We start from the raw sequence: 53,733 nt of genomic DNA on the forward strand, positions 1-53,733 counted from the left end.
CACCTTCCACGACTTCCTGTTGACCGGTGAATGCGCCGTTCTTTTTGTTCTTCCCCCCTCCCCCCCCCCCCTCTCCCTCCCCCCCCCCCTCCCCCCCTCCCTCCCCCCCCCCTCCCCCCCCCCCCCCCCCCCCCCCCCCCCCCCCCCCCTACAGGGGGCGGTTTAACTCATTGAGTTATGGCTGTGGATCGAGCTGATCCAGCACGCGGTTCACCGACAGCTGCGCCAGCACAATCATCTGTTGAATACCCAGCACCAGATTGCACGTCGGTCCGGTCAGGCTGGAGGACAACTCTGTGGCCATGACATTGGCTGATGCAAGGGTTTCATGGGCGTGGACAAGGAGGGTTTCGGAACTGACGCCCGGATGGATGGTGAAAATTGGACAGGGGCGGTAAGTGGTTTTTGCCTGTGGGTTTGGATCTACATCTGGGGGATTTGGGCTGTGTTTGATCATGGTGAAGCTCCTGAAGTTGTGGAGCTGCCACTGATCGCTGCGAAACGAAAATTAGGTGGCAGCTGTACGCAGGTTCGCAGACCGGGACTTCAGGCACCCGGCATACCCGAAGGTATCCCGCGCACAACCGCCATGACACAGGCATAAAAAAGCGCCCGCTTTCGGATGGTGGACGCTGTGCGCCTGAAGTTTAACCGGGCTGCGAAACCCAGTCGCTGATTTTTGCAGCGACGGGCAAAGGCTAGAGATCATGCTTCCTAGGGACAACCTGAAAGTGTTGTGGGAAGGTTCTGAAGTTTTGATTGATCGATAAACATCGTTGGCTGTGAGGTTGCCTTCGCGAGCAGGCTCGCTCCCACATTTTGATCGGTGTGTATCAGCGGGAAATTGATCGGCTGTCAGGCCGTCTTCGCTGGCAAGCCAGCTCCCACAGGGTCGGCGTATACCTGACCTGCTCCTCACCACTCAATAGGCCGAGCGTTAGCTCGCCTGCAGCTCTTGATCTTGATCCACCCGCCCCTTCGGGAGGCTGAGTGGAGGCGTTCATCCGGGGGGAAGGCGCGCAGCGCCGTGCGGCGAAGCCGCACACATCGAGAGGAGGTGCAGCGCAGCAAACCGGAGGCGATGCCCCCGGATGAATGCCGGAGCGAAGGAACCCCGAGCCCCAGCGAGGGGCCGGACGCCGGGGCGAGCGCTTTTGGTTACTTTTAAGGCGTTTGTTAAAAGTGACTCGCCGTAAGGGCGAAACCGCCAGCAGCCGTTGCCGCAGCAACGGATATGTACTCAATCAATCAGGAGCTTGGTCGGCCCGAAGGCGGCCAAGTCAAACGAACTCAGACCGGATCTTTCTTGACCCTGAACCACGCCGCATACAACGCCGGCAAGAACAGCAGCGTCAACGCCGTCGCCACGATCAGCCCGCCCATGATCGCCACTGCCATTGGTCCGAAAAACACACTGCGCGACAACGGAATCATCGCCAACACCGCAGCGAGTGCCGTCAGCACAATCGGCCTGAACCGCCGCACCGTGGCCTCGATGATCGCCTGCCACGGCTTCAACCCGGCCGCAATGTCCTGCTCGATCTGATCCACCAGGATCACCGAGTTGCGCATGATCATCCCCGACAAGGCGATGGTCCCGAGCATGGCGACAAAACCGAACGGCTGGCGGAACACCATCAGGAACAGCGTCACCCCGATCAAGCCCAACGGCGCCGTCAAAAACACCATCGCCGTGCGGGAAAAGCTGCGCAGTTGCAGCATCAGCAACGTCAGCACCACCACGATGAACAGCGGCACGCCCGCCTTCACCGAGTTCTGCCCGCGGGCGGAGTCTTCCACGGTGCCGCCGACATCCAGCAAGTAGCCATCCGGCAGTTCGGCGCGGATCGGGTCGAGGGTCGGCATGATCTGCTGCACCAGCGTCGCCGGTTGTTCCTTGCCGTAAATATCAGCACGGACGGTCACGTTGGGCAGGCGATTGCGATGCCAGATCACGCCTTCTTCAAAGCCGTATTCCAGGGTGGCGACTTGCGACAAAGCCACACTGCGACCGTTGTCGGTCGGCACCGCCAGGCTGGGCAGCAGCGAAAGTTCGGTGCGCTCATGCAAGGTGCCGCGCAGCAGGATTTCGATCAGCTCGTTGTCTTCGCGGTACTGGCTGACACTGGAACCGGTCAGTGAGCTTTGCAGGAACTTCGACAGGTTCGCCGTGCTCACGCCCAGCGCCCGTGCACGGTCCTGATCGACGTTCAGATAAACAACTTTGCTCGGTTCTTCCCAATCCAGATGCACGTTGACCACGTGGGGATTTTCGCGAACCTTGGCCGCGACTTTGCGGGCCAAAGCGCGAACTTCCTCGATGTGCTCACCCGTGACCCGGAACTGCACCGGATAGCCAACCGGTGGACCGTTTTCCAGGCGCGTGACCCGCGAGCGCAGCGCCGGGAATTGTTCGTTGAGGGTGGCGATCAACCAGCTGCGCAGGGTTTCACGCTCTTCGATACTTTTGGCCAGCACCACAAATTGGGCGAAGCTCGCGGCGGGAAGTTGTTGATCCAGCGGCAGGTAAAAACGCGGCGAACCGGTGCCGACGTAAGCTACGTAGTTATCGATCCCAGCCTTGTCCTTGAGCAGCGCTTCGAGGCGTTTGACCTCCTCGGCAGTGTTGCTCAGGGAAGCGCCTTCGGCCAGTTTCAGGTCGACCATCAATTCCAGTCGGCCCGATGCCGGGAAAAACTGCTGTGGCACAAAACGGAACAGGACCACAGATGCGATAAACAAAATCACCGTCGCCACGATCACGGTCTTGCGCCGACGCACGCACCACTCCACCACGCTTCGAACCCGCTGATAAAACGGCGTGCCATAAGGATCAGGCTGGTCAGGGCCGTGTTTGGCCGCGTGAATTTTCGCCAAATCCGGCAGCAGCTTTTCCCCCAGATACGGCACGAACACCACCGCCGCCACCCAGGAGGCCAGCAGTGCAATGGTCACCACCTGGAAGATCGATCGGGTGTATTCGCCAGTGCCCGACTGCGCAGTGGCAATCGGCAGGAACCCGGCGGCGGTAATCAGGGTGCCGGTGAGCATCGGGAACGCGGTGCTGGTCCAGGCATAGCTCGCCGCCTTGATCCGGTCGAAGCCCTGCTCCATTTTGATCGCCATCATTTCCACGGCGATGATCGCGTCGTCCACCAGCAACCCCAGCGCCAGCACCAGCGCGCCGAGGGAAATCTTGTGCAGGCCAATGCCGAGATAGTACATGGTGGCGAAAGTCATCGCCAACACCAGCGGGATCGCCAGGGCAACCACCATGCCGGTACGCACGCCGAGGGAGAAAAAACTCACCAGCAACACAATCGCCAACGCTTCCACCAGCACCTGGACGAACTCGCCGACCCCGGTTTTCACCGCCGCCGGCTGATCGGAGACCTTGCGCAACTGCATGCCGGCCGGTAGGTTTTTCTGAATGCGGGCGAACTCGATTTCCAGGGCCTTGCCCAGCACCAGAATGTCGCCGCCGTCTTTCATAGCCACGGCCAGACCGATAGCGTCCTCGGCCATGAAGCGCATGCGCGGCGCAGGTGGATCGTTGAAACCACGGCGCACATCGGCCACATCGGAGATACGGAACGTGCGATCGCCAACCCGAATCGGAAAGTTTTTTATCTCATCGACGGTCTGAAAATTCCCCGAGACCCGTAGCTGCAATCGCTCGCTGCTGGTTTCGAAGAAGCCGGCGGTGGACACCGCGTTCTGTTCCTCAAGGGCCTGTTGCACTGCCGCCAAAGGCAAACCGAGGGTGGCGAGCTTGACGTTGGACAGTTCGATCCAGATCTTTTCGTCCTGCAAACCGAGCAAGTCGACCTTGCCCACGTCCTTGACCCGTTGCAGCTGGATCTGGATGCGGTCGGCGTAGTCCTTGAGTACGGCGTAATCGAAACCCTCACCGGTCAGTGCGTAGATGTTGCCGAAGGTGGTGCCGAATTCATCGTTGAAGAACGGCCCCTGAATGCCCGGCGGCAAGGTGTGGCGGATGTCGCTGACCTTCTTGCGCACCTGGTACCAGAGCTCCGGGATGTCCACCGAGTGCATGGAGTCGCGGGCAATGAAGGTCACCTGGGATTCACCCGGGCGGGAAAAGGACACGATGCGTTCGTATTCGCCGGTTTCCATCAGCTTCTTTTCGATGCGCTCGGTGACCTGGCGCGAGACTTCCTGCGCCGTAGCACCCGGCCAGTTGGTGCGAATCACCATGGCCTTGAAGGTGAACGGCGGATCTTCGCTCTGGCCGAGCTTGGTGTAGGACAGTGCGCCAACGATGGCCAGCAACAGCATCAGGAACAGGACGATCTGGCGGTTGCGCAACGCCCATTCGGAAAGATTGAAGCCCATCGGGGATTACTCCTTGTGCGCCAGATTGACCACGCGGTTGGAGCGATCCACCGGGCGTACCTGCTGCCCGTCCAGAAGCACATGGACGCCGGCGGCCACTACCCAGTCGCTGGCGTTGAGGCCTTCGAGCACCGGAACGGTTTTCTCGCCGAAAGCACCGACCCGCACCGGGGTCTTCTTCAAGGTGCTGTTGGCGCTGACGACCCAGACGTAGGTCACACCGTTTTCCGCCGTCAGGGCCGATAGCGGCACCGACAGCGGGACCGTCTCGGCGGTTTGCACGAACACCCGAGCACTCTGGCCCAGTTCCACCGCAACCTTGCCGGCGTTGAAGGCGATGCGGGCGGCGAAGGTACGGGACTTCGGATCGGCGGCGGGCGACAATTCACGTATGCGACCCGGGAATCGCTGATCCGGATGCGTCCACAGCTCCACCGACACGGGCTGACCGACCTTGAAACGGCCGAAATTTTGTTCCGGCAGACTGATCAACACTTCACGCTCGCCATCGGTGGCCAGGGTAAACACGGTTTGACCGGCGGCCACCACTTGCCCGACCTCCAGCGCACGCTTGGCCACAACGCCATCCTGAGGAGCGCGCAACACGGCGTAGCTGGCCTGGTTACTGGAGACGTTGAATTCGGCTTTGATCTGCTTCAGGCGAGCTTCGCCGGAGCGGTAGAGATTTTCGTGGTTGTCGTACTGCGAGCGACTGACCAGCTGACGTTCCATCAAGGTTTTGTAACGGTCACGCTCGGCACGCACCATGTTCAGATTGGCTTCGGCGGCGGCAACCTGGGCCCGGGTCGCCTCCAGTTGCAGGCGCACATCCTGCGGATCGAGTTCCGCCAGCGGTTGATCAGCCTTGACCCGCTGCCCCTCATCGACCAGTCGTCGGCTGACTTTACCGCCAATGCGAAACGCCAGGTCCGGCTCATAGCGGGCGCGGATTTCACCGGGATAACTTTCCATCGCCTGGGACGAAGGCTCTGGCTGGACCACCATGGCCGGGCGAACGCTGACTTGGGGCGCCTCTTCATGACCACACGCCGTCAAAAAAAACGCCAGAGTGACTGGCAACGCGAGGGGCAAGGCATAGCGGAACATGGTGACGGACCTTTCGCTAATGGTGCTTGGAATAATTATACTGACCAGTATGTTATTAATAGCAAACTCACCAGTCCAGTAATAAAAGCGCATATGCCGAACAATCTTTCAGCACCCAACGGCCCAGGCCGTCCAAAGGATCTGGCCAAACGCCAGGCGATCCTCGACGCGGCGAAAACGCTGTTTTTGACCAAGGGATATGCCAACACCAGCATGGATGCTGTCGCCGCAGAAGCAGGCGTTTCGAAGCTGACGGTCTACAGCCATTTCAACGACAAGGAGACGCTGTTCTCCGCCGCCGTAGTCGCCAAGTGCGAGGAACAGCTGCCGACGCTGTTTTTCGAATTGCCCGACGGCGTGGCGGTGGAAACCGTGTTGCTGAACATCGCACGTGGTTTTCATGTGCTGATCAATAGCGACGAATCAGTGAACCTGCATCGCTTGATCATGACCCTGGGCAGCCAGGACCCGAAACTCTCGCTGATCTTCTTCGAGGCCGGTCCCGAGCGCATGCTGCATGGCATGGAGCGCTTGCTGAGCAAGATCGACCAGAGTGGCGCGCTGCACATCGACAAACCGCGCAATGCGGCGGAGCACTTCTTCTGCCTGCTCAAGGGAGCAGCGAATTTCCGCTTGCTCTATGGCTGCGGCGAGCCGCTGACCGGTGAGGCGGCGGAGGACCATGTGCGGGAGGTGGTGGAGTTGTTTATGCGGGCTTATCGGAGAGAAGCAGCTGCAAGTGACTAGCTGCAAGCGGCAAGTAACAGCATCGCTTGCAGCTTGCAGCTGCAGCTTAAGACTTAAGTGCTTTTTTAGGATAAATGTCATACCGACTGGACTTGCCATCCAACGCATGACTCGGCTTGGGCCCGTCAATGCACGGCGCCTTGCGCGGGCGCTTGACCACGACCCGGTGGGAAGCCAATGCCAAGGCGGCTTCAAGCAACGCCGGCGCATCCGGGTCATCACCCACCAACGGCCGGAACAGGCGCATTTCCTTCTTCACCAGCGCGGTTTTCTCACGGTGCGGAAACATCGGGTCGAGGTAGATCACCTGCGGTGGCTCCCCTTCCCAGTTTTTCATCACTTCGATTGAATTGCCCTTGAGCAAACGCATGCGCGCCACGATCGGCGCCACGTCGAAATCTTCCGCGCCACGGGCCAGGCCATCTTCCAGCAAGGCCCCGATCAGCGGCTGACGCTCGATCAGGCTCATTTCGCAGCCCAGGCTCGCCAGCACGAACGCATCCTTGCCCAGCCCCGCCGTGGCATCCAGCACCCGTGGACGCACGCCCTGAGCGATGCCAACGGCCTTGGCGATCATCTGCCCACTGCCACCGCCGTACAACCGGCGATGGGCCGCGCCCCCCTCGACGAAGTCCACCCGCACCGGTCCCGGCGCGTCCGGGCCGAGCTGTTGCAGCTGCAATCCCTGGTCGCCCACCTGCAATGCGAACTCACCGTCATCCACCTGCAACGGCAGGCCCAGGCGCTCGGCCCAGTGCTCGGCCTGTGGCTGAAAAGTCTCGCTCAGGGCTTCGACATGGATGCGGCACGCCGCGGGTTGCTCAATCATGGGAAAACACGCTCAAAAAATTAATGATCGGCAAAAACTGCCGATAACAAAACTATCGAGCATTTTGCCAGAGCTGAGCGTCGACCGAGAGAAATGTCAGACATTCAACCTACCATCACAGGTTTTATCTCGCCCTACGGCGATTACAACCTGCGAAATACCCAGGCACTGAGCGGCGTCAGCCACATCTGGCAGGACTTCTTTGCCCGGGCGCTGGCTGAACAGTCGGGTGAGGTGCTGCCTGAATCCTTGAACTTTCCGCCGGTCGATCTCGAAAGCCCGGTCGAACCCACCGTTGGCAGCGATCTGCTGGCGCACATCATTTCCCAGCGCGAATGCGACGTGAAGGACACTGAGGTTCGTCCGCCAGAGCCACTGTTCCTGCCGATTGCCGAGTTCGAAATGGACCTGGCCGACAAGCCGTTCCCACCGTTCCCGCCGGAAGAAATCGTCGCCCAGCAACAACAGCAGGACTTCGAAAGCGGCTGGGTGCGCCCGATCGTACTGACCGCCGGCCAGCCAGTGCCGGAAGCCAGCCCGGCACCGCAACCGCGTCCGCTGCACCTGCCGATCGCCGAATTCGAACTCGATCTGCTGGACAAGCCCTTCCCGCCGTTCTCGCCTGAAGAACTGGTGGAACAACAGAAACAACTCGATTTCGATAACGGCTGGGCGCGCCCGATCATCCTGCAGAACCTGCGCCTCGCCGCCTGATGGTCAGCCTTTGAAAAATTGATTGGCCTTGGCGTACGGCATGGACCGCGACGTAAAGCCGAATGTGCCTGACGCCTGAATCTCCTCGGCGGCACGGTAGAACTCGCCCAGCGCGGCCAGGGCCAGTGCCGAGCCGACACTGATGCGCTTGACGCCCATTTCGCCCAGTTCTTGCACCGTCAGCTTCAAGCCACCGGACATCAACACGTTGACCGGCTTCGGCGCCACGGCGCGGACCACGGCCAAGACTTCTTCAGCACTGCGCAGACCCGGTGCGTAAAGCACGTCAGCCCCCGCTTCGGCAAATGCCTGCAAACGGCGGATCGTGTCATCGAGATCCGGATTGCCATGCAGGTAATTCTCGGCCCGAGCAGTCAGGATGAAAGTGAAAGGCAAGCTGCGCGCGGCAGCAACGGCGGCCTTGACCCGGGCTACGGCATGTTCGAAGCAATAGATCGGCGCGTCGGGACGGCCAGTGGCATCTTCGATCGAACCACCGACGGCACCCGCGCCAGCCGCCCGCACGATGCTTTGCGCGCATTCGACAGGATCATCGGCAAAGCCGTTTTCCAGATCCACCGACACCGGCAGATCGGTGGCGGCAACGATCGCCCGGACATTGGCCAGGGTGTCGTCCAGCGTCAGGCCTCCATCGGGCCGCGCCTGGGAAAAAGCGAACCCGGCACTGGTGGTCGCCAGCGCCTTGAAGCCCAGGCTGGCCAGCATTTTGGCCGAGCCCGCATCCCACGGGTTGGGCATCACAAAAATCCCGTCGCGTTCGTGCAAGGCTTTGAATGCTTGGGCTCGAAGGGTTTGCGCGTCCATTGGCAGCTCCTGAAAAGGGGGAACGAATCCGCCTTCAGAGCAGGCCAAGTTGCTCGGCGGCGGGTTCTCTGTATAGCTCAGGCAGCGCCGGCAAGCCAGGCAAACGCCGCATCAATCGGGCATGGAAGCCTTGCGCCAGTTTCGCCGCCAGTACGTTGTCAGCGGTGTGCAGGAAGATATACGGCGTGCGGCCCTCTTCGATCCACAGGGCGATTTTCTCTACCCACGGCAACAGAAACGAATCGTTGGCTTCCAGCTGTGGATGGCCAATGAAGCGCACTTGCGGAAATTGAGTAAACGCCGCCGGACGAGGTGGCACTCTGGGTTTCTTTGATTGGGCATGCAGTACCGAAGGATCGGTCGATGTGCAACTGAACAGCGCCCGGGGATCGAGGCAAATGCGCTCGACGCCGCGATCCAGCAGCAGGCGATTGAGCATTCGCTCACTATCACCCTTGGCGAAGAAATCGTCATGGCGCACTTCCACCGCCAAGGGGCACTGCAGCGCATCGATAAACCCGGCCAGCTCCGGCAAGCGTTGCGGCGTGAAGCTTTTCGACAGCTGCAACCACAACGGCGACACCCGCTCGCCGAGGGGACTGAGCAATCGGGTGAAGGTTTCAGCAGCGGTCAGTTGCTCGCGCAGGTCACCGCCGTGACTAATGTCACCGGGAAACTTGGCGGTGAAGCGAAAATGTTCGGGCATCGTTTCGGCCCAACGCTGCACGGTGCTCGCAGCCGGGCTCGCGTAGAAGGTCGTGTTGCCTTCCACGGCGTTGAAGACTTGGGAATAGAGAGCGAGAAACTCGGAGGGTTTGGCGTCCGGGGGATACAGATAATCGCGCCAGGCGTTTTCACTCCAGGACGGACAGCCGAGGTAGTAAGGCAGCATCAGATGTACAGGTCGAGGCCCACGACTTCCGCATCCCAATCCACGAAACCGGCGGTGTTCAGGTAGCTGGCCAGGGCCATCGCCACGCTTTTGCTCATGGCGCGGTGGTAAAGCATGTCCTGCTGACGGGCGGGGAGATTGCTCAGGCGTTGTGCGGCGGCTTTGGCGCGGGCGGCCAGTTGCTCTTCGGACGGAAATTCCAGTTCGCCATCGATATCGACAGCCTCGTCTTCCACCACATGACCTTTGCGAGGCTTGCGCTTGATGGGGTAGGACTGAGAGGAAATGCCGTCTATACGCATATGTGCATGCTCGGTATCAGTGATGGCAGTTTAGTGGCGCAACTCCCACTTCGCAAACCGCCGAGTGATAACTAGAACACATAAAGAGCAAAAGGTTTAAAAGCTGGGGTTAGAAAGCGACGATTGGCTGTGTTTGTGAGATTGCTTTCGCGAGCAGGCTCGCTCCCACAATGGATAGCGCAAATCCTGTGGGAGCGAGCCTGCTCGCGAAGAATAAAACTCGGTGTCGGAAATCAACGTGCTTTGGGAGTCGCCACTTTATCCCGCAGATACACCGGCTGCGCCTGATCGGCCACGATCGCCTCGCCGCGCTCCCAGGCGAAGCGTGCCAGGGTCAGCAGATCTTCCGCGTGTGGCAGCATGCTCGCGTCCTGGCCGCTCAGGCTGACGGCGATGCGCTCGCCATACCCCCAACCGGTGCCCGCACCGAACCATTCGCCGCTGGCGTCGGCCGGCAGCGCGGCGACTTCCGGCGGCAACACCGCTTCGTGGCCGACCAGCCGCATCTCCCCCGCCGTCTCGCGGTAGCAGCCCCAATACACCTCGTCCATGCGCGCATCGATGGCGGCGGCAACCTGGCTGGCGCCGTGTTCGCGATGGGCACGCTGAGCCAGCACGGCCAGGTTCGAGACTGGCAACACCGGACGATCCAGAGCGAACGCCAAACCTTGCACCACGCCGATGGCGATACGCACACCGGTGAACGCACCCGGTCCGCGACCAAACGCAATGGCATCCACCGCTTGCAACGTGGTACCAGCATCGGCCAGCAATTGCTGGATCATCGGCAGCAGCTTCTGCGCATGCAGGCGCGGGATCACCTCATAATGGCTCGTGACCTTGCCGTCATGCAGCAAGGCAACGGAGCAAGCTTCGGTCGCGGTGTCCAGGGCCAGCAAGGTGCTCATCGATGTTTCCGTAAAAGAGGTCAAAAAAGTGCGTCAGTATAAACAACTACGGCCCGCAAGCGGGCCGTGGATGATGCATCGGATCAGGCTTTTCAGCTCAGCGCTTCAAGCACCTTGCCGGTGATCGCTTCAACCGAACCTACGCCAGGGATGTGGCTGTACTTCGGCTTGCCTTGGGCAGCGGACAGCTTCTGGTAGAAATCCACCAGCGGCTTGGTCTGCGAGTGATAGACCGACAGGCGATGACGCACGGTTTCTTCGGTGTCGTCCTTGCGCTGTACCAGGTCTTCGCCGGTAATGTCGTCTTTACCAGCGACTTTCGGTGGGTTGTAGACGGTGTGGTACACACGACCGCTGGCCTCGTGAACACGGCGACCGGCGATACGCTGAACGATTTCTTCGTCATCGACGGCGATTTCGACAACCGCATCCAGCCCGATACCGGCGGTCACCAGGGCTTCAGCCTGAGGAATGGTGCGCGGGAAACCGTCGAACAGGAAACCGTTGGCGCAATCGGACTGGGAGATACGATCCTTTACCAGCGCGATGATCAGGTCATCGGACACCAGGCCGCCGGCATCCATGATGCCCTTGGCCTTGAGGCCCAGCTCGGTGCCGGCCTTGACCGCAGCACGCAGCATGTCGCCGGTGGAGATTTGTGGAATGCCGAATTTTTCGGTGATGAACTTAGCCTGAGTACCTTTACCGGCCCCGGGAGCTCCCAGCAGAATGACGCGCATCGATGTGCTCCTCAATTTTTTTGTATGGATAACGTCAGATTCGCCTCGTGGGGCCAATCTCAAAAATAGGGTCGTGACCGCCCAAACGGCCAAAGGCTGATCAAGATACACAGCAGGCTGCGCCCACACAAGCCGCCAAAAGTCGGAGAAACCGCAGGGTCTTGTAACCTTTTGGCGCGGTTCCCCAAGTCGCAACCCCATCATTAACTGTCGCCTGGCAGCATATTTTCGCCCGCCATCCAACGGCACCCGACGCCTGCATCGGGTGCCTGCCCCCACGGCAAAAACCTTAGCCGGTATTACGCAATCCGGCGGCAATCCCCGCCACAGACACCAGCAGCGCCTGTTCCACCGGGCTGCCCTGCGCCACATCCTTTTGTCGCGAACGGGCCAACAACTCCGCCTGTAATAGATGCAGCGGGTCGAGGTAGGTGTTGCGCAGGCGGATGAATTCCAGGGTGTCTGGGCTATGTGCCAGTAGCTGAGACTGACCGGTCAACCCCAGGACGATCGAGCATGCCTGCGACAATAGGTCGCGTAAGTGCGCACCCAAAGGCAGCAAGTCCGGCTCCACCAAACGCTCATCGTAGGACCGGGCGATATCGGCATCCGCCTTGGCCAATACCATCTCCAGCATATCGATGCGGGTGCGGAAGAACGGCCACTGCTCGCGCATTTGCCCCAGCAACTCGCCCTCACCGCGCTCCAGCGCCTTGCTCAATGCCGCTTCCCAGCCGAGCCAGGCCGGCAGCATCAGACGAGTCTGGGTCCAGCCGAAAATCCAAGGAATCGCCCTCAGGCTTTCAATCCCGCCAGCGCGACGCTTGGCCGGGCGACTGCCCAGCGGCAGACGTCCAAGCTCCTGTTCCGGCGTGGACTGACGGAAGTACTCGACGAATTGCGGGTTTTCCCGCACCACGGCGCGGTAGGCCCTGACGCCATCGGCGGCCAATTCGTCCATCAAATGGCGCCACTCGGGTGTGGGCGGTGGCGGTGGCAGCAGGGTCGCTTCGAGCACCGCGGCCAGGTACAGATTGAGATTTTGCTCGGCAATGTCCGGCAGGCCGAATTTGAAACGAATCATTTCCCCCTGCTCGGTGGTGCGGAAACGCCCCGCAACCGAACCCGGTGGCTGCGACAGAATCGCCGCGTGGGCCGGGCCGCCGCCGCGACCCACGGTTCCGCCGCGACCGTGGAACAACAGCAGTTCCACTTGCTGCTCGCGGCAGATGTCCACCAGCCGCTCCTGCGCCCGATATTGCGCCCAGGCCGCCGCCGTGGTGCCGGCGTCCTTGGCCGAGTCGGAGTAGCCGATCATCACTTCCTGCGGCCCTTGCAGGCGCGAGCGGTAGCCTGGCAGCAGCAACAGCTTTTCGATCACAGGTCCTGCGTTATCCAGGTCAGCGAGGGTTTCGAACAGCGGCACCACACGCATCGGTCGCAACACACCCGATTCTTTGAGCAGCAGTTGCACCGCCAGCACATCGGAAGCGGCACCGGCCATGGAGATCACGTACGAACCGAGGGACGCCGCCGGCGCGGCAGCGATTTCCCGGCAGGTCGCCAACACTTCGGCAGTGTCGGCGGACGGTTTGTAGTGGGCCGGCAGCAGCGGTCGACGGTTGTTCAGTTCGCGGGTCAGGAAATCGATACGCTCGTCTTCGCTCCAGTCCTCGTAGCGACCCAGGCCCAGGTAATCGGTGATTTCGGTCATGGCTGCGCTGTGGCGGGACGAGTCCTGACGTACATCCAGACGCACCAGGAACAGGCCAAAGGTGACTGCACGGCGCAGGCAATCGAGCAGAGGACCGTCGGCGATCACGCCCATGCCGCACTCATGCAAGGACTGGTAGCACAGCTCCAGTGGGTCGAGCAGATCGCGGTTGTTTTGCAGTACATCGGCGGGTGCCGCTGTTGGCGTCGACAACGCGGTGTGAGCCCAGTTACGCGTGGCACGCAGACGGTCGCGCAGCTGTTTGAGTACGGCACGGTAGGGTTCCGCGCTGTCACCGGCCTTGGCCTTGAGTTCATCACTGGCCTGCTGCATCGACAAATCAGCGGCCAGTTGATCGACATCGCGCAGGTACAAATCAGCTGCCATCCACCGTGCGAGCAGCAGCACTTCACGGGTAACGGTGGCGGTCACGTTGGGGTTGCCGTCACGGTCGCCGCCCATCCACGAGGCAAAGCGGATCGGTGCGGCCTCCAGTGGCAGGTGAAGCCCGGTGGCAGCGTGCAGGGCCTGATCGGCCTTGCGCAAGTAGTTGGGGATGGCGTGCCACAGCGAATGCTCGATCACCGCGAAACCCCATTTGGCTTCATCGACCGGGGTCGGACGCGTGCGGCGGATTTCCTCGGTGTGCCAGGCTTCGGCGATCAAACGTTGTAGTTTCGACTTGATCTGCTCGCGTTCGGCACTGGTCAGATCACGGTGATCCTGGGCCGCCAGTTGCGCGGCAATGGCGTCGTATTTCTGAATCAGCGTGCGGCGTGCGACTTCGGTCGGGTGCGCGGTCAACACCAACTCGATTTCCAACCGGCCCAGCTGTCGAGCCAGGCACTCGGCGCCATGACCTTCAGCGAGCAAGCGAGCGAGCAACTCCGGCAGGACTCGAGCTTCGAACGGCGCGGGCTGCGACTCATCGCGACGGTGAATCAGCTGATACTGCTCAGCGATGTTGGCCAGATTGAGAAACTGGTTGAACGCTCGCGCCACCGGCAGCAATTCGTCCTCGGTCAACTGGTTGAGGCTGGCGCTCAGTTCGGCGTCCATGGAACCACGCCGGTCCGCCTTGGCGCCCTTGCGGATCTGCTCGATCTTGTCGAGGAAGCCGTCCCCGTACTGTTCACGAATGGTGTTGCCCAACAGCTCACCCAACAGGTGAACGTCTTCGCGCAAGCGTGCATCAATATCGGTCATCAGCAGTTCTCCAGCAAAGAATCCGGGCGGCCATGAATCTCATGCTTCTGAGTTAGAGAGTGCCGTTCCATGCCGCTTCTTACAACCCGGACGACGAAGGGACTTTAAACCTCTTGCGCACAAGCTAGTCTGAACAATATGCCGTACAACGGCTTTCGCCGGCTGCCGCCGGACCCTTTCCCGACCTGCCACGAGCAGGCGTGCCATGAGGTCATTATGAAAATCCGAGAGCTTGCCCGTCACTGGGAAGAAAACGCCAAGGGTCGACTGACCGATACCGGCTACTCGATTCATCTGGATGTTGAAGCGGCTGCCAGGCTGGCAGCGATCATCGACATGTACCCCAAGCGGCAACCTGAAGAACTGCTCGGCGAACTGATTGGCGCCGCCCTGGAAGAACTGGAAAAAAGCTTTCCCTATGTGAAAGGTTCGACCGTGGTCGCCACCGACGAAGAAGGTGATCCGCTGTACGAAGACATCGGTCCGACGCCGCGTTTTCTTGCGCTGTCCCGGCGTCATTTGCAGGATTTGTCGTCCGGTCACGACAAGCAAAAACACTGATCTTTCTCCGCGATCCCCTGTAGGAGCGAGCTTGCTCGCGATGGACTTCGATACACCGCGATGATTCAGACATCACGCGTTTTCGTTGACGACCATCGCGAGCAAGCTCGCTCCTACAACAAAATGCCAAAGCCTCCTGCCTGGTTAATTTCTCTGAACTTTTAAAAAACGCCCCGGGTCAACCCAGTAACCACGCCTGGGACGGCCGTTGCAAAACGCCACGAAAATGAAGGTTGCGGCTCCATGCCCAGGATGGATTGTTGGTTGTTCAGGAGTTAGCCCAATGGAGTTGAAAACCATGAAAACCCAAACTGGCAAATCCTCGTTTACCCCGTTGCACAACCTGAAAATGGCGGCCCTGGCCATCGGCGGCGGCCTCGTGCTGGCCGGGTGTGCCGGTAACCCTCCCACCGAGCAATTCGCCGTGACCGAGTCAGCGGTCAACAACGCCGTCAGCGCCGGCGGCACCGAATTCGCCGCGGTGGAAATGAAAGCCGCCCAGGACAAACTGAAACAAGCCGAAATCGCCATGCACGACAAACAGTACGACCAGGCCAGAAACCTGGCCGAACAGGCTGAGTGGGACGCGCGGGTCGCCGAGCGCAAGGCCCAGGCCATGAAAGCCAAACAGACTGTGAAGGACTCTCGCCAAGGGGTTCAGGAACTGCGTCAGGAAAGCCAGCGCACCGTTCAGTAACGGTGCGGCACGACGTATTTCTTTACTCGACTGAAAGGACTAAACCATGATTAGCAAACACTTGATGTTCCCTGCCCTGCTGGCCGCCAGCGTTGCCCTGGCGGCATGTTCCACACCGCCAAACCCCAGTCTTGAACAGGCCCGCAGCAACTACTCCAGCCTGGAGGCCAATCCTCAAGCGAGCAAAGTCGCGGCACTGGAAACCAAGGAAGCCAGCGATTACCTGGACATGGCCGACAAGGCCTATCTGGATAAAGAGGACCCGGCCAAAGTCGATCAACTGGCGTATTTGACGAACCAGCGTGTGGAAGTGGCAAAACAGACCATAGCCCTGCGCACCGCCGAGGCCCAGCTCAAAGACGCCTCCGCGCAACGGGCCCAGGCACGTCTGGATGCACGTGACCAGCAGATCAAAAAATTGCAGACCAGCCTCAACGCCAAACAGACCGATCGCGGCACACTGGTGACCTTCGGTGACGTCCTGTTCGCCACCGACAAGGCCGAGCTGAAATCCAACGGCCTGACGAACATCAGCAAACTGGCGCAGTACCTCCAGGAAAACCCGGAGCGCAAAGTGAGTGTCGAAGGCTATACCGACAGCACCGGTACAGCGTCGCACAACCAGTCACTGTCGGAACGTCGTGCCGGCTCGGTGCGCATGGCGCTGGTGAAAATGGGTGTCGATCCGGCGCGGATCGTCGCCCAGGGTTACGGCAAGGAATACCCGGTGGCGGATAACACCAGTGTCTCGGGCCGAGCGCAGAACCGTCGGGTGGAAGTGACGATTTCCAATGACAATCAGCCGGTGATTCCGCGCTCGGCGGTGAGTGCCAACTAATCCTGGCGTGCGGCAATCCCTGTGGGAGCGAGCCTGCTCGCGAAGGCGGTGTATCAGTCAACATCAATGTTGAATACCCGATCTCATTCGCGAGCAGGCTCGCTCCCACAGTGCTTTTGTTTTGCCAATAAAACCTGATTACGGCTCCAACTTCTGCGGGGTTTCCTGCCCCATGCACCGCACCGCTTTCTTCTTGTCGTTGACCAGCACGCCAGTCAAACCTTTCTGCTCGGTATCAAACAACACCAGCACCCCATCAATGCACTGCGCCACTTGCGCCGCCGGTTCCAGGGAGACTCTGTAGTCTTCGCCCGGCACGGTCTTGAGCATGGTGAATTCGTTGAGCAGCAACGCGTCCTCAGGCTTGGCGAAGTGCAGGTAGCCGTACCACCACAAGGCACCGACTGTGCCGAGGATGCTGCAGATACCGGTGATGATCAGCGGGATGGCGTTACGTTCTTCACTCATTGCGGGCTCTCTGGTGGTTCATTTTCTGAATTCTTTGGTGCCGGGTAGTTGGGCACTTCTGCCAGGCGGCGCAGGCCGTTGAAATGCTGCGGGTCTTCAAGGTAACGCAGCATGACTTTGCGCCAGACCGGGTCGGCGAACGTCTGTACATGACCGCCACGGGTCAGTTGCAGGACACGTGGTGGCGGCGCAGCTTGATACAGACGGATGCCGTTGGAAAGGGGCACGATCGGATCGTCGATGCTGTGATAGATCAGTTTCGGCACGCCGTTGAGCTGCGCCATGGAGTTGATGGCACTGTCGCCGTCCGGCACCAGCCAGGACAGCGGCACCTGGAACGTCCAGAACACCCAGGAATTGCTCAGTGCATAACGTCCGACATCGCGATAGCTGGCAGGCACGCCATCAAGGACCAATGCCTTGAGTTGTTTTTGCCGCTCGGGGTGTTGGACGAGGTAGTGAACGGCCATCGCACCGCCAAGGCTTTGCCCCAGCAGGATCAGCGGTTTTCCCTTGACCTCGGGTGACTGGTCGAGCCATTTGAAGGCGGCGTCGATGTCCTGATAGATCGCCGGCAGGCTGGGTTCGCCTTCGGACAATCCGTACCCGCGATAGTCCACCAGCAGCACTTGATAGCCCTGCTTGGGCAGCCACCAACTGCCCCCAAGATGCATGGGCAGGTTGCCGCCGTTTCCGTGCAGGTGCAGCACCGTACCTTTGACCTCGACGCCTTTTTTCGCCGGCAGCCACCAGCCATGCAGCCTGACGCCGTCGGCGGTGGTCAGGGTGACATCGCGGAATTCGAGCTTGGCTTTTTCCGGGGTGAACAACTGGCCGGGTTCGGGGTAGAACAGCAGCGAGCTGCAACCGCTCAAGGCCAGGACAAGGCAGAGGATGCCGAGGATTCTCATCCGTTGAAACCTCGCAGGAAAAGGGAGTGAAACAAATTACTGTGGGAGCGAGCCTGCTCGCGAAAGCGGTGTGTCAGACAACATCAATATTGAATGTAAATCCGCATTCGCGAGCAGGCTCGCTCCCACAGGGGTATCACCAAACCTAGAGGATGTTGGAGTAATCCGCCTCGATCCGGTCCAGGCTCAGGTGATTGAGGAAGTTGGAGAAGCACATCCACGCCGACAGCGCGTTCATGTCGCTGAACTGCTCCGGCAGGTACTTGGGCGGCACCACCAATCCTTCATCCACCAGTTGGCGCAAGGTGCGCATGTCTTCCAGGGTGGTCTTACCGCAGAACAGCAGCGGTATCTGCTCCAGCTTGCCTTTGCGCACGGCCAGTTGAATGTAGTTGTAAATCATGATGAAGCCCTTGAGGTAGGACAAGTCTTTGGTAAACGGCAGACCTGTCGGTACCGAGCCACGGAACACGCGACTGGCGTTGCTGTAGCTCTCGGCCATCTCAAAGCCTTGCTCACGGAAGAACTCGAACACCTGCAGGAAATCCGCACCCTCCTCCACCATGTGAATCGCGCGCGTGCGATTAGTCAGTTTGCGCAGACGACTGGGATAAGAGGCAAAGGTGATGATTTCCATCAGGATTGCCAGGCCTTCCTGGGTCACGGTCGACGAGGGCGGGCCCTTGGCGAGGAAGGTGCAGATAGGCTGGTTCAGGCCATTGAGGGTGGTGCCGACGTGCACCAGCCCTTCATGAACTTCCAGGGCGCGCACATCACGCTGGTTGAACATCGCATCGGAGCGAATCTTGATGTAGTCGGCACCCGCCGCCGCATCGGCGACAATCCCGTCGGACTCGAACACCCGAATGGTTTCTTCTGCCTCGCCGAACACCTTGTTCAAGCGGTGCTGCAGCATCTCGACCGCTTCCTTGGCAGTCAACGTCTTCGGTTCATCCTTCAGGTCGCCACGGCCGTCGATGTTGTTCAGGTACTCGGACAGCATCATGCCCAGGTCGGACAGCGTCGGGTCGCCGGCATGGAACGCGTCGGAAGCAGCGCCATACAACTCCTGGGATATCAGGCCGAAATCCTCGGTGCCGCGCGCTTCGAGCATACGCACCACCATCCGGTATTCCTTGCACATGCGGCGCATGATCTGGCCGACCGGGTTGAACTGGCCGAGCTGGCGGGTGATATCACGCTCGATGTTCTGGAACTCCAGCTTCACTTTGCTGGAGTCGAACGTCAGTGGCCGGTTGAGGTAATAGTCGCGGTCCACCGCCGGCATTTCCTTGCCCTTGGCCTTGAGGAAACCCTTGCGGATGGTGTCATCCCATTTGACCGCATCAAGGACGCGGATCGGCGTCTGCGCCAGCACAATGCGATCGGACAGAATGCGTATCGACTGCTGGTATTCGTCCACCGGTAACTCCTGAAAAACCTGCTGATTATTTGGCTTTGGCCTGGCGCTGGTAGCGTACTGCTTCGACGAACACATCGGAATTGGCCGGATCATCGAGATAAGCCGATACCTGGTCCATGTGACTGTCGATCAACACGCCGTCGCCATCGTCGGTCTGGAAACCTTCACCACTGAGAACCTTCTGCCCGACGACCTGTTTGATTTGCTCAAGGTCGAGGTTGTACACCACCAATTCATGCTTGTCGGTGAGTTCGAACCCGGCAATGGTGAAATGCCCGCCGAACTGTGCCGGGACCTTGGCCGACAGGTACCAGCGGTTGCCGTGGCGCGACACCGTGAAGGGATAGGCTTCTCGCTCCCGGGGCTTGGCCCTGAAGTAGCTGACGGCCTGATAGTGATTCTCACCGACGCGGGTCAGCTCCAGATTGAGTGGCTCGCCCCAGGCGTTGGTGCTGGTCCACTTGCCGAGCAAACCTTTGGGCGCGGGCTCGCTCGTGGGCAGTGGCTCCGTGAAGGTCACCAGACAGCCACTGAGCAGCAGGCACGACAAGGCGACCGCTACGACACGCCAGGCTTTCATTCAACACTCCCTTTGAACACACCAACCTGAAGTGACCACTCTACTGTGGGAGCGAGCCTGCTCGCGAAAGCGGAGTGTCAGGCAACAGAGATGTTGAATGTCAGACCGTATTCGCGAGCAGGCTCGCTCCCACAGAGGTTAGCCTTCACATCGGGATTAAACCGAAGCCAGCACCAAATGCATATAACGCGTCAGTATGCCGAGCATTTCCGCTTCGGCGACTGGCTCGGCATCGTTGAGCAGGCCCTGATATTCCATCCGTCCGATTATAGCCGTCAACACTTTGGCATCCTGTTGTGGCTCGCGGGACCCCAAAACCTGAAAAAGCTGGCAGGAACCCTGGAGGAGAATCTGCTGATGCGAGCGCACCAACTCGGCCAGGCGCGGGTTCAGCAGCGCCTCCTGACGGAACGCCTGCTCGGCCATCAAGTGTTCACGACGGGTGACCAACTGACGGTGAACATAGTCGGCCATCAGCCGCGCTATTTCGTCTGCCAACTGTTTGCGCGCCGCCGGACTGCCATCGCCACTGGCGATCATGTCCCGCAACAGGCCTTCGTTGTTCACCCACAGCTTGGCCATATAGGCCGCGCTGCGCTCCACGTATTGAGCGAAGGTATCGGTGAGCAGGTCATCGATGTCCTTGAAGTAGTAAGTGGTGGCCGAGAGCGGCACATTGGCCTCGGCTGCCACCGCCCGATGACGCACGGCACGCACGCCATCACGCACGACAATGCGCATCGCCGCATCGAGAATGTCCTGTCGACGCTGCTCACTGCCCTGCCGGCTGGCCTTGCGACCCTGGTACTGAACGCTTTCAGCGACCGCAGTGGCTACGCCCGCTGCACCTTCTTGAGCCAATGCATGGTTCACGACCGGAATTCCTCTCTCTACTTCAAAATTAACCATTTGATACGTTTGTACCAGACAGGCAAAAAAAAGCCGCCCATTTTCGGCGGCTTTTTAATTGAAACACTTACGCTTGCGGACGCATGTGCGGGAACAGGATCACGTCGCGGATCGACGGTGAGTTGGTCAGCAACATCACCAGACGGTCGATGCCGATCCCTTCACCAGCCGTTGGCGGCATGCCGTACTCCAGCGCGCGAACGAAATCGGCGTCGTAGTGCATGGCTTCGTCGTCGCCCGCGTCCTTGTCGGCCACCTGGGCCATGAAACGCTCGGCCTGGTCTTCCGCGTCGTTCAACTCGGAGTAGGCGTTGGCGATTTCACGGCCACCGATGAACAGTTCGAAACGGTCGGTGACGTTCGGGTTCTCGTCGTTACGACGGGCCAGCGGCGACACTTCGAACGGGTACTGGGTGATGAAGTGCGGCTGCTCCAGCTTGTGCTCGACCAGTTCTTCGAAAATCATCACTTGCAGTTTACCCAGACCTTCGAAGCCCAACACCTTGGCACCGGCCTTCTTGGCGATATCACGGGCCTTGTCGATGTCGTTCAGGTCGTCAGCGGTCAGCTCGGGGTTGTACTTGAGGATCGAGTCGAACACCGACAGACGTGCGAATGGCTCGCCGAAGTGGAACACCTTGTCGCCGTAAGGCACGTCGGTGCTGCCCAGGACCAGCTGCGCCAGTTCACGGAACAGTTCTTCGGTCAGGTCCATGTTGTCTTCGTAGTCGGCGTAGGCCTGGTAGAACTCCAACATCGTGAATTCAGGGTTGTGACGAGTCGAAACGCCTTCGTTACGGAAGTTGCGGTTGATCTCAAACACTTTTTCGAATCCGCCAACAACAAGCCGCTTGAGGTACAGCTCCGGGGCGATACGCAGGAACATTTCCATGTCCAGCGCGTTGTGGTGGGTTTCGAACGGCTTGGCTGCCGCGCCGCCCGGAATGGTTTGCAGCATCGGCGTTTCCACTTCCAGGAAGTCACGCTTCATCAGGAAGCTGCGAATGTGGGCGATGACTTGCGAACGCACGCGGAAGGTCTGGCGCACGTCTTCGTTGACGATCAGGTCAACGTAACGCTGGCGGTAGCGCTGCTCGGTGTCGGTCAGGCCGTGGTGCTTGTCCGGCAGCGGACGCAGGGATTTGGTCAGCAGGCGCACGTTGGTCATTTCGACGTACAGGTCGCCCTTGCCGGAACGGGCCAGGGTGCCTTCGGCGGCAATGATGTCGCCCATGTCCCAGGTTTTCACCGCGGCCAGGGTTTCTTCGGACAGGGTTTTACGGTTGACGTAGACCTGGATGCGACCGGTCATGTCCTGGATCACCATGAACGAACCACGGTTGAGCATGATGCGACCGGCAACCTTGACCGGGATTGCAGCCTCTGCCAGCTCTTCCTTGGTCTTGTCCGCATACTGTTTCTGCAGTGCATCGCAGTAGTTTTCGCGGCGGAAGTCGTTAGGGAAGGCGTTGCCCTTGGCGCGCTCGGCAGCAAGCTTTTCCTTGCGCAGGGCGATCAGGGAGTTTTCTTCCTGTTGCAGGGCTTGCGGGTCGAGTTGTAGGTCGCTCATGTCTTTAAATATTCCATCACAGGTTCGTTGCCCCCAGCCTGCGGCTGGGGATCGCCGGCAAGCCGGCTCCTACAGGGTCGCGTTGAATCAGCCGACCCTGTATTGCGTCTTTTACAGCCCCGATTTCAGGCTGGCCACCAGGTATTCGTCGATATCGCCGTCGAGCACCTTGTCGCAGTCGCTGCGTTCGATGTTGGTGCGCAGATCCTTGATCCGCGAAGCATCGAGCACGTACGAACGGATCTGGTGACCCCAGCCGATATCCGACTTGGTGTCTTCCAATGCCTGGGACGCGGCGTTGCGCTTCTGCATTTCCTGCTCGTACAACTTGGCCCGCAGCATTTTCATGGCGGTGTCCTTGTTGGCGTGCTGGGAACGTTCGTTCTGGCAGCTGACCACGGTGTTGGTCGGTACGTGGGTGATACGTACGGCCGAGTCGGTGGTGTTTACGTGCTGACCACCGGCACCGGAGGAACGATAGGTGTCGATCCGCAAGTCCGCCGGGTTGATCTCGATTTCCACCTTGTCATCGATCTCTGGCGAGACGAAAACAGCGGAGAACGAGGTGTGGCGACGGTTGCCGGAGTCGAACGGGCTCTTGCGCACCAGGCGGTGCACGCCGATCTCGGTGCGCAGCCAACCAAAGGCGTACTCGCCCTTGATGTGCACGGTAGCGCCCTTGATCCCGGCGACTTCACCGGCCGACAGCTCCATGATGGTCGCGTCGAAACCGCGCTTGTCGGCCCAGCGCAGGTACATGCGCAGCAGGATGTTGGCCCAGTCCTGGGCCTCGGTGCCGCCGGAGCCGGCCTGGATGTCCAGGTAGGCGTTGTTCGGGTCCATATCGCCGCTGAACATGCGACGGAATTCCAGCTTGGCCAGGGACTCTTCGAGACCCTGAAGCACTTCGACGACGTCGTTTACCGCGCCTTCGTCGTTTTCTTCAACGGCCATGTCGAGCAGCTCGCGGGAATCGGCCAGACCACTGGACAATTCGTCCAGGGTCTCGACGATCTGCGCCAGCGCAGAGCGCTCGCGGCCCAGTTCCTGGGCGTATTCAGGTTTGTTCCAGACACTCGGATCTTCGAGCTCGCGATTGACTTCGATCAGACGCTCATGCTTTTGATCGTAGTCAAAGATACCCCCGAATAGTTTCGGAGCGCTCGGACAGGTCCTTGATGGTGTTCAGGATCGGGTTGATTTCCATGGCGGGCAGCACTCGTAGGCGAACTTTTGAAAGCCGGCGAGTATAACGTCAAACGACAGGCAACGGCAGTCCGCTTGGCGGGCGAGTATCGAAAACCTTGCGCTCAGAGCCTACAAAGGCAAGATCGGCAACCCGCTTTGGCCTGACTCAGCACTGTGGGGCAGAAGAGCCCCTATCTTCCGGCACCAGACGACACATAAAGATCGCCTATAAACAGCATGTTTAATGCTTTGAAATAGCTGTAGGAAAATCACTTCCAAAAAAGCAGAATAATCCCACTAAGTTAGGCATTGCTTAGTGGGCAGCAGTTTCTTATAAATACACAGCGCAGAAAAATACAAAAAAGCAAGAACCTATAAGCATTCTTGATGCAGCTCACCCACTGCAAATTCCAAACGCTTTTCGCGCACAATACCGATACGCCATTACCATCGACAAACTAAAGGTCTATCCATGAAAAACATCGACAGAATAATAGTTATAGGATTTGGCAGCATCGCTCAAGCATTACTCCCCCTACTGATAGAAAACTTCGAAGCAAAAATCATTATCTTCGATAAAGATACAGACAAGACGCGCACGGACATCGCAAAAGAGTTCTCCGCACAACTTAACAAAGAACTTATAACCCACAAAAATTATCGCGAAATCTTATCACCACTTCTAAATGAAAATAGTTTCCTACTAAACCTGGCAGTATCCGTTTCAAGTTTAGATCTAATAAAACTGGCACAACGATTCAACGCATCTTACCTGGATACAGGTATAGAGCCTTGGGAGTATGGCGATCAAGATGACGGGCTTACTAGCAATTATAAGCTCCGGGAATCATTGAAAAAATACGCCCAATCACCCTTGGGTACAACCACGGCAGTCGTTGCCCATGGAGCGAACCCTGGGTTCATTTCGATACTTCTTAAAAAAGCACTGCTTGAAATGGCAATGATCAATAAGATTTATGACCAACCAACGACTCAACACGAGTGGGCAGAACTCGCTCAAAAGCTTGAACTGGAGGTTATTCAAATATCAGAGCGAGACACTCAAGTCACCTCCAAGAATCGAGACCCATATGAATTTATTTGCACGTGGTCAGTTGACGGCCTTATAACCGAGTGCCTTCAGCCGGCAGAATTAGGATGGGGAACCCATGAAAAATCCGTGCCCTTAGGCGCTAAAGTAACTGGCCATTCTCTAGAGATGATTGAGCAGGGACGAGAAGTTAAAGTTAAAAGCTGGTCCCCTAACCATTTGGATTTTTCCGCATACCTCCTAACACACAATGAATCATTGTCAATTACTGAGTACTTGACCGTAGGCAACCCCACTGCTCCAAAGTACCGACCAACCGTATATTACGCCTATCACCCTTGCGATCAAACCATAGAATCTATGCCGTTACTTAACACCGGACGTGAAAGCCAAATATTCTCCAAAGAAATAATCAAAGACGACATCACGTCCGGCATTGATGAACTTGGAATATTCTTAATCAGCAAAAAATACAAATCATTCTGGCTTGGTTCAAATCTTTCAATAGGCAAAGCTAGAAAAATGGCAAAATATAATAGCGCAACAAGCCTGCAAGTCACGTCTAGCATCATTGCTGGAATGAAGTGGGCGGAGAAGCATCCCGAGGCAGGCATACTCGAATCCGAAAACCTTGACTGGGAATTTATTTATGACATTGCAGAAAAATACTGGCAACCAATAGTTGCCCAAGAAACTGAATGGCGCCCCTCCACCAGTGACGCGTTAACATTTGAAAATTTTCGAATCGCTCCTCAAGAATAAAACACTAAAAACAGGAGACTCAAACCATGGATAAGACAAATAACCTCAGTAGTCTTCAAACCCGTTCAACGCCAGATGCTGCTGCAATCCTAAAAAATTTTACTTTCCCTTCCGCCCAACTAAACGAATTCGAGCGCTCAGCATGGAGAGATATTTTATTTGACTCAATAATCACAGAGTACGATGCACGCCGTCTATATTGGCATTTGAAAACCGAATACGCAGATTACTTCCCGACGCTGACTGAGGTATTTCACCCATGGCTACGGGATGAAATAGATCACGCGCATGGCTTCGCCCTGATTTACTCATCGTTTACAGGTATCCCGCTCGACGAAATTTTACTACAGGCTGAAATTAGAAACCCAAGCTTCAATGCAATCAAACCTCTAACTAATGATCCTTACAAACTTCTTCTCACGTTGGCCTACGACGAGATAATTACGACTCACGTTTACCATCGAAGCATTCCAAACTACGACAAATTTTCTTCTAAACAGCTATCAACCTGGATAAGAAAAACAAAAACTGATGAAACAACACATTTTTTCTCCTTCATACACAAAGCTAAGACACTATTTCCTGACCGAACGAATGAAGCGCCTGCGATACTTGCAGAAATTTTCGACATAGATTTTGGCAAACAGTCCTATTCAGGAACTTTTGTACTAGATCACAACACACCAGACTTTCCAATCTCCAAGCAAGAGGTGGAAAACATGATAATTCCAGCAATTATAAAAAAACTCAATAAATAAGCGCTCAGGAATACGGAAATGAAAAAACCCTTTCTAGCTAAAAGACACTGGAGTTCACGCACGATATTCACCGAAATAATGGACAGCGGATGGACGAACCCTGGAATCGACAACAAATACAAAGATTTTTTCATGGCAGATTTATACTCAGAATATGACGCCATCAACCTCTACCAATATCTGTACCCACAGAGAGAGAAATTCTCTCCATACTTTGTCCAGTATCTAGATTTATGGTTTGCCGACGAGAGAAATCACGCCGATGGCTTTTTTGAACTAATTCGACTTCTCTATGACACAAGCGAAATAGACATAATTAACCACCTTAAAATGCGGACCGCTAATTTTGAGACAATGCAAGAACTACTTAACAACGAATTCAATTTACTGCTCATGTTCGCTTATGACGAGTACACCTCCGTAAAAACATACAAAAAAGATACGTTTTACAACGAGTTTGGCCACCCGTCTTTCATTAAATGGATTAACAATCTGATCGCCGATGAAGCGGTTCACTTTGGGAATGCCATAAAAATACTACGACATACGCATTCTTCAAAACTAAGCAAAGCTGAAGCAACACTTCACGACATTATCAAGCTTGAAAATAACGCCTACCAGAACACATTTCTCCTCGATCACGACGGTCCTCATTTTTTACTGGAAGAAAGCGAAATCGGTGAAATTGTAGTCGATGCGATCCTATCAGCACTTGCCAAAGGCAAAACATGAAAAATCACTTCTACATGGCGGCCGCGTTAATACTTATGATATTTGGTGAAATCCTTACCATCTATAGCGAAGTATATGCATCAAAGCTCCCAGCCCGCCTATCAGAAACACCCCTTATGTTTCTCCAGCCAATAATACTGATTACCATTGCGGGTATCAGCCTTGTCTTTGCATATTGGCTTGGGTATCAAGCCACTGGAAACATATGGATAGTAACAGTAGCTTCCCTAACGCTTCTATTAATATTAGAGCCTATTGTCATATATGCAATGCTAAAGGAGCTACCCGAAAGAGGAGCGCTGATAGGTTTTATACTAGGAGCCACCGGACTCATAGCCACAGTGACACTCTGAAACCATCGCAAGGAGAGCAAACATGTCAAACAAAGAAAACATAATGAACTGCACTATATGCGGCTATCAGTACAACCCGACACTAGGTGACCCTGAAAATGGAATACCGGCGGGCACGCCCTGGGAAGATATCCACGAAGATTGGTTGTGCCCGGATTGCCAAATGCCCAAAGAAGACTTTGAGCAAGCTGTTCTTTTGTGAAGGGCACTTTTTAATTACAACCAGCAAAGGAGCCCACTTTACACCATAAAGATTTGGCAGGTTTTATTTAACTGCTTTTCACAATAAAACCTGCACAAAATCGCCTACCCAATCCCCACCTGATTACGCCCATTGTTCTTCGCCAGATACAGCCCCTTGTCCGCCGCCGAGATCAGTTCACGGCAATGGCTGCCGGCTGTCGGAGTAACGGTCGCCAGGCCAATGCTGATGGTCAGGCTCGATCCTTCGGTCGGAGAACTGTGGGGAATCTTCAGGGCTTCCACGGTCATGCGCAGTTTCTCGGCCACCAGACGCGCCCCGCCCTGGGACGTATTGGGCAGCACCAGGGCGAACTCTTCACCGCCGTAGCGGGCCGGCAGGTCGGAAGGCCGGGCGCTGGCGTCACGGATGGCCGCGGCGACTTTGCGCAAGGCTTCGTCGCCTTCCAGGTGACCAAAGGTGTCGTTGTAGGTCTTGAAGTAGTCGACGTCGATCATCAACAGCGACAACTGGCTCTGTTCCCGCAGCGAACGCCGCCACTCCAGTTCCATGTACTCGTCGAAATGCCGGCGATTGGACAGCCCGGTCAGGCCATCGGAGTTCATCAGCCGTTGCAGCACCAGATTGGTGTCGAGCAGTTGTTGCTGACTGACCCGCAACGCGCGGTAGGCCGCATCACGCTGCAACAGGGTCATGTAGGAGCGCGAGTGATAGCGAATGCGCGCCACCAGCTCTATGTTGTCCGGCAGCTTGACCAGATAATCGTTGGCCCCGGCTGCGAACGCCGCGCTTTTGATCAGCGGGTCTTCCTTGGTCGACAGGACGATGATCGGAATGTCCCGGGTCGCCGGGTGATTGCGGTATTCGCGCACCAGGCTCAGGCCATCGAGCCCCGGCATGACCAGATCCTGCAAAATGACCGTCGGCTTGATGCGCACCGCATGGGCAACGGCCTGGTGCGGATCGGCACAGAAGTGGAAGTCGATGTTTTCTTCGTTCGACAAGCCACGCCGAACCGCCTCGCCGATCATCGCCTGATCGTCCACCAACAACACCATGGCGGCATTTTCGTCAGTTTTGAAGTCGTCGAGCTGTAATTCATTCATGTGCGTTCACCTGAGTACTGCCTGGGCCAGGATTGCTGCCATTGGTCGTCATTTCGGAAAAATCTCCAGCAATCGTGGCGCTATCTTGTCCAGCGGGCGTATTTCCACGGCGGCATCGATAGCCGCGGCGGCCTTCGGCATGCCATACACCGCACTGCTGTTTTGGTCCTGTGCGATGGTCAGGTAACCCTGCTGGCGCATGAGTTTAAGCCCCTGCGCGCCATCGCGTCCCATGCCGGTGAGCAAAACGCCGACCGCATCACCGTTCCAGTGACTGGCCACGCTCTCGAAAAACACATCGATCGAGGGCCGATAAATTTCGTTGACCGGTTCGGCGGTGTAGGCCAGCGTGCCATTTTTCAACAGACGGATATGGTGATTGGTGCCGGCCAGCAAGACCGTGCCGCTTTGCGGTGGCTCACCTTCCCGGGCCAGGCGAACCTTGAGTCCGCTGGCGCTGCCGAGCCATTCGGCCATACCGGCGGCGAACACCTGGTCGACGTGCTGCACCAGCACAATGGCGGCGGAAAAATCTCGCGGCAGGCCCTTGAGCAAGACCTCTAGCGCTGCCGGGCCGCCGGCGGAGGAACCAATGGCTATCAGCCGCTGACGCGAGGCGGAACTGCGCAACGGACCCGGCGCGCTTGGCGTCTGTTTGCTTTTCTCGCCGATCAGCCAGCCGATGTTCATGATCTTGCGCAGCAACGGTGCCGCCGCTTCCTGGGCATTGCCAGCCCCCAAGGCCGGGGTATCGACAACATCGAGGGCGCCATGCCCCATGGCTTCGAACACCTTGTGCACGTTCTGCTGGCGATCCACGGTCACGATAACGATGGCGCACGGCGTCTCGGCCATGATCCGGCGGGTGGCTTCCACCCCGTCCATCACAGGCATGATCAGGTCCATCAGGATCAGGTCAGGCGTGTGCTCGGCACACTTTTGCACGGCTTCCTTGCCATTGGCCGCCACCCAGATCACTTGGTGCGCCGGTTCGAAAGCCAGCGCCCGGCGCAAGGCCTCCACGGCCAAAGGCATGTCATTGACGATGGCGATTTTCATGCCCGCGCTCCTCCTATGAGCTCCACCACTGCATCGAGCAGGGCGTCGTCATGAAAACTGGCTTTGGCTAGATAATAGTCGGCCCCGGCATCCAGTCCACGACGACGGTCCTCTTCACGATCCTTGTAGGACACGACCATCACTGGCAACGATTGCAGGCGATTGTCCCGGCGCAACAACGACACCAGTTCGATGCCGTCCATGCGCGGCATATCGATGTCGGTGATCAGCAGATCGAAATCCTCCGAGCGCAAGGCGTTCCAGCCGTCCATGCCATCGACCGCCACCGCCACCTCATAGCCACGATTGAGCAGGAGCTTGCGCTGCAACTCGCGCACGGTCAGGGAGTCGTCGACCACCAGAATCCGCTTGCGTGCCGCTTCGGTAGCCTGGTTGCTCTGGCGCGCGATGCGCTCCAATCGCCCGGTGTTGAGCAGTTTGTCCACCGAACGCAGCATGTCCTCGACGTCGACGATCAGTACTACCGAACCGTCGTCAAGCAAGGCGCCGGCGGAAATGTCCTGGACTTTGCCCAGCCGCTCATCCAGCGGCAGCACCACCAGGGTCCGTTCGCCGATGAAACGCTCCACCGCCACGCCATACATCGTGTCGCGCTCGCGGATCACCACGACTTTCAGGGTTTGTTGACCGCTCTGGCTCGCCGGGCGTTGCAGCAACTGGCTGGCGGCGACCAGCCCGACGTGCCGGCCTTCATGCCAGAAGTGCTGCCGGCCCTCGACCTGCACGATGTCCGCAGGCTCCAGATCACACATGCGTTCGATGTGGGCCAACGGGAAGGCATAGGCTTCGCCGCCGACTTCCACCACCAGGCTGCGCACCACCGACAGGGTCAGCGGTACCTCGAGGTGGAAACGACTGCCCTGCCCTGCCGTTTGCTCCAGCACCACCGCACCGCGCAATTGGCGGACCATGTGCTGCACGGCGTCGAGGCCGACGCCACGTCCGGACACTTCGGTGACGGTGTCGCGCAGGCTGAACCCCGGCAGGAACAGGAATGTCAGCAGTTCTTCTTCGCTCAACTGCGCGGCGGTCTCGGCCGGGGACAATTGCCGTTCGATGATGCTGCGGCGGACCTTGTCCAGATCGATGCCATTGCCGTCATCGCTGAGCTCCAGCACCAGCAATCCGGCCTGATGGGAGGCGCGCAGACGAATCACGCCCTCTTCCGGCTTACCCGCCAACAGCCGTTGCACCGGGGTTTCGATGCCGTGATCGACCGCATTGCGCAGCAGATGCGTCAACGGTGCTTCAAGCTTTTCCAGCACGTCGCGGTCGACCTGGGTTTTCTCGCCCTCGATCTCCAGCCGCACCAGCTTACCGAGGCTTCGGCCCAGATCGCGGACCATGCGCACCTGGCCGGTCAGCACATCGGCGAACGGCCGCATGCGGCAGGCCAGGGCCGTGTCGTAGAGCACCTGCGCGCGCTGACTGGCCTGCCAGGCGAACTCGTCCAGCTCGGCGTTCTTTTCCACCAGCAATTGCTGGGATTCCGCCAGCAACCGGCGCGCGTCCTCAAGGGTTTCCCGGGCTTCGAGGCTCAGTCCATGGTCCTTGAGATGGACGTTGAGGCTTTCCAGCGCCCGCAAGCTGTTGCTCTGCATGCGCTTGAGACGCTGCATGGTGGCCAGGTGCGGCTTGAGCCGCAGGGTTTCCACCAGGGATTTGCTCGACAGATCGAGCAGACTGTTCAGGCGCTCGGCGGTGACGCGCAGTACGCGCTCGCCGTTTTCGGTGGTGCGTTTGGTCTTTTTCGTCGGAACCACGGGCTCGGCCGCAAGCGGTTCGGCGACCGGTGCAGGTGTTTCGACCGTGGCGACGGGCGCTTCGAGTTGCAGCGGCGCCATCACCGGCGCCGCAGGTGGCTCGACGGATGGGGCAAGCGTACCCGGATCAAGCAAACGTGCCATCAGGGCAACATAGGCTTCGACATCGGCTGGCCCGGGGGCGTTGTTCGGCGTGGCGATGCGCATCAACAGATCGGTGCCTTGCAGCAAGGCATCGATGTGTTCGGGACGCAGGTGCAAGCGCCCTTCCTGGGCACTGACCAGGCAATCCTCCATGACATGCGCGACGCTGACGCCGGCATCGACGCCAACGATCCGCGCTGCGCCCTTGAGCGAGTGCGCCGCACGCATGCACGACTCGAGTTGATCGGCCTGGGTCGGATTGCGCTCCAGCGCCAGCAGACCTGCGCTCAGCACCTGGGTCTGGGCTTCGGCCTCCAGACTGAACAGTTCCAGCAAAGAGGCGTCGCGCATTTGCTCAGGGGTCATGAAAGGCTCCTGGTCACGGCGGACAACAGTTGTTCTTCATCCAGCCAACGCAGGCTGCGACCTTTGAATTGCAGCACGCCACGGGTGTATTTGGCGCTGGCCTGGCTGCCTGCGCGAGAGGCTGCGTCGAGGATGCGCTCGTCGATGGCGTGAATACCGTCCACTTCATCCACCGGCACCACCACCGGACCGCCGTTGGCGGCAATGATCAGCATGCGCGGCATGACCCGCTTGCCGGAGGGCACGCTGCTGACACTGTCCAGCCCCAACAACTCGACCAAAGACAAGCATGCCACCAACGCACCGCGCACATTCGCCACACCGAGCAAGGCCCGGGAGCGCTGGTGCGGCAGTGAATGGATGGCTTGCTGCGGCGCCACTTCCACCAGACTGCGGGTGGCCAACCCCAACCATTCTTCGCCAAGACGGAACATCAGTAGCGAGCGGGTTTTCACCTCGCTCTCCTGCGTCTCGGACACCCGTGCTCGATCGTCCTGTTGCAACGCATAACGATCCAGCAGGCGCGTCGCGGCGGCCGAATACACCGCGCAGTTGCGGCAATGGATGTGTTCGATCAGCAGCGGGCAGGACTTGTCGCCATGGATACCGATACGGTTCCAGCAATCGTCGATGGCCTGGGCATCTTCTCGGGTGACGCTAAAGGTGTCGGGGGCGATCATCGTTTACGCTCACTGTCGGCGGCACGCTCGCTGCGGGCGGCGCGGTCCTGCAATCGTCTGGCACCCACGGTATCGCCCTGGGATTGCAGCAAGGCTGCCAGGTGCATCAACGCGTCGGGATGTTGCGGTTCGAGGTACAACGCCTTGCGATAAAAACCCTGGGCTTCCAGGACACTGCCGGCGACATCGCTGAGCAACCCCAGCCAATAGAACACCTGGGCCACGGGCTCATGGCTGCGCAGATAACGTTCGCAGGCAGCACGAGCTTCGGCACTTTTGCCTTCGTTGGCCAGCGCAGCGATGTTCGCCAGCAGCGTGGCGGCATCGGCGTTGTCCGGTTTCGCAGTCTGTGGAATTTGCGCAACGCGGGTGAATGGACGCCTGGTGACCGGTGCCGGCACGACGTTACGCACCGGCGGCGGCACCGGCAAGGGCGTCGGAACGAATGTCGGCAACGGCTCAGGTTCCGCAGCGCTCTGGCGGCTGAAGGCAAAAGACTGCGCGATTCCAATCGAGCGCATGCCCAAACGCCCCAGCAGACTGCCCTCGGCCGGGCCAATAAACAGCACGCCATCGACATGGGTCAGGCGTTTGAGGACTTCGAACACCTGCTTTTGCGTCGGCTGGTCGAAATAGATCAGCAGGTTGCGGCAGAACACAAAATCATAGGCCGGTTCATTGGCGAGCAAGGCTGGATCAAGCAGGTTACCGACTTGTAGACGCACCTGCTCCACCACCCGACTGCTCAGGCGATAGACGTCGTTTTCGGCGGCGAAGTGCCGGTCGCGGAAGGCAATGTCCTGGCCGCGAAACGAGTTCTTGCCATACAGCGCGCGCCGGGCTTTCTCCACCGACAGCGGGCTGACGTCCATGCCGTCGACCTTGAACTGGTGCGGCTTGAACCCGGCATCCAGCAGCGCCATGGCAATCGAATACGGCTCTTCGCCGGTCGAGCACGGCAGACTGAGAATCCGCAGAGCGCGCAGGTTATTGATGTCTGCCAGGCGCTGGGTCGCCAGTTTCGCCAAAGTGGCGAAGGATTCCGGGTAACGAAAGAACCAGGTCTCCGGGACGATTACAGCCTCGATCAGTGCCTGTTGCTCGTCCCTTGACCCCTGCAGGGTGCGCCAGTATTCATCGGCCGTCTGCGCCTGGGACGCCGCACTGCGCTGACGTACCGCGCGCTCGATGATCGCCGGGCCCACCGACGTGACATCGAGGCCGATGCGTTCTTTGAGAAAATCGAAAAACCGTTGATCGCTGCTCATGACTGCTCCTCGAGCAACGCCAGGTCCAGCGGCGGCGACGGAAACAACAAGGCGCGAACCTGATCGTCCAGCAAATCGGCAACTCGTACCCATTGCAGCAGGCCCTGTTCATCCTTGCGCACCGGCCCCAGGTACGGCGCCTGGTGATTGTCCAGGCCATAGGACTGAAAATCCGCCGGATTGCAGCGCACGGTGTCGGTGGCCTGCTCAAGTATCAGCCCCAACAATTGGACCTGTGCGTCTTCATCCGGCCGGTAATGCACCAACACCAGCCGTGTGCTGGTCCGCGCCTGGGCCGGCGTACCAAAGGTCAACGCACTGAGGTCGATCACCGGCACCACCGCACCGCGCCAGGCGAATACCCCGGCCACCCAGTGTGGCGCGTGGGCAATCGGCTTCAAGGACACCCGCGGCAGCACTTCCGCCACCTCGATCGCCTGCAAGGCATAGCGTTCGCTGCCGATGCGAAACACCAGAAATAGTGCGTGCAACGCCTGCTTCGGCGCAGTGCGTTTGGCCGTGAGTTCGCTCATCAGACTTTGAATCGCGACACGCCGCTGCGCAGCCCGACGGCTACCTGGCTCAGTTCGTCGATCGCGAAACTGGCCTGGCGCAGGGACTCGACGGTCTGGCTGCTGGCATCGCCCAATTGCACCAACGCATGGTTGATCTGCTCGGCACCGGTGGCCTGGGCTTGCATGCCCTCGTTGACCATCAATACCCGTGGTGCCAGCGCCTGGACCTGATGGATGATCTGCGACAATTGTTCACCGACCTGCTGCACCTCGGACATGCCACGGCGCACCTCTTCGGAGAACTTGTCCATGCCCATCACCCCGGCCGACACCGCCGACTGGATCTCACGCACCATCTGCTCGATGTCGTAGGTGGCAACGGCGGTCTGGTCCGCCAGACGCCGCACTTCCGTGGCGACCACGGCGAAACCGCGGCCGTACTCACCGGCCTTCTCGGCCTCGATGGCGGCATTGAGCGACAGCAGGTTGGTCTGGTCGGCGACCTTGACGATGGTCACCACCACTTGATTGATGTTGCCGGCCTTCTCGTTGAGGATCGCCAGTTTGGCGTTGACCAGATCGGCCGCGCCCATCACCGAGTGCATGGTTTCTTCCATGCGGGCCAGGCCCTGTTGCCCGGAACCGGCGGCCACCGACGCCTGATCGGCCGCGGTGGAGACTTCGGTCATGGTGCGCACCAGATCCCGCGAGGTGGCGGCGATTTCACGGGACGTTGCCCCGATCTCGGTGGTGGTGGCGGCGGTCTCGGTGGCCGTGGCCTGCTGCTGCTTGGAGGTGGCGGCGATTTCGGTAACCGACGTGGTGACCTGCACCGACGAGCGTTGGGCCTGGGACACCAGCGAGGTCAGCTCGGTCATCATGTCGTTGAAGCCGGTTTCCACGGCGCCGAATTCGTCCTTGCGCTCGAGATTCAGGCGGCGGCTCAGATCGCCGGTGCGCATCACTTCAAGGATTTGCACGATGCGGTTCATCGGCGCCATGATCGCACGCATCAGCAGAAGGCCGCAGAGGCCGGCGGCCAGTACCGCGATCAGCAGGGAAATGCCCATGATGGTTTTGGCGGTGAGCACCGCGTCATCGATGGCTGCGATGTCCCGGTCGGCCACCGCTTTGTTGTGGCGCAGGATGTCACTGAGTTTCGCCCGGCCACTGGTCCAGGCCGGCGTCAGCTCATCGTTGAACATTTTGATGGCCTCGACGTCCAGATTGCGCTTATGCAGGTCAATCACGGTCGTCAGAATCCGATGGTATTCCTCATGTGACTTCAGGAACGCCGCGTATTCGGTCCGGTCGTCGTCATCGGTGATTGTCTCCCGATAGAGGTCCATCTGCTCTTGCAGGCGGGCAGCGTAAGTACCGAATTCCGTTGCATCCTTGGCGTTGAACCCCTGCCCCTCTTCAAGGCCTAGCATGGCTTGTATCCGCAGATAACTATCAGACCAGGCACCACGAATCATTGAGCTGTAGTACAACCCCGGCAGCGCATCTTCGCGCACACTGGCTTCACTGCTTTCAATCTTCAACAGCCGTGAATACGAAACGACCACCATCAACAACATGATGGCGATGATGACTGCAAAACTCGCCAAAATGCGTTGGCGCAACGTCCAGTTCTTCACAGGCTGTCCTCGGGGGTCGTTTCGAAATGCGGGCAGTATAGCCGAGGGCGGTGTTTCATTTATAAGACGGGTGTGCACCGCTTCTCATTCGGCCTATATAAGGCAGGAATTGGCTCTGGCTGGGGAATGTCCGCCATTTCGCGGGTGAAGTGCCAGTGGTGATTTGGCAGAAAGAGGCTGTGGATTGGTCATTGAGGGATGGGGTGTGGCCAAATACGCCTTCGCGAGCAGGCTCGCTCCCACAGGGGTTCGGTATACACAAGACCACAGTGGGAGCGAGCCTGCTCGCGAAGGCGGTTTAAAGATTTACACAGAAGCGAGCCGAACCTGCTTCTCCAGCTCGGCCTTCAACCCCGGTTCCAGCTTGAGCTGGCGCGCCAGTTCATCGAGGTAGGACTTCTCCATGAAGCTCTCCTCATCCACCAGCATCACGCTGGCGATGTACATTTCGGCCGCCATTTCCGGGGTGCGGGCGGCGCGGGCAACATCGCTCGGGTCCAGGGGTTTGTTGAGTTCGGCGTGCAGCCAGTGCCGTAGTTCCTGATCGTTGTCGAGCTTGATGAACTCGCCTTCGATCAATTCACGCTCACGCTCATCAATATGACCGTCAGCCTTGGCGGCGGCCACCAGGGCCTTGAGTATCGCCTGGCTGTGCTGCTCGGCTTGCGCCATTGGCACGCGATCAAGGGTCTGCGGTTCTGTCTTCTCTGCACTGCCCTGTTGGGCTTGCCAGTTGCCGTAAGCCTTGTAGGCCAGCACGCCCAACGCGGCGAGCCCGCCATAAACCGCGACCTTGCCGCCCACCTTGCGCGCCTTCTTGCTGCCCAGCAGCAACCCCATCGCGCCAGCCGCCAAAGCGCCGCCGCCCGCCCCGGAAAGCAGGCTACCGAGACCGCCGGCGCTCTTGTTCTGGTTGCCACCGGCCTTGTTTTGCAAAAGCTCCTGACCCGATTTCAACAGTTGATCGAGTAATCCACGGGTATTCATTCTCCGCCTCCGTAACAGGGTTTATCCGGCTAATAAGGCCCCCAGCCTAGATCGAAAGTGCCATCCACCGACCGCCAGAGTTGCGTCCAAATGTTGCTCTGCGACCTTCCACTTGCCGCTTGACGCTTGCAGCTGCTTTCAAAAAATTAGATATACACTCGACTGAATCGATAAAAACAGCCCACCGGGTACCCTTCCATGATGACCCTGCGTCAGATCCGTCATTTCATCGCCGTGGCCGAGACCGGCTCAATCTCCGCCGCCGCGCAAGCGGCGTTCATTTCCCAATCCACCCTGACCCTGGCGATCCAGCAACTGGAAGAGGAGATTGGCGTCAGTCTGTTCAGCCGCCACGCCAAGGGCATGACCCTGACCCACCAGGGTCATCAATTCCTGCGCCAGGCCCACTTGATTCTCGCCACCGTCGACAACGCCAAACGCAGCCTGCAACAAAGCACCGATCAGGTGGCCGGGCAGTTGATCGTCGGCGTGACGAGCCTGGTGGCCGGTTACTATCTGGCGGATTTGCTCACCCGTTTCCAGCGCGCCTACCCCAACGTCGAGATCCGCGTGATGGAGGACGAGCGTCCGTACATCGAGCATTTGCTGGTCAGCGGCGAGATCGATGTCGGCGTGCTGATCCTGTCCAACCTTGAAGACCGTCACGCCTTGCAGACCGAGGTCCTGACCCATTCGCCGCATCGGTTGTGGCTGCCGGCCCAGCATCCGCTGCTGGAACACGACAGCATCAACCTCGCCGACGTGGCCCGCGAGCCGTTGATTCAGCTGAACGTCGATGAAATGGACCGCAACGCCCAGCGCATGTGGACGGCGGCCTCGCTGCAACCGCGCATCACCTTGCGCACCGCCTCGACCGAAGCGGTGCGAAGCCTGGTGGCTGCCGGATTGGGGGTATCGATACAGCCGGACATGACCTACCGGCCGTGGTCGCTGGAGGGCGACATCATTGAAGCGCGACCGATTGCCGACCTGAGCCAGACCCTGGACGTCGGCCTGGCCTGGCGTCGCGGCACCGCGCGCCCGGCCTTGGTGGACCCGTTCCTGACGGTAGCTCGAGAGCAACCCCACGGCGGACGCAAGCCATCTATTTAATCGAACGCCACCTTCAGTATTTAGAATTTGTCGACCTCGGGTCCGCGCACTAGTCTTGGTTCATCTATATAAGACGGCCGGCCCCCAGTCACAGGGAGCAGCATGGCTATACAAGAAAAGAGACCCCGAAAAATGGCTGGCGCGCAGACCCCGCTGTTCACCGCGTTGTTGATCGATGGCGAATTGGTCGCGGGCCAGGGTTTTGTCGAGCCGATCCTCAATCCGGCCACTGGCGAAGTCCTGACGCAGATCGCCGAAGCCAGCAGCGAACAAGTCGAAGCCGCCATCCTCGCCGCCCACCGTGCCTTTTCCGGCTGGTCGCGCACCACGCCACAGCATCGCTCGAACCTGCTGCTGGACATCGCCAACGTCATCGAAAAAAACGCCGACCTGCTCGCCCGCCTCGAAGCCCTGAATTGCGGCAAGCCGTTGCACCTGGCCCGTCAGGATGACCTGACCGCCACGGTCGATGTGTTCCGATTCTTCGCCGGCGCCGTACGCTGCCAGACTGGCCAGCTCAGCGGCGAATACCTGCCGGGCTACACCAGCATGGTGCGCCGCGATCCGATTGGCGTGGTCGCCTCGATTGCGCCGTGGAACTACCCGATCATGATGGCCGCGTGGAAAATCGCCCCGGCCCTGGCCGCTGGCAACACCCTGGTGTTCAAGCCATCGGAACACACACCGCTGTCGATCCTGGCGTTGGCCCCGGCGCTGGCCGAGATCCTGCCGCCTGGCGTAATCAACATCGTGTGCGGTGGCGGCGAAGGCGTCGGCAGTCATCTGGTCAGCCATCCCAAGGTGCGCATGGTGTCGCTGACCGGCGATATCGTCACCGGCCAGAAAATCCTCCAGGCCGCGTCGAAAACCCTCAAGCGCACGCACCTTGAACTCGGTGGCAAGGCCCCGGTGATCGTCTGCAACGATGCCGACATCCAAGCCGTGGTCGAAGGCGTGCGCACTTACGGTTACTACAACGCCGGCCAGGATTGCACGGCAGCGTGCCGGGTCTATGCACAGGCAGGGATTCACGACCGCTTGGTGGCCGAACTCGGTGCGGCGGTGAGCAGCCTGCGCTTCGCCGGCAAACGCGACGCCGACAACGAAATCGGCCCGCTGATCAGCACCCGTCAGCGCGACCGCGTGGCCAGTTTCGTCGAGCGCGCCCTCGGCCAGCCGCACATCGAGCGGGTGACCGGTGCAGCGGTGCATTCCGGCGCCGGTTTCTTTTATCAGCCGACCTTGCTGGCCGGTTGCAAACAAAGCGACGAAATCGTCCAGCGCGAAGTGTTCGGGCCGGTGGTCACCGTGACCCGCTTCGATGAGCTGGAACAAGCGGTGGATTGGGCCAACGATTCGGAATACGGCCTGGCGTCCTCGGTCTGGACCCAGAACCTGGACAAGGCGATGCAGGTCGCCGCGCGCTTGCAGTATGGGTGCACCTGGATCAACAGCCATTTCATGCTGGTCAGCGAAATGCCCCATGGCGGCCTCAAGCGCTCGGGCTATGGCAAGGACCTGTCCAGCGATTCGCTCCAGGACTACAGCGTGGTGCGGCACATCATGGCACGCCACGGGCAGGAGCTTTAAGCGGCAAGCTGCAAGCTGCAAGAGCCGTGCACGATTTGCAGTGACTTGCAGCTTGCGGCTTGAAGCTTGCAGCTACTCTCAATCAACCACTAATAAACAAAAGAGAGGTTCCCATGTTCGTGCACAAGACCGCACTGCTCAGTGCAATCACCACAGCGCTGCTGGCCAGTGCCAGTGTCCAGGCCGCCGAGCCGCTGAAGGCTGTCGGCGCCGGCGAAGGCCAGCTGGATATTGTGGCGTGGCCCGGCTATATCGAACGTGGCGAAAGCGACAAGGCCTATGACTGGGTCACCGGTTTCGAGAAGGAAACCGGCTGCAAGGTCAACGTGAAAACCGCCGCCACCTCCGATGAGATGGTCAGCCTGATGGCCAAGGGCGGTTACGACCTGGTGACCGCGTCCGGCGACGCCTCCCTGCGCCTGATCGTCGGCAAGCGTGTGCAGCCGATCAACACCGCGCTGATCCCGAACTGGAAGAACCTCGACCCGCGCCTCAAGGATGCGCCGTGGTACGTGGTCAACAAGCAGACCTATGGCACCCCGTACCAGTGGGGCCCGAACGTGTTGATGTACAACACCAACGTATTCAAGACTGCGCCGGATAGCTGGGGCGTGGTGTTCAACGCGGAAAACCTGCCGGACGGCAAAGCGAACAAGGGTCGCGTGCAGGCCTATGACGGCCCGATCTACATCGCCGACGCGGCGCTGTACCTGAAAACAGCCAAGCCGGAACTGGGGATCCAGAACCCCTACGAACTGACCGAGGCCCAATACAAGGCCGTGCTCGATCTGTTGCGCGCCCAGCAGCCGTTGATCCACCGCTACTGGCACGACACCACCGTGCAAATGAGCGACTTCAAGAACGAAGGTGTAGTCGCGTCCGGCGCCTGGCCTTATCAGGTCAACGGCCTGGTGAACGAGAAACAGCCGATCGCCTCGACCATCCCGAAAGAAGGCGCCACCGGGTGGGCCGACACCACCATGATGCACACCGACGCCAAACACCCGAACTGCGCCTACAAGTGGATGGACTGGTCGCTGCAACCGAAAGTCCAGGGTGACGTGGCGGCGTGGTTCGGTTCGCTGCCAGCAGTGCCAGCGGCGTGCAAGGAGAGCGAACTGCTCGGCGCCGAAGGCTGCAAGACCAACGGGTTCGACAACTTCGACAAGATCGCCTTCTGGAAAACCCCACAGGCTGAAGGCGGCAAATTCGTGCCGTACAGCCGCTGGACCCAGGACTACATCGCGATCATGGGCGGCAGATAAGGCCCTTTTCGCGAGCAGGCTCGCTCCCACAATTGATTGCATTCCCCTGTGGGAGCGAGCCTGCTCGCGAAGCTTTTAAAGATTTAGATTTTTCAGAAGTCCAGGCAGGGCCGCTGCGACGGCCCTCGCTTTTTCGGAGCACCGCACCATGACGCTTGCAGTCCAGTTCACCAACGTTTCCCGTCAGTTCGGCGAAGTGAAAGCCGTTGACCGGGTTTCCATCGACATTCAGGACGGCGAGTTTTTCTCCATGCTGGGGCCTTCCGGCTCGGGCAAAACCACCTGTCTGCGCCTGATCGCCGGTTTTGAACAACCGAGCGCGGGCTCGATCCGTATTCATGGCGAAGAAGCCGCCGGGCTGCCGCCGTACCAGCGTGACGTGAACACCGTGTTCCAGGATTACGCGCTGTTCCCGCACATGAACGTTCGCGACAACGTCGCCTACGGTTTGAAAGTCAAAGGCGTCGGCAAGGCCGAGCGCTTGAAACGCGCCGAAGAAGCCCTCGACATGGTCGCCCTCGGCGGCTACGGCGAGCGCAAGCCGGTGCAACTCTCCGGCGGCCAACGCCAGCGCGTGGCCCTGGCCCGCGCCCTGGTCAATCGTCCACGGGTGCTGCTGCTCGACGAACCCCTCGGCGCGCTGGACCTGAAGCTGCGCGAGCAAATGCAAGGCGAACTGAAGAAGCTGCAACGCCAGCTCGGCATCACCTTCATTTTCGTCACCCACGACCAGACCGAAGCACTGTCGATGTCCGATCGCGTTGCGGTGTTCAACAAGGGCCGCATCGAGCAGGTCGACTCACCGCGCAACCTGTACATGAAACCTTCGACCACTTTCGTCGCCGAATTCGTCGGCACCTCCAACGTGATTCGCGGTGATCTCGCCCGTGAATTGAGCGGCAATCCACAGCCATTTTCGATTCGCCCGGAACACGTACGTTTCGCCAACGGCCCGCTGGCCAGCCACGAGATCGAAGTCAGCGGCCTGCTGCACGACATCCAGTACCAGGGCAGCGCCACCCGCTATGAACTGAAGCTGGATAACGGCCAGACCCTGAACATCAGCCAGGCCAACAATCAATGGCTCGATACCAGCGCCCAACACCAGACCGGGCAGCGCATGAGCGCTCGCTGGGCGCGCGAAGCCATGATTCCGTTGCACGACACACTGGCCGGCGGGGTGTGACATGAGCACCTTGGCTGTCTCTCAAAACCCGGCTGGCGGCTCAACGCTGCGACGGTTTTCCAACCTGTTGTATCGCCGGCCGAACCTGTACCTGTCGATGCTGCTGGTGCCGCCGCTGCTGTGGTTCGGCGCGATTTACCTCGGCTCGCTGCTGACGCTGCTGTGGCAGGGTTTCTACACCTTCGACGACTTCACCATGGCAGTCACCCCCGAGCTGACCCTGGCGAACTTCACCGCGCTGTTCCAGCCGTCGAACTTCGACATCATCCTGCGCACCCTGAGCATGGCCATTGTCGTGTCCATCGCCAGCGCCATCGTCGCGTTTCCGATCGCCTACTACATGGCGCGCTACACCACCGGCAAGACCAAGGCGTTTTTCTACATCGCGGTGATGATGCCGATGTGGGCCAGTTACATCGTCAAGGCGTATGCCTGGACCTTGCTGCTGGCCAAGGGCGGCGTGGCGCAGTGGTTCGTCCAGTATCTGGGACTGGAGTCGCTGTTGCACTTCGTGCTGGGCATTCCGGGGGTGGGCGGCAGTACCTTGTCGACCTCGCACTTGGGACGCTTCATGGTGTTCGTCTATATCTGGCTGCCGTTCATGATCCTGCCGATCCAGGCCTCGCTGGAACGCCTGCCGCCCTCGCTGCTGCAAGCCTCCGCCGACCTCGGCGCCAAACCGCGCCAGACCTTCATGCAGGTGATTCTGCCGCTGTCGGTACCGGGCATTGCCGCCGGCTCGATCTTCACCTTTTCGCTGACCCTGGGTGACTTCATCGTGCCGCAACTGGTGGGCCCGCCAGGGTATTTCGTGGGCAGCATGGTCTACGCCCAGCAAGGTGCGATCGGCAACATGCCAATGGCGGCTGCATTCACCCTGGTGCCGATCGTGCTGATCGCCATCTACCTGTCCATCGTCAAACGACTGGGGGCCTTCGATGCACTCTGAAAAAGCTTCCATAGGCTTGAAAATCGCGGCCTGGGGCGGGCTGGTGTTCCTGCACTTCCCGATCCTGATCATCTTCATGTACGCCTTCAACACCGAAGACGCGGCGTTCAGCTTTCCACCCAAGGGCTTCACCCTGAAGTGGATCGGTGTGGCGTTCGCACGGCCCGACGTGCTGGAAGCGATCAAGCTGTCGCTGCAAATTGCGGCCATCGCCACCCTGATCGCCCTGGTGCTCGGCACCCTGGCGTCGGCGGCGTTGTACCGCCGGGACTTCTTCGGCAAGCAAGGGATCTCGCTGATGCTGATCCTGCCGATCGCCCTGCCGGGGATCATCACCGGGATCGCGTTGCTGGCGACCTTCAAGACGCTGGGCATCGAGCCGGGGATGTTCACCATCATCGTCGGCCATGCGACCTTCTGTGTGGTGATCGTCTACAACAACGTCATCGCCCGCTTGCGCCGCACTTCCCACAGCCTGATCGAGGCCTCGATGGACCTCGGCGCCGACGGCTGGCAGACCTTCCGCTACATCATCCTGCCGAACCTCGGCTCGGCGTTGCTGGCCGGCGGCATGCTCGCGTTTGCGCTGTCGTTCGACGAAATCATCGTCACCACCTTCACCGCCGGTCACGAACGCACCCTGCCGCTGTGGCTGCTCAACCAGCTCAGCCGCCCACGGGACGTGCCGGTGACCAACGTCGTGGCAATGCTGGTGATGATCGTGACCATGCTGCCGATTCTCGGCGCCTATTACCTGACCCGTGGCGGTGAAAGCGTCGCGGGGAGTGGCGGGAAATAAATCGATAACAGACAACCACTATCCCCTGTAGGAGCGAGCCTGCTCGCGATGAATGACTGACATTCAACACTGATGTCGCCTGTCAGACCGCTATCGCGAGCAGGCTCGCTCCTACAGGGGCCGGTTTCAAAACAAAAACAGCTTTGAAGAGGACAATGCCATGCAAACCCAACTCTTGATCAACGGCCAGCTGGTCAACGGCGAAGGCCCCGCGCAACCGGTGTTCAACCCGGCATTGGGCCGCGTGCTGGTGGAAATCAACGAAGCCAGCGAATCCCAGGTCGATGCCGCCGTGCGCGCCGCCGATGCCGCGTTCGACAGTTGGTCCCACACCCCACCCAAAGAACGTTCGCTGCTGCTGCTCAAGCTCGCCGACGCCATCGAAGCTCACGGCGAAGAGCTGGCCAAACTGGAATCGGATAACTGCGGCAAGCCTTACAGCGCCGCGCTGAACGATGAGATTCCGGCAATTGCCGACGTATTTCGCTTCTTCGCCGGCGCCAGCCGCTGCATGAGCGGTTCGGCCGGTGGCGAATACCTGCCTGGCCACACTTCGATGATCCGCCGTGATCCGGTGGGTGTGATCGCCTCCATCGCGCCGTGGAACTATCCGCTGATGATGGTCGCCTGGAAAATCGCCCCGGCCCTGGCCGCCGGTAATACCGTCGTACTCAAGCCGTCGGAACAAACACCGCTGACCGCCCTGCGCCTGGCGCAACTGGCATCGGAAATTTTCCCGGCCGGCGTGCTCAACCTCGTCTTCGGTCGTGGTCCTACCGTGGGCAACCCGCTGGTTACCCACCCGAAAGTGCGCATGGTGTCGCTGACCGGCTCGATCGCCACGGGCTCGAACATCATTTCCAGCACCGCCGACAGCGTCAAACGCATGCACATGGAACTGGGTGGCAAGGCCCCGGTGATCATCTTCGACGATGCTGACATCGACGCCGCCGTCGAGGGCATCCGCACCTTCGGCTTCTACAACGCCGGCCAGGACTGCACCGCCGCCTGCCGCATCTACGCGCAGGAAGGCATCTACGAGAAGTTCGTCGAGAAGCTCGGTGCTGCCGTCAGCAGCATCAAGTACGGGGTGCAGGATGATCCGTCGACCGAACTCGGCCCGCTGATCACCGCGCAACACCGTGACCGCGTGGTCGGCTTCGTCGAGCGCGCCATTGCCCAACCGCACATCCGCCTGATCACCGGTGGCAAGGCAGTGGACGGCAACGGTTTCTTCTTTGAACCGACCGTGCTGGCCGATGCTCAGCAGGACGACGAAATCGTCCGTCGCGAAGTGTTCGGGCCGGTGGTGTCGGTGACCAGGTTCAGCGATGAAGCGCAAGTGCTGGGCTGGGCCAACGATTCCGACTACGGCCTAGCCTCGTCGGTATGGACCGCCGACGTCGGTCGCGCCCATCGGCTGTCGGCCCGTTTGCAGTACGGCTGCACCTGGGTGAACACGCACTTCATGCTGGTCAGCGAAATGCCCCATGGCGGTCAGAAACTGTCCGGGTATGGCAAGGACATGTCGATGTACGGATTGGAGGACTACACCGTCGTACGGCATGTGATGTTCAAGCACTAAAAGCTTCGCGAGCAGGCTCGCTCCCACAAGGATGGCGCCGAATCTGTGGGAGCGAGCCTGCTCGCGAATGAGTCACCTCGGTTTCAGGGTCGAAACCGGCATTACGCACCACCAGGTTTCAAACACAACAATAACCACCGATCCTGGCGGCGTCTCCAAGACTCCGCCACGGTTTCGGACATCCGAAATCTGCCGATTTTCCGGAGCAAACACACATGAGTTCATCATCCGATCTCTCTGCAGCTATTGTCGACAGTGATGCCGAACAACTGCGCCAACTGGGTTACACGTCCAACTTCAATCGCAGCATGAGCCTGTGGGAAAACTTCGCCCTGGGCTTCACCTACCTCTCTCCGGTCGTAGGGGTTTATACCCTCTTCGGCCTGTGCCTCGCCGCGGGTGGACCGCCGATGTTCTGGGCCTATCTGCTGGTGGGTATCGGCCAGTTACTGGTGTGCCTGATCTTCGGTGAAGTGGTCTCGCAGTTCCCTATTTCCGGTGGCGTATACCCGTGGGCCCGTCGACTGGTGGGCAAGCGCTGGGCGTGGATGGTTGGCTGGATCTACTCCATCGCCCTGTGCGTGACCATCGCCGCCGTTGCGGTCGGAGCCGGTCCGTATCTCGCAGCGATGCTGGGTTTTGAACCGAGCAACAACACCAACATCGTCATCGCCCTGGTGCTGACGCTGTTCGCCACGCTGGTCAACCTCAGCGGCACCAAGGTGCTGGCGCGCATTGCCATGTTCGGCTTTCTCTGCGAACTGATCGGAGCGGTGATCGTCGGTGTTTACCTGCTGATTTTCGAGCGTCACCAGTCGATCGGCGTGCTGTTCGACACCTTCGACATCAGCGTCAACGGCTCGTACCTGCCGGCCTTCCTCACCGCCTCGCTGGCGGGGATGTTCCTGTACTACGGCTTCGAGGCCTGCGGTGACGTGGCTGAGGAAACCCCGAATCCGAGCAAGCGAATCCCGGTGGCCATGCGCATGACCATCTACATCGGCGGCATCTCCGCCATGTTCGCTTGCCTGGCACTGATCCTCGCCGTGCCAGATATGAAGGCTGTGATCGACGGCACCGACAAGGACCCGGTCGGCACCATCCTCAACAACGCCTTCGGCCCGGTCGGCTCGAAAATGGTGATGGGCGTGGTGATGATTTCCTTCATCTCCTGCGTCATCAGCCTGCAAGCAGCGGCCAGTCGCCTGCTGTATTCCTACGCACGGGACGAAATGGTGATCGGCAGCCGGCTGCTGAAGAAAATCTCTCCTAACACCCAGGTTCCGGTTGCTGCGCTGTTCGTGTCCGGTGTCCTGCCGGCGCTGATCATCATCCTCGGCTTCTTCCTGCAGGACGCGGTCGCCACCATCGTCAGCTTCGCCGCCATCGGCATCTACCTGGCGTTCCAGATGATCGTACTTGGCGCCCTGTATGCACGCATGAAAGGCTGGAAACCGAGCGGCAAATTCACCCTCGGCGCCTGGGGCTGGCTGGTCAACCTTGGCGCCCTGGCCTACGGCATCGGCGCCATCATCAACATGGCCTGGCCCCGCACCCCGGACGCCGCGTGGTACATCAACTACGCCATGGTCCTGAGCACTGCCATCGTGATTGGTTTGGGGCTGCTGTACATGTGGATCGCCAAGCCGTATGACCACGGGACGGCGCCTGCGGGGGATGCTTGGAAGGTGAGTCGTTAAGATAAATTGCCCCGGCACCAATGGGAGCCGGGGCGATCAACCGCTTTCAGAATGCAAGCATTTCGAAACAGTTCCCTCCCTTAGATTGGTGCATCGCCAGCTAGAGTTTGCGCAACCTTGCAAGAGGCACCGGTTGACGATAGTCAGGGGACAGCCTAGGGTGTTTACGTCGTTTACAACGTATACACCTTTAGGAAAGCCACTATGGCCTCGCCCGTTTTGTCCTTTCGCGTAGAAGAATTGCTGGCTCAACAACTGGATCAGTTGGCAGCTGCAACCGACCGCGACCGTCAATATCACCTCAAACGTGCGCTGGCACGTTACGTGGAAGCCGAGTCATGGCATCTACAAGCGATTAGTGAAGGCATAGCCGACGCCGATGCAGGGAAACTCACCGATCTGGGCGCCGTGAAGGCTAAGTGGGCAAAACGTGCCGAGCGTAGTACTGACTGAAAAAGCTGAAAGCGATCTCGACAACATTCATGAGTATTACCGGGAGTCCGTCGGTGAGGGTCGTGCCTTTGAGATCATTTCAACAATCCTGCAATCGTTCGAACAACTGGAACAGTTTCCTGGTTCAGGCCGGTCTTCTGTCATGCCAGATGTACGAGAGTTAATTTTCGGCCGCTATCCCTTTATCGCTCCTTATCGATTTGTCCATGGTCAGATACAAGTGTTACGTGTACTCCATCAACGTTCTGAACGCTCGCAGGATTGGTAAATGAGGACATCCAGTCGCGACTGAATTGCCGCGACCGAATGCACCACGTTCTCAAAACCGCGAAACACTCCTCATCGCATCCACCAGATACCGCATGGCAATCCGGTCACTCTCCGACAGCTCCCGATAACGCTCCACCAGTTTCATCTCCTCGCTGTTGAGACGGCGTCTTCGCCGGCCACTGCTCAGGCACGAAAAGATACCCAGTATTTCAGTGATGCCTTGTACTTTCGACATGGACGATGTCCTTCTCTACGTCAAAGAAAACTTCAGAAACCGCATCGCCCTTATCCCTTTTTCGGCAGCGCCTCATGGCCACTGAACCGCACCGGCCCGAAGGGCATAAACCGGTCATGAGCACAGAATAGAAATATTCCCGGCGCTGAAAAGCGGTTTTTAGAGTAATTAGTCGAAAAAAGCAGAAATGCCCTGTAAATCAGAAATCGCTGTCGGAAATCTTTCCCGACACGTCTTGTTTCATTCCCCGCTAGCGTCGTGCCATCAATCAATTTTGCGCTTCGATCGAACGGTTTATGCTATCGGGCATCTGTTTAAAGTCCGTTGCGTTTGGCCGAAGGCATGTCCGAACCGTTTTTTAGAGATCCAGTACGTGCCAGGAACGGCGCGGGATTGTTCACGACAGGTTGAATTTATGCACCGCAGGAATTTGCTCAAAGCCTCCATGGCCATCGCGGCCTATACCGGATTGTCCGCCTCCGGCCTGCTCGCCGCCCGTGCCTGGGCCGCCACCGGGACTGCGGACGGTGAAGCCCAGGCCTTTGACTTCGAGGCCCTGAAGATCCAGGCCAAGCAGCTCGCCAGCAACCGTTATCAGGACACCAAGCAGGTGCTGCCGCCCACCTTGGCGACCATGACCCCGCAGAATTTCAACGCGATCCGTTACGACGGTGACCATTCGCTGTGGAAAGACAACAAGGGTCAGCTGGACGTGCAGTTTTTCCATGTCGGCATGGGGTTCAAGCAGCCGGTGCGCATGTACAGCGTCGACCCCAAGACTCGCATGGCCCGCGAGGTGCATTTCCGCCCGTCGCTGTTCAACTATGACAACACCACGGTCGACACCAAGCAGCTCAACGGTGACCTGGGTTTTTCCGGCTTCAAGCTGTTCAAGGCGCCGGAGCTGGACAAGCACGACGTGGTGTCCTTCCTCGGCGCCAGCTATTTCCGTGCAGTGGATGCCACTGGCCAGTACGGTTTGTCGGCCCGTGGCCTGGCGATCGACACCTACGCCAAAAAGCGCGAAGAATTTCCCGACTTCACCAAATTCTGGTTCGAGACGCCGGACAAGGACAGCACCCGCTTCGTGGTCTACGCCCTGCTCGACTCGCCGAGCGCCACCGGGGCCTACCGCTTTGATATCGATTGCCAGGCCGAGCGCGTGGTGATGGAAGTCGATGCCCACGTCAATGCACGCACCGCCATCGATCAACTGGGCATCGCACCGATGACCAGCATGTTCAGCTGCGGCACCCACGAACGCCGGATGTGCGACACCATCCACCCGCAAATCCATGACTCCGATCGCCTGGCGATGTGGCGTGGCAACGGCGAGTGGATCTGCCGCCCGCTGAACAACCCGGCCAAACTGCAATTCAACGCCTTCGCCGACAAGGATCCGAAAGGTTTTGGCCTGGTGCAGACCGATCACGAGTTCGCCAGCTATCAGGACACCGTCGACTGGTACAGCCGCCGCCCAAGCCTGTGGGTCGAACCGACCACCCAATGGGGCGAAGGCTCGGTCGACTTGCTGGAGATTCCAACCACCGGCGAAACCATGGACAACATCGTCGCCTTCTGGACGCCGAAGAAACCGGTGGCCGCCGGCGACTCGCTGAACTACGGCTACAAGCTCTACTGGAGCGCCCTGCCACCGGTCGGCACGCCGCTGGCACGGGTCCACGCGACCCGCTCCGGAATGGGCGGTTTCACCGAAGGTTGGGCGCCGGGAGAACATTATCCGCCCGTCTGGGCCCGCCGGTTTGCCGTGGACTTCACCGGTGGTGGTCTGGACCGCCTGCCGCAGGGCACCGGGATCGAACCGGTGGTCACTTGCTCCAACGGTGAAGTGAAGGACTTCAGCGTGCTGGTGCTCGATGACATCAAGGGTTACCGGATCCTGTTCGACTGGTACCCAACCAACGACAGCGTCGACCCCGTCGAACTGCGACTGTTCATCCGTACCAATGAACGCACGCTGAGTGAAACCTGGTTGTACCAGTACTTCCCGCCGGCACCGGACAAGCGCAAATACACCTGATTCGCGGTTGCGCCCAGCCACCATTCGGTTTTCCGAACACGACCTGACGGCCGGTTCGGTAAACCGGATTTTTCCGGGTTAAAAAACCCGCCACAAATATTTAATTCCTTTATAAATCAATAAGTTGACCTGTTTCATCTAGCCTGGCACGGGTCATGCTCTACACTTCTTCGACGAATGCCTGTTGCGCCAACACTTCAGGAGCCGTCAGGCATTCGAAGCACAAAAGGGCCGATGAACTGGCTCCATAAAAAAAACAATGTCGAGGAAAATTTGATGCGCATCGTTCCCCATATCCTGGGCGCAGCCATTGCTGCCGCTCTGATCAGCACACCAGTTTTCGCCGCCGAACTCACCGGCACCCTTAAGAAGATCAAAGATTCCGGCACGATCACCCTCGGACATCGTGACGCTTCCATTCCTTTCTCCTACATCGCGGATGCGTCCGGCAAACCGATGGGCTACTCCCACGACCTGCAGCTGAAAGTCGTCGACGCCCTGAAAAAAGAGCTGGACCTGCCTAATCTCCAGGTCAAATACAACCTGGTGACCTCGCAGACCCGTATTCCGCTGGTGCAGAACGGCACCGTGGACCTGGAATGCGGCTCCACCACCAACAACGTCGAGCGTCAGCAGCAAGTTGACTTCTCCGTCGGTATCTTCGAAGTCGGCACCCGCCTGCTGGCCAAGAAAGACTCCGCCTACAAGGATTTCGACGACCTCAAAGGCAAGAACGTCGTGACCACCGCCGGCACCACGTCCGAGCGCATCCTCAAGGCGATGAACGCCGACAAGCAGATGGGCATGAACGTCATCTCCGCCAAAGACCACGGCGAATCCTTCCAGATGCTGGAAACAGGCCGCGCCGTGGCGTTCATGATGGACGACGTCTTGCTCGCTGGCGAAATGGCCAAGGCCAAGAAGCCTGCTGACTGGGCCGTGACCGGCACTCCACAGTCGTACGAAATCTACGGTTGCATGGTTCGCAAGGGCGACGACGCGTTCAAGAAGGTCGTGGATGACGCCATCAAGGCCACTTACGCATCGGGCGAAATCAACAAGATCTACGACAAGTGGTTCCTGCAGCCAGTCCCGCCTAAAGGCGTGAACCTGAACTTCCCGATGAGCAACGAGCTCAAGGCTCTGATCGCCACGCCGACCGATAAAGCGGCTGACGACAAGAAATCCTGATTTCTGACTAACCTTATCTCCTGAAAGGGTCACTGCCCTTTCAGGAGGTGTTACTTCCTGCTGGCATTTTTTGGAAATACTCGAACCGGTGGCTGTCGAGCCGGTGGCGTGTGCCCGACTGTCAAGGTCGGGCGGGAACGGAGCTTCCCCCAGGCGGGTACCTGTACATCGATTGATCTCAAGGGGAGACCCTAATGAATTACAACTGGGACTGGGGCGTGTTCTTCAAGTCCACCGGTGTGGGCAGCGAGACCTATCTCGACTGGTTCATCTCGGGACTTGGCTGGACCATTGGTATCGCCGTCGTGGCCTGGATCATCGCCCTGACACTGGGCTCGATCCTGGGCGTCATGCGTACCGTGCCGAACCGCATCGTATCGGGCATCGCCACCTGCTACGTCGAACTCTTCCGCAACGTGCCGCTGCTGGTTCAGCTGTTCATCTGGTACTTCCTGGTACCCGACCTGCTGCCGCCCGACCTGCAGGAGTGGTACAAGCAGGACCTGAACCCGACCACTTCGGCGTTCCTCAGCGTCGTCGTGTGCCTGGGCCTATTCACCGCCGCCCGGGTTTGCGAACAGGTGCGTACCGGCATCCAGGCGCTGCCCAAAGGCCAGGAATCCGCAGCCCGCGCCATGGGTTTCAATCTGCCGCAGATCTACTGGAACGTGCTGCTGCCCCAGGCTTACCGGATCATCATTCCGCCGCTCACCTCGGAATTTCTCAACGTCTTCAAGAACTCGTCCGTGGCCTCGCTGATCGGCCTGATGGAACTGCTCGCGCAGACCAAACAGACCGCCGAGTTCTCAGCCAATCTGTTCGAAGCGTTCACCCTGGCCACCTTGATCTACTTCACCCTGAACATGAGTTTGATGTTGCTGATGCGCATGGTCGAGAAGAAGGTTGCCGTACCGGGCCTGATCTCCGTAGGGGGTAAATGATGGAATTCGACTTCTCGGGCATCGTCCCGTCCCTGCCGGGTCTGTGGAACGGCATGGTCATGACCCTCAAGCTGATGGCCATGGGCGTCATCGGCGGGATTATCCTTGGCACCATCCTGGCGCTGTGCCGTCTGTCCCACAGCAAGCTGCTGTCGAACCTTGCCGGCGCCTACGTCAACTACTTCCGTTCGATTCCGTTGCTGCTGGTGATCACCTGGTTCTACCTGGCGGTGCCGTTCGTGCTGCGCTGGATCACCGGCGAAGACACCCCGATCGGCGCGTTCACCTCGTGCATCGTGGCCTTCATGATGTTCGAAGCGGCGTACTTCTGCGAAATCGTCCGGGCCGGCGTGCAGTCGATTCCCAAGGGGCAGATGGGCGCGGCGAGAGCACTGGGCATGACCTATGGCCAGATGATGCGCCTGATCATCCTGCCCCAGGCATTCCGCAAGATGACGCCGCTGCTGCTGCAGCAGAGCATCATCCTGTTCCAGGACACCTCGCTGGTCTACGCCGTCGGCCTGGTGGACTTCCTCAATGCTTCGCGTGCCAGCGGCGACATCATCGGCCGCTCCAATGAGTTCCTGATCTTCGCGGGGCTCGTTTACTTCATCATCAGCTTTGCCGCCTCGCAGTTGGTCAAGCGTCTGCAAAAAAGGATCACCGTATGATTTCCATCAAGAACATCAGCAAATGGTATGGGGACTTCCAGGTGCTGACCGAGTGCAGCACCGAGGTTAAAAAAGGCGAAGTGATCGTGGTGTGCGGGCCATCCGGTTCCGGTAAATCGACCCTGATCAAATGCGTTAACGCCCTGGAGCCATTCCAGAAAGGTGACATCGTGGTCGATGGCACGTCCATTGCCGACCCGAAAACCAACCTGCCCAAGCTGCGTTCGCGCGTCGGCATGGTGTTCCAGCATTTCGAACTGTTCCCGCACCTGACCATCACCGAAAACCTGACCATCGCGCAGATCAAGGTGCTGGGCCGCAGCAAGGAAGAAGCGACCAAGAAAGGCCTGCAACTGCTGGAGCGTGTCGGCCTGTCGGCCCACGCGCACAAGCACCCGGGCCAATTGTCCGGCGGTCAGCAGCAGCGCGTGGCGATTGCCCGTGCGCTGGCGATGGACCCGATCGTCATGCTGTTCGACGAACCGACCTCGGCGCTGGACCCGGAAATGGTCAACGAAGTGCTGGACGTGATGGTGCAACTGGCCCACGAAGGCATGACCATGATGTGCGTGACCCACGAAATGGGCTTCGCCCGTAAAGTGGCCGACCGCGTGATTTTCATGGACGCTGGCAAGATCATTGAAGACTGCCCGAAAGAGGAGTTCTTCGGCGACATCAATGCCCGGGCCGAGCGTACGCAGCACTTCCTCAACAAGATTCTGCAGCACTAAAAAATACGCCACTCCCCTGTAGGAGCGGGATTGCTCCCCACGGACACCCAAACACCACCAAAATCCCAAAGAGACAAACTGCCCTTGACTCACACCCCCCAAAAGACCGCTCCCCCAGGGG

The 53,733-nt window shown here is 59.1% G+C and carries 51 protein-coding genes; 25 read left to right on the top strand and 26 right to left on the bottom strand.

What is annotated here, in order from left to right; translation table 11 throughout:
- Window positions 1–175: 175 nt before the first annotated feature.
- The 3 genes from ACSFE6_RS16435 to ACSFE6_RS16445 form a co-directional block, all read right to left on the bottom strand.
- On the bottom strand, window positions 176–457 hold the full coding sequence (locus ACSFE6_RS16435; RefSeq protein ID WP_435428606.1) for a DUF6124 family protein: 282 nt from the start codon (window positions 455–457) through the stop codon (window positions 176–178).
- An 833-nt stretch (window positions 458–1,290) separates the two neighbouring features.
- The gene (locus ACSFE6_RS16440) at window positions 1,291–4,356 is read right to left on the bottom strand and encodes an efflux RND transporter permease subunit (RefSeq protein ID WP_435428607.1); all 3,066 of its coding nucleotides are present in this window, start codon (window positions 4,354–4,356) and stop codon (window positions 1,291–1,293) included.
- 6 nt (window positions 4,357–4,362) lie between these two features.
- Entirely contained in the window at window positions 4,363–5,463 is a 1,101-nt protein-coding gene (locus tag ACSFE6_RS16445; protein WP_435428608.1) for an efflux RND transporter periplasmic adaptor subunit, read from the bottom strand.
- A 93-nt stretch (window positions 5,464–5,556) separates the two neighbouring features.
- On the opposite strand from ACSFE6_RS16445, the gene ACSFE6_RS16450 reads away from it, so the two are divergent.
- Window positions 5,557–6,210 carry a TetR/AcrR family transcriptional regulator gene (locus tag ACSFE6_RS16450; protein ID WP_435428609.1) on the top strand — a complete coding sequence of 218 codons (654 nt, stop codon included), beginning with the start codon at window positions 5,557–5,559 and terminating at the stop codon, window positions 6,208–6,210.
- A gap of 46 nt (window positions 6,211–6,256) precedes the next feature.
- Here the strand turns inward: ACSFE6_RS16450 and ACSFE6_RS16455 are convergent, their stop codons facing one another.
- Window positions 6,257–7,039 (bottom strand): class I SAM-dependent methyltransferase, encoded by a 783-nt coding sequence (locus tag ACSFE6_RS16455; protein WP_435428610.1) that lies wholly within the window; start codon window positions 7,037–7,039, stop codon window positions 6,257–6,259.
- A gap of 93 nt (window positions 7,040–7,132) precedes the next feature.
- On the opposite strand from ACSFE6_RS16455, the gene ACSFE6_RS16460 reads away from it, so the two are divergent.
- Window positions 7,133–7,753, top strand: coding sequence for an energy transducer TonB (locus ACSFE6_RS16460; RefSeq protein WP_435428611.1), 621 nt, complete (start codon window positions 7,133–7,135; stop codon window positions 7,751–7,753).
- Between the two features lie 3 nt (window positions 7,754–7,756).
- On the opposite strand, the gene ACSFE6_RS16465 is transcribed toward ACSFE6_RS16460, so the two are convergent.
- The 6 genes from ACSFE6_RS16465 to ppc form a co-directional block, all read right to left on the bottom strand.
- Window positions 7,757–8,578, bottom strand: coding sequence for an isocitrate lyase/PEP mutase family protein (locus tag ACSFE6_RS16465; protein ID WP_435428612.1), 822 nt, complete (start codon window positions 8,576–8,578; stop codon window positions 7,757–7,759).
- 34 nt (window positions 8,579–8,612) lie between these two features.
- A complete protein-coding gene (locus ACSFE6_RS16470; RefSeq protein WP_435428654.1) occupies window positions 8,613–9,473 on the bottom strand; it encodes a DUF72 domain-containing protein in 861 nt (286 codons plus the stop codon).
- The gene (locus tag ACSFE6_RS16475) at window positions 9,470–9,772 is read right to left on the bottom strand and encodes a hypothetical protein (protein WP_435428613.1); all 303 of its coding nucleotides are present in this window, start codon (window positions 9,770–9,772) and stop codon (window positions 9,470–9,472) included. Before ACSFE6_RS16475 ends, ACSFE6_RS16470 begins: the two co-directional genes overlap by 4 nt.
- A 233-nt stretch (window positions 9,773–10,005) precedes the next feature.
- Window positions 10,006–10,680, bottom strand: a complete 675-nt coding sequence (gene tsaB, locus ACSFE6_RS16480) for a tRNA (adenosine(37)-N6)-threonylcarbamoyltransferase complex dimerization subunit type 1 TsaB (RefSeq protein WP_435428614.1) — start codon at window positions 10,678–10,680, stop codon at window positions 10,006–10,008.
- Between the two features lie 92 nt (window positions 10,681–10,772).
- Complete coding sequence (adk, locus tag ACSFE6_RS16485) at window positions 10,773–11,420, bottom strand: adenylate kinase (RefSeq protein ID WP_435428615.1); 648 nt, start codon at window positions 11,418–11,420, stop codon at window positions 10,773–10,775.
- A 289-nt stretch (window positions 11,421–11,709) separates the two neighbouring features.
- Complete coding sequence (ppc, locus tag ACSFE6_RS16490; RefSeq protein ID WP_435428616.1) at window positions 11,710–14,340, bottom strand: phosphoenolpyruvate carboxylase; 2,631 nt, start codon at window positions 14,338–14,340, stop codon at window positions 11,710–11,712.
- A 216-nt stretch (window positions 14,341–14,556) separates the two neighbouring features.
- Between ppc and ACSFE6_RS16495 the strand changes: the two genes are divergently transcribed.
- The 3 genes from ACSFE6_RS16495 (at window position 14,557) to ACSFE6_RS16505 (ending at window position 16,436) form a co-directional block, all read left to right on the top strand.
- Window positions 14,557–14,901, top strand: a complete 345-nt coding sequence (locus tag ACSFE6_RS16495; RefSeq protein ID WP_435428617.1) for a pilin assembly protein — start codon at window positions 14,557–14,559, stop codon at window positions 14,899–14,901.
- Between the two features lie 283 nt (window positions 14,902–15,184).
- A complete protein-coding gene (locus tag ACSFE6_RS16500; protein ID WP_435428618.1) occupies window positions 15,185–15,598 on the top strand; it encodes a DUF4398 domain-containing protein in 414 nt (137 codons plus the stop codon).
- Between the two features lie 49 nt (window positions 15,599–15,647).
- Entirely contained in the window at window positions 15,648–16,436 is a 789-nt protein-coding gene (locus tag ACSFE6_RS16505) for an OmpA family protein (protein WP_435428655.1), read from the top strand.
- A 138-nt stretch (window positions 16,437–16,574) separates the two neighbouring features.
- On the opposite strand, the gene ACSFE6_RS16510 is transcribed toward ACSFE6_RS16505, so the two are convergent.
- The 7 genes from ACSFE6_RS16510 to prfB form a co-directional block, all read right to left on the bottom strand.
- Entirely contained in the window at window positions 16,575–16,904 is a 330-nt protein-coding gene (locus ACSFE6_RS16510; protein WP_435428619.1) for a hypothetical protein, read from the bottom strand.
- The gene (locus ACSFE6_RS16515; protein ID WP_435428620.1) at window positions 16,901–17,815 is read right to left on the bottom strand and encodes an alpha/beta hydrolase; all 915 of its coding nucleotides are present in this window, start codon (window positions 17,813–17,815) and stop codon (window positions 16,901–16,903) included. Before ACSFE6_RS16515 ends, ACSFE6_RS16510 begins: the two co-directional genes overlap by 4 nt.
- Window positions 17,816–17,960: 145 nt before the next feature.
- Window positions 17,961–19,238, bottom strand: coding sequence for a flavohemoglobin expression-modulating QEGLA motif protein (locus ACSFE6_RS16520; protein WP_435428621.1), 1,278 nt, complete (start codon window positions 19,236–19,238; stop codon window positions 17,961–17,963).
- Between the two features lie 25 nt (window positions 19,239–19,263).
- Window positions 19,264–19,818: a hypothetical protein gene (locus ACSFE6_RS16525; RefSeq protein ID WP_435428622.1), complete on the bottom strand. Its 555-nt coding sequence runs from the start codon at window positions 19,816–19,818 to the stop codon at window positions 19,264–19,266.
- A gap of 156 nt (window positions 19,819–19,974) precedes the next feature.
- Window positions 19,975–20,691, bottom strand: a complete 717-nt coding sequence (locus ACSFE6_RS16530; protein WP_435428623.1) for a TetR/AcrR family transcriptional regulator — start codon at window positions 20,689–20,691, stop codon at window positions 19,975–19,977.
- Between the two features lie 103 nt (window positions 20,692–20,794).
- On the bottom strand, window positions 20,795–22,297 hold the full coding sequence (lysS, locus tag ACSFE6_RS16535; protein ID WP_435428624.1) for a lysine--tRNA ligase: 1,503 nt from the start codon (window positions 22,295–22,297) through the stop codon (window positions 20,795–20,797).
- 111 nt (window positions 22,298–22,408) lie between these two features.
- A protein-coding gene (gene prfB, locus ACSFE6_RS16540) for a peptide chain release factor 2 (RefSeq protein ID WP_435428625.1) occupies window positions 22,409–23,504 on the bottom strand; the annotation gives its coding sequence in 2 pieces (ribosomal slippage) (window positions 22,409–23,431 and window positions 23,433–23,504; 1,095 coding nt in all).
- A gap of 453 nt (window positions 23,505–23,957) precedes the next feature.
- Between prfB and ACSFE6_RS16545 the strand changes: the two genes are divergently transcribed.
- The 5 genes from ACSFE6_RS16545 to ACSFE6_RS16565 are packed head-to-tail and all read left to right on the top strand — an operon-like array spanning window position 23,958 to window position 27,343.
- Window positions 23,958–25,298 carry a saccharopine dehydrogenase C-terminal domain-containing protein gene (locus ACSFE6_RS16545; protein WP_435428626.1) on the top strand — a complete coding sequence of 447 codons (1,341 nt, stop codon included), beginning with the start codon at window positions 23,958–23,960 and terminating at the stop codon, window positions 25,296–25,298.
- Window positions 25,299–25,324: 26 nt separating this feature from the next.
- Window positions 25,325–26,056: a ferritin-like domain-containing protein gene (locus tag ACSFE6_RS16550; RefSeq protein WP_435428627.1), complete on the top strand. Its 732-nt coding sequence runs from the start codon at window positions 25,325–25,327 to the stop codon at window positions 26,054–26,056.
- Between the two features lie 18 nt (window positions 26,057–26,074).
- A complete protein-coding gene (locus ACSFE6_RS16555) occupies window positions 26,075–26,788 on the top strand; it encodes a hypothetical protein (RefSeq protein WP_435428628.1) in 714 nt (237 codons plus the stop codon).
- A gap of 14 nt (window positions 26,789–26,802) precedes the next feature.
- Window positions 26,803–27,141, top strand: coding sequence for a hypothetical protein (locus tag ACSFE6_RS16560; protein ID WP_435428656.1), 339 nt, complete (start codon window positions 26,803–26,805; stop codon window positions 27,139–27,141).
- Between the two features lie 22 nt (window positions 27,142–27,163).
- Window positions 27,164–27,343 (top strand): rubredoxin, encoded by a 180-nt coding sequence (locus ACSFE6_RS16565; protein ID WP_435428629.1) that lies wholly within the window; start codon window positions 27,164–27,166, stop codon window positions 27,341–27,343.
- Window positions 27,344–27,447: 104 nt separating this feature from the next.
- Here the strand turns inward: ACSFE6_RS16565 and ACSFE6_RS16570 are convergent, their stop codons facing one another.
- From ACSFE6_RS16570 to ACSFE6_RS16605, 8 genes are all read right to left on the bottom strand, one after another.
- A complete protein-coding gene (locus ACSFE6_RS16570) occupies window positions 27,448–28,449 on the bottom strand; it encodes a diguanylate cyclase (RefSeq protein ID WP_435428630.1) in 1,002 nt (333 codons plus the stop codon).
- A gap of 48 nt (window positions 28,450–28,497) precedes the next feature.
- Window positions 28,498–29,508, bottom strand: a complete 1,011-nt coding sequence (locus tag ACSFE6_RS16575; protein ID WP_435428631.1) for a chemotaxis response regulator protein-glutamate methylesterase — start codon at window positions 29,506–29,508, stop codon at window positions 28,498–28,500.
- Window positions 29,505–31,802, bottom strand: a complete 2,298-nt coding sequence (locus tag ACSFE6_RS16580; RefSeq protein WP_435428632.1) for a hybrid sensor histidine kinase/response regulator — start codon at window positions 31,800–31,802, stop codon at window positions 29,505–29,507. The genes ACSFE6_RS16575 and ACSFE6_RS16580 overlap by 4 nt, the downstream gene beginning before the upstream one ends.
- On the bottom strand, window positions 31,799–32,482 hold the full coding sequence (locus ACSFE6_RS16585) for a chemotaxis protein CheW (protein ID WP_435428633.1): 684 nt from the start codon (window positions 32,480–32,482) through the stop codon (window positions 31,799–31,801). The genes ACSFE6_RS16580 and ACSFE6_RS16585 overlap by 4 nt, the downstream gene beginning before the upstream one ends.
- Window positions 32,479–33,750 carry a CheR family methyltransferase gene (locus ACSFE6_RS16590; RefSeq protein WP_435428634.1) on the bottom strand — a complete coding sequence of 424 codons (1,272 nt, stop codon included), beginning with the start codon at window positions 33,748–33,750 and terminating at the stop codon, window positions 32,479–32,481. Before ACSFE6_RS16590 ends, ACSFE6_RS16585 begins: the two co-directional genes overlap by 4 nt.
- On the bottom strand, window positions 33,747–34,283 hold the full coding sequence (locus ACSFE6_RS16595) for a chemotaxis protein CheW (protein WP_435428635.1): 537 nt from the start codon (window positions 34,281–34,283) through the stop codon (window positions 33,747–33,749). The genes ACSFE6_RS16590 and ACSFE6_RS16595 overlap by 4 nt, the downstream gene beginning before the upstream one ends.
- Window positions 34,283–35,905: a methyl-accepting chemotaxis protein gene (locus tag ACSFE6_RS16600; protein WP_435428636.1), complete on the bottom strand. Its 1,623-nt coding sequence runs from the start codon at window positions 35,903–35,905 to the stop codon at window positions 34,283–34,285. Before ACSFE6_RS16600 ends, ACSFE6_RS16595 begins: the two co-directional genes overlap by 1 nt.
- Window positions 35,906–36,211: 306 nt before the next feature.
- Complete coding sequence (locus ACSFE6_RS16605) at window positions 36,212–36,892, bottom strand: tellurite resistance TerB family protein (protein ID WP_435428637.1); 681 nt, start codon at window positions 36,890–36,892, stop codon at window positions 36,212–36,214.
- A 198-nt stretch (window positions 36,893–37,090) separates the two neighbouring features.
- Between ACSFE6_RS16605 and ACSFE6_RS16610 the strand changes: the two genes are divergently transcribed.
- From ACSFE6_RS16610 to ACSFE6_RS16655, 10 genes are all read left to right on the top strand, one after another.
- Window positions 37,091–38,005 (top strand): LysR family transcriptional regulator, encoded by a 915-nt coding sequence (locus ACSFE6_RS16610; protein ID WP_435428638.1) that lies wholly within the window; start codon window positions 37,091–37,093, stop codon window positions 38,003–38,005.
- A 102-nt stretch (window positions 38,006–38,107) separates the two neighbouring features.
- Window positions 38,108–39,595, top strand: a complete 1,488-nt coding sequence (locus ACSFE6_RS16615) for a gamma-aminobutyraldehyde dehydrogenase (protein ID WP_435428639.1) — start codon at window positions 38,108–38,110, stop codon at window positions 39,593–39,595.
- Between the two features lie 113 nt (window positions 39,596–39,708).
- On the top strand, window positions 39,709–40,860 hold the full coding sequence (gene ydcS, locus ACSFE6_RS16620) for a putative ABC transporter substrate-binding protein YdcS (RefSeq protein ID WP_435428640.1): 1,152 nt from the start codon (window positions 39,709–39,711) through the stop codon (window positions 40,858–40,860).
- A gap of 148 nt (window positions 40,861–41,008) precedes the next feature.
- Window positions 41,009–42,046, top strand: a complete 1,038-nt coding sequence (locus tag ACSFE6_RS16625) for an ABC transporter ATP-binding protein (RefSeq protein WP_435428641.1) — start codon at window positions 41,009–41,011, stop codon at window positions 42,044–42,046.
- 1 nt (window position 42,047) lies between these two features.
- Window positions 42,048–42,995 carry an ABC transporter permease gene (locus tag ACSFE6_RS16630; RefSeq protein ID WP_435428642.1) on the top strand — a complete coding sequence of 316 codons (948 nt, stop codon included), beginning with the start codon at window positions 42,048–42,050 and terminating at the stop codon, window positions 42,993–42,995.
- On the top strand, window positions 42,985–43,794 hold the full coding sequence (locus ACSFE6_RS16635; RefSeq protein WP_435428643.1) for an ABC transporter permease: 810 nt from the start codon (window positions 42,985–42,987) through the stop codon (window positions 43,792–43,794). Before ACSFE6_RS16630 ends, ACSFE6_RS16635 begins: the two co-directional genes overlap by 11 nt.
- A gap of 160 nt (window positions 43,795–43,954) precedes the next feature.
- Window positions 43,955–45,379: a gamma-aminobutyraldehyde dehydrogenase gene (locus tag ACSFE6_RS16640; protein ID WP_435428644.1), complete on the top strand. Its 1,425-nt coding sequence runs from the start codon at window positions 43,955–43,957 to the stop codon at window positions 45,377–45,379.
- Between the two features lie 215 nt (window positions 45,380–45,594).
- The gene (locus tag ACSFE6_RS16645; protein WP_435428645.1) at window positions 45,595–47,079 is read left to right on the top strand and encodes an APC family permease; all 1,485 of its coding nucleotides are present in this window, start codon (window positions 45,595–45,597) and stop codon (window positions 47,077–47,079) included.
- Window positions 47,080–47,283: 204 nt separating this feature from the next.
- Window positions 47,284–47,532: a CopG family ribbon-helix-helix protein gene (locus ACSFE6_RS16650; protein ID WP_435428646.1), complete on the top strand. Its 249-nt coding sequence runs from the start codon at window positions 47,284–47,286 to the stop codon at window positions 47,530–47,532.
- Window positions 47,510–47,800, top strand: coding sequence for a type II toxin-antitoxin system RelE/ParE family toxin (locus ACSFE6_RS16655; RefSeq protein ID WP_435428647.1), 291 nt, complete (start codon window positions 47,510–47,512; stop codon window positions 47,798–47,800). The genes ACSFE6_RS16650 and ACSFE6_RS16655 overlap by 23 nt, the downstream gene beginning before the upstream one ends.
- A gap of 51 nt (window positions 47,801–47,851) precedes the next feature.
- Here ACSFE6_RS16655 and ACSFE6_RS16660 read toward each other — a convergent pair whose 3' ends face one another.
- On the bottom strand, window positions 47,852–48,037 hold the full coding sequence (locus ACSFE6_RS16660) for a hypothetical protein (RefSeq protein ID WP_435428648.1): 186 nt from the start codon (window positions 48,035–48,037) through the stop codon (window positions 47,852–47,854).
- A 415-nt stretch (window positions 48,038–48,452) separates the two neighbouring features.
- Here ACSFE6_RS16660 and ACSFE6_RS16665 point away from each other — a divergent pair, with 415 nt between their 5' ends.
- The 5 genes from ACSFE6_RS16665 (at window position 48,453) to ACSFE6_RS16685 (ending at window position 53,612) form a co-directional block, all read left to right on the top strand.
- Window positions 48,453–50,078 carry a glucan biosynthesis protein D gene (locus ACSFE6_RS16665; protein WP_435428649.1) on the top strand — a complete coding sequence of 542 codons (1,626 nt, stop codon included), beginning with the start codon at window positions 48,453–48,455 and terminating at the stop codon, window positions 50,076–50,078.
- 276 nt (window positions 50,079–50,354) lie between these two features.
- A complete protein-coding gene (locus tag ACSFE6_RS16670; RefSeq protein WP_435428650.1) occupies window positions 50,355–51,269 on the top strand; it encodes a glutamate/aspartate ABC transporter substrate-binding protein in 915 nt (304 codons plus the stop codon).
- Between the two features lie 194 nt (window positions 51,270–51,463).
- Window positions 51,464–52,210, top strand: coding sequence for an amino acid ABC transporter permease (locus tag ACSFE6_RS16675; protein ID WP_435428651.1), 747 nt, complete (start codon window positions 51,464–51,466; stop codon window positions 52,208–52,210).
- The gene (locus ACSFE6_RS16680) at window positions 52,210–52,881 is read left to right on the top strand and encodes an amino acid ABC transporter permease (protein WP_435428652.1); all 672 of its coding nucleotides are present in this window, start codon (window positions 52,210–52,212) and stop codon (window positions 52,879–52,881) included. The genes ACSFE6_RS16675 and ACSFE6_RS16680 overlap by 1 nt, the downstream gene beginning before the upstream one ends.
- Window positions 52,878–53,612 (top strand): amino acid ABC transporter ATP-binding protein, encoded by a 735-nt coding sequence (locus tag ACSFE6_RS16685; protein WP_435428653.1) that lies wholly within the window; start codon window positions 52,878–52,880, stop codon window positions 53,610–53,612. Before ACSFE6_RS16680 ends, ACSFE6_RS16685 begins: the two co-directional genes overlap by 4 nt.
- The last annotated feature ends 121 nt before the right edge of the window (window positions 53,613–53,733 follow it).

This window comes from Pseudomonas baetica, from assembly GCF_051216495.1.
In the GTDB taxonomy this organism is placed as follows: Bacteria; Pseudomonadota; Gammaproteobacteria; order Pseudomonadales; family Pseudomonadaceae; genus Aquipseudomonas; species Aquipseudomonas baetica_B.

Excerpts from the sequence above, each read along its gene's own strand:
- ACSFE6_RS16435 (WP_435428606.1), bottom strand. The coding sequence starts at position 457 with ATGATCAAACACAGCCCAAATCCCCCAGATGTAGATCCAAACCCACAG.
- ACSFE6_RS16440 (WP_435428607.1), bottom strand. The coding sequence starts at position 4,356 with ATGGGCTTCAATCTTTCCGAATGGGCGTTGCGCAACCGCCAGATCGTC.
- ACSFE6_RS16445 (WP_435428608.1), bottom strand. The coding sequence starts at position 5,463 with ATGTTCCGCTATGCCTTGCCCCTCGCGTTGCCAGTCACTCTGGCGTTT.
- ACSFE6_RS16450 (WP_435428609.1), top strand. The coding sequence starts at position 5,557 with ATGCCGAACAATCTTTCAGCACCCAACGGCCCAGGCCGTCCAAAGGAT.
- ACSFE6_RS16455 (WP_435428610.1), bottom strand. The coding sequence starts at position 7,039 with ATGATTGAGCAACCCGCGGCGTGCCGCATCCATGTCGAAGCCCTGAGC.
- ACSFE6_RS16460 (WP_435428611.1), top strand. The coding sequence starts at position 7,133 with ATGTCAGACATTCAACCTACCATCACAGGTTTTATCTCGCCCTACGGC.
- ACSFE6_RS16465 (WP_435428612.1), bottom strand. The coding sequence starts at position 8,578 with ATGGACGCGCAAACCCTTCGAGCCCAAGCATTCAAAGCCTTGCACGAA.
- ACSFE6_RS16475 (WP_435428613.1), bottom strand. The coding sequence starts at position 9,772 with ATGCGTATAGACGGCATTTCCTCTCAGTCCTACCCCATCAAGCGCAAG.
- tsaB (WP_435428614.1), bottom strand. The coding sequence starts at position 10,680 with ATGAGCACCTTGCTGGCCCTGGACACCGCGACCGAAGCTTGCTCCGTT.
- adk (WP_435428615.1), bottom strand. The coding sequence starts at position 11,420 with ATGCGCGTCATTCTGCTGGGAGCTCCCGGGGCCGGTAAAGGTACTCAG.
- ppc (WP_435428616.1), bottom strand. The coding sequence starts at position 14,340 with ATGACCGATATTGATGCACGCTTGCGCGAAGACGTTCACCTGTTGGGT.
- ACSFE6_RS16495 (WP_435428617.1), top strand. The coding sequence starts at position 14,557 with ATGAAAATCCGAGAGCTTGCCCGTCACTGGGAAGAAAACGCCAAGGGT.
- ACSFE6_RS16500 (WP_435428618.1), top strand. The coding sequence starts at position 15,185 with ATGGAGTTGAAAACCATGAAAACCCAAACTGGCAAATCCTCGTTTACC.
- ACSFE6_RS16510 (WP_435428619.1), bottom strand. The coding sequence starts at position 16,904 with ATGAGTGAAGAACGTAACGCCATCCCGCTGATCATCACCGGTATCTGC.
- ACSFE6_RS16515 (WP_435428620.1), bottom strand. The coding sequence starts at position 17,815 with ATGAGAATCCTCGGCATCCTCTGCCTTGTCCTGGCCTTGAGCGGTTGC.
- ACSFE6_RS16525 (WP_435428622.1), bottom strand. The coding sequence starts at position 19,818 with ATGAAAGCCTGGCGTGTCGTAGCGGTCGCCTTGTCGTGCCTGCTGCTC.
- lysS (WP_435428624.1), bottom strand. The coding sequence starts at position 22,297 with ATGAGCGACCTACAACTCGACCCGCAAGCCCTGCAACAGGAAGAAAAC.
- ACSFE6_RS16545 (WP_435428626.1), top strand. The coding sequence starts at position 23,958 with ATGAAAAACATCGACAGAATAATAGTTATAGGATTTGGCAGCATCGCT.
- ACSFE6_RS16550 (WP_435428627.1), top strand. The coding sequence starts at position 25,325 with ATGGATAAGACAAATAACCTCAGTAGTCTTCAAACCCGTTCAACGCCA.
- ACSFE6_RS16555 (WP_435428628.1), top strand. The coding sequence starts at position 26,075 with ATGAAAAAACCCTTTCTAGCTAAAAGACACTGGAGTTCACGCACGATA.
- ACSFE6_RS16560 (WP_435428656.1), top strand. The coding sequence starts at position 26,803 with ATGGCGGCCGCGTTAATACTTATGATATTTGGTGAAATCCTTACCATC.
- ACSFE6_RS16565 (WP_435428629.1), top strand. The coding sequence starts at position 27,164 with ATGTCAAACAAAGAAAACATAATGAACTGCACTATATGCGGCTATCAG.
- ACSFE6_RS16570 (WP_435428630.1), bottom strand. The coding sequence starts at position 28,449 with ATGAATGAATTACAGCTCGACGACTTCAAAACTGACGAAAATGCCGCC.
- ACSFE6_RS16575 (WP_435428631.1), bottom strand. The coding sequence starts at position 29,508 with ATGAAAATCGCCATCGTCAATGACATGCCTTTGGCCGTGGAGGCCTTG.
- ACSFE6_RS16580 (WP_435428632.1), bottom strand. The coding sequence starts at position 31,802 with ATGACCCCTGAGCAAATGCGCGACGCCTCTTTGCTGGAACTGTTCAGT.
- ACSFE6_RS16585 (WP_435428633.1), bottom strand. The coding sequence starts at position 32,482 with ATGATCGCCCCCGACACCTTTAGCGTCACCCGAGAAGATGCCCAGGCC.
- ACSFE6_RS16590 (WP_435428634.1), bottom strand. The coding sequence starts at position 33,750 with ATGAGCAGCGATCAACGGTTTTTCGATTTTCTCAAAGAACGCATCGGC.
- ACSFE6_RS16595 (WP_435428635.1), bottom strand. The coding sequence starts at position 34,283 with ATGAGCGAACTCACGGCCAAACGCACTGCGCCGAAGCAGGCGTTGCAC.
- ACSFE6_RS16605 (WP_435428637.1), bottom strand. The coding sequence starts at position 36,892 with ATGAATACCCGTGGATTACTCGATCAACTGTTGAAATCGGGTCAGGAG.
- ACSFE6_RS16610 (WP_435428638.1), top strand. The coding sequence starts at position 37,091 with ATGATGACCCTGCGTCAGATCCGTCATTTCATCGCCGTGGCCGAGACC.
- ACSFE6_RS16615 (WP_435428639.1), top strand. The coding sequence starts at position 38,108 with ATGGCTATACAAGAAAAGAGACCCCGAAAAATGGCTGGCGCGCAGACC.
- ydcS (WP_435428640.1), top strand. The coding sequence starts at position 39,709 with ATGTTCGTGCACAAGACCGCACTGCTCAGTGCAATCACCACAGCGCTG.
- ACSFE6_RS16625 (WP_435428641.1), top strand. The coding sequence starts at position 41,009 with ATGACGCTTGCAGTCCAGTTCACCAACGTTTCCCGTCAGTTCGGCGAA.
- ACSFE6_RS16630 (WP_435428642.1), top strand. The coding sequence starts at position 42,048 with ATGAGCACCTTGGCTGTCTCTCAAAACCCGGCTGGCGGCTCAACGCTG.
- ACSFE6_RS16635 (WP_435428643.1), top strand. The coding sequence starts at position 42,985 with ATGCACTCTGAAAAAGCTTCCATAGGCTTGAAAATCGCGGCCTGGGGC.
- ACSFE6_RS16640 (WP_435428644.1), top strand. The coding sequence starts at position 43,955 with ATGCAAACCCAACTCTTGATCAACGGCCAGCTGGTCAACGGCGAAGGC.
- ACSFE6_RS16645 (WP_435428645.1), top strand. The coding sequence starts at position 45,595 with ATGAGTTCATCATCCGATCTCTCTGCAGCTATTGTCGACAGTGATGCC.
- ACSFE6_RS16650 (WP_435428646.1), top strand. The coding sequence starts at position 47,284 with ATGGCCTCGCCCGTTTTGTCCTTTCGCGTAGAAGAATTGCTGGCTCAA.
- ACSFE6_RS16660 (WP_435428648.1), bottom strand. The coding sequence starts at position 48,037 with ATGTCGAAAGTACAAGGCATCACTGAAATACTGGGTATCTTTTCGTGC.
- ACSFE6_RS16665 (WP_435428649.1), top strand. The coding sequence starts at position 48,453 with ATGCACCGCAGGAATTTGCTCAAAGCCTCCATGGCCATCGCGGCCTAT.
- ACSFE6_RS16670 (WP_435428650.1), top strand. The coding sequence starts at position 50,355 with ATGCGCATCGTTCCCCATATCCTGGGCGCAGCCATTGCTGCCGCTCTG.
- ACSFE6_RS16675 (WP_435428651.1), top strand. The coding sequence starts at position 51,464 with ATGAATTACAACTGGGACTGGGGCGTGTTCTTCAAGTCCACCGGTGTG.
- ACSFE6_RS16680 (WP_435428652.1), top strand. The coding sequence starts at position 52,210 with ATGGAATTCGACTTCTCGGGCATCGTCCCGTCCCTGCCGGGTCTGTGG.
- ACSFE6_RS16685 (WP_435428653.1), top strand. The coding sequence starts at position 52,878 with ATGATTTCCATCAAGAACATCAGCAAATGGTATGGGGACTTCCAGGTG.